The sequence below is a fragment of the Nonomuraea sp. NPDC050153 genome (genome assembly GCF_044460125.1).
Lineage (GTDB): Bacteria > Actinomycetota > Actinomycetes > Streptosporangiales > Streptosporangiaceae > Nonomuraea.
The window spans coordinates 113,802-166,990 of record NZ_JBITJQ010000029.1 but is presented as its reverse complement, the minus strand read 5'-3'; the positions used below and the strand labels follow the sequence as shown (position 1 = coordinate 166,990).

Annotated in this window: 43 protein-coding genes (1 of these 43 only partly in view); 28 read left to right on the top strand and 15 right to left on the bottom strand. The window is 72.7% G+C overall.

Features of this window, described 5'->3' with window-relative positions; genetic code table 11:
• Positions 1-101: 101 nt before the first annotated feature.
• Entirely contained in the window at positions 102-809 is a 708-nt protein-coding gene (locus tag ACIBQ1_RS46105) for a DUF4386 domain-containing protein (RefSeq protein ID WP_397287530.1), read from the top strand.
• A gap of 174 nt (positions 810-983) precedes the next feature.
• Here the strand turns inward: ACIBQ1_RS46105 and ACIBQ1_RS46100 are convergent, their stop codons facing one another.
• The 3 genes from ACIBQ1_RS46100 to ACIBQ1_RS46090 all read right to left on the bottom strand — a co-directional run bounded on the left by ACIBQ1_RS46100 (position 984) and on the right by ACIBQ1_RS46090 (position 5,610).
• Positions 984-1,454: a hypothetical protein gene (locus ACIBQ1_RS46100; protein WP_397287528.1), complete on the bottom strand. Its 471-nt coding sequence runs from the start codon at positions 1,452-1,454 to the stop codon at positions 984-986.
• Between the two features lie 101 nt (positions 1,455-1,555).
• Complete coding sequence (locus ACIBQ1_RS46095; protein WP_397287527.1) at positions 1,556-3,106, bottom strand: carboxylesterase/lipase family protein; 1,551 nt, start codon at positions 3,104-3,106, stop codon at positions 1,556-1,558.
• Positions 3,103-5,610 carry a beta-glucosidase gene (locus ACIBQ1_RS46090; protein WP_397287525.1) on the bottom strand — a complete coding sequence of 836 codons (2,508 nt, stop codon included), beginning with the start codon at positions 5,608-5,610 and terminating at the stop codon, positions 3,103-3,105. The genes ACIBQ1_RS46095 and ACIBQ1_RS46090 overlap by 4 nt, the downstream gene beginning before the upstream one ends.
• Positions 5,611-5,875: 265 nt before the next feature.
• On the opposite strand from ACIBQ1_RS46090, the gene ACIBQ1_RS46085 reads away from it, so the two are divergent.
• The 14 genes from ACIBQ1_RS46085 (at position 5,876) to ACIBQ1_RS46020 (ending at position 22,962) form a co-directional block, all read left to right on the top strand.
• Positions 5,876-6,721, top strand: a complete 846-nt coding sequence (locus ACIBQ1_RS46085; protein ID WP_397287523.1) for an IclR family transcriptional regulator — start codon at positions 5,876-5,878, stop codon at positions 6,719-6,721.
• Positions 6,722-6,792: 71 nt separating this feature from the next.
• The gene (locus ACIBQ1_RS46080) at positions 6,793-8,559 is read left to right on the top strand and encodes an aldehyde ferredoxin oxidoreductase C-terminal domain-containing protein (RefSeq protein WP_397287521.1); all 1,767 of its coding nucleotides are present in this window, start codon (positions 6,793-6,795) and stop codon (positions 8,557-8,559) included.
• Between the two features lie 85 nt (positions 8,560-8,644).
• A complete protein-coding gene (locus ACIBQ1_RS46075) occupies positions 8,645-9,403 on the top strand; it encodes an SDR family NAD(P)-dependent oxidoreductase (RefSeq protein WP_397287519.1) in 759 nt (252 codons plus the stop codon).
• Positions 9,404-9,405: 2 nt separating this feature from the next.
• The gene (locus ACIBQ1_RS46070) at positions 9,406-10,746 is read left to right on the top strand and encodes an adenylosuccinate lyase family protein (RefSeq protein ID WP_397287517.1); all 1,341 of its coding nucleotides are present in this window, start codon (positions 9,406-9,408) and stop codon (positions 10,744-10,746) included.
• Positions 10,739-11,686, top strand: coding sequence for a thiamine pyrophosphate-dependent dehydrogenase E1 component subunit alpha (locus ACIBQ1_RS46065; RefSeq protein WP_397287515.1), 948 nt, complete (start codon positions 10,739-10,741; stop codon positions 11,684-11,686). Before ACIBQ1_RS46070 ends, ACIBQ1_RS46065 begins: the two co-directional genes overlap by 8 nt.
• Positions 11,679-12,662 carry an alpha-ketoacid dehydrogenase subunit beta gene (locus ACIBQ1_RS46060; protein ID WP_397287513.1) on the top strand — a complete coding sequence of 328 codons (984 nt, stop codon included), beginning with the start codon at positions 11,679-11,681 and terminating at the stop codon, positions 12,660-12,662. Before ACIBQ1_RS46065 ends, ACIBQ1_RS46060 begins: the two co-directional genes overlap by 8 nt.
• Positions 12,659-13,120 carry a VOC family protein gene (locus tag ACIBQ1_RS46055; RefSeq protein ID WP_397287511.1) on the top strand — a complete coding sequence of 154 codons (462 nt, stop codon included), beginning with the start codon at positions 12,659-12,661 and terminating at the stop codon, positions 13,118-13,120. The genes ACIBQ1_RS46060 and ACIBQ1_RS46055 overlap by 4 nt, the downstream gene beginning before the upstream one ends.
• Positions 13,121-13,160: 40 nt before the next feature.
• On the top strand, positions 13,161-14,033 hold the full coding sequence (locus tag ACIBQ1_RS46050; protein WP_397287509.1) for an amidohydrolase family protein: 873 nt from the start codon (positions 13,161-13,163) through the stop codon (positions 14,031-14,033).
• Complete coding sequence (locus tag ACIBQ1_RS46045) at positions 14,030-15,136, top strand: Gfo/Idh/MocA family protein (RefSeq protein ID WP_397287507.1); 1,107 nt, start codon at positions 14,030-14,032, stop codon at positions 15,134-15,136. The genes ACIBQ1_RS46050 and ACIBQ1_RS46045 overlap by 4 nt, the downstream gene beginning before the upstream one ends.
• On the top strand, positions 15,133-16,134 hold the full coding sequence (locus ACIBQ1_RS46040; protein WP_397287505.1) for a LacI family DNA-binding transcriptional regulator: 1,002 nt from the start codon (positions 15,133-15,135) through the stop codon (positions 16,132-16,134). The genes ACIBQ1_RS46045 and ACIBQ1_RS46040 overlap by 4 nt, the downstream gene beginning before the upstream one ends.
• A 138-nt stretch (positions 16,135-16,272) precedes the next feature.
• A complete protein-coding gene (locus ACIBQ1_RS46035; RefSeq protein WP_397287503.1) occupies positions 16,273-17,298 on the top strand; it encodes a LacI family DNA-binding transcriptional regulator in 1,026 nt (341 codons plus the stop codon).
• Between the two features lie 2 nt (positions 17,299-17,300).
• Complete coding sequence (locus tag ACIBQ1_RS46030) at positions 17,301-19,292, top strand: beta-galactosidase (protein WP_397287501.1); 1,992 nt, start codon at positions 17,301-17,303, stop codon at positions 19,290-19,292.
• Complete coding sequence (gene yicI, locus ACIBQ1_RS46025; RefSeq protein ID WP_397287499.1) at positions 19,289-21,568, top strand: alpha-xylosidase; 2,280 nt, start codon at positions 19,289-19,291, stop codon at positions 21,566-21,568. Before ACIBQ1_RS46030 ends, yicI begins: the two co-directional genes overlap by 4 nt.
• Before the next feature lie 8 nt (positions 21,569-21,576).
• A complete protein-coding gene (locus ACIBQ1_RS46020) occupies positions 21,577-22,962 on the top strand; it encodes a GH1 family beta-glucosidase (protein ID WP_397287497.1) in 1,386 nt (461 codons plus the stop codon).
• 18 nt (positions 22,963-22,980) lie between these two features.
• Here the strand turns inward: ACIBQ1_RS46020 and ACIBQ1_RS46015 are convergent, their stop codons facing one another.
• The 4 genes from ACIBQ1_RS46015 to ACIBQ1_RS46000 all read right to left on the bottom strand — a co-directional run bounded on the left by ACIBQ1_RS46015 (position 22,981) and on the right by ACIBQ1_RS46000 (position 28,199).
• Positions 22,981-23,844, bottom strand: coding sequence for an SAM-dependent methyltransferase (locus ACIBQ1_RS46015; RefSeq protein ID WP_397287495.1), 864 nt, complete (start codon positions 23,842-23,844; stop codon positions 22,981-22,983).
• Positions 23,845-23,867: 23 nt separating this feature from the next.
• A complete protein-coding gene (locus tag ACIBQ1_RS46010; protein ID WP_397287493.1) occupies positions 23,868-24,893 on the bottom strand; it encodes a hypothetical protein in 1,026 nt (341 codons plus the stop codon).
• A 202-nt stretch (positions 24,894-25,095) separates the two neighbouring features.
• Positions 25,096-26,193 (bottom strand): arabinogalactan endo-beta-1,4-galactanase, encoded by a 1,098-nt coding sequence (locus tag ACIBQ1_RS46005; protein ID WP_397287491.1) that lies wholly within the window; start codon positions 26,191-26,193, stop codon positions 25,096-25,098.
• Between the two features lie 11 nt (positions 26,194-26,204).
• Positions 26,205-28,199 (bottom strand): beta-galactosidase, encoded by a 1,995-nt coding sequence (locus ACIBQ1_RS46000; RefSeq protein WP_397287489.1) that lies wholly within the window; start codon positions 28,197-28,199, stop codon positions 26,205-26,207.
• A gap of 180 nt (positions 28,200-28,379) precedes the next feature.
• Here ACIBQ1_RS46000 and ACIBQ1_RS45995 point away from each other — a divergent pair, with 180 nt between their 5' ends.
• The 5 genes from ACIBQ1_RS45995 (at position 28,380) to ACIBQ1_RS45975 (ending at position 33,381) form a co-directional block, all read left to right on the top strand.
• Positions 28,380-29,696, top strand: a complete 1,317-nt coding sequence (locus ACIBQ1_RS45995; protein ID WP_397287487.1) for an ABC transporter substrate-binding protein — start codon at positions 28,380-28,382, stop codon at positions 29,694-29,696.
• Complete coding sequence (locus tag ACIBQ1_RS45990; RefSeq protein WP_397287485.1) at positions 29,693-30,577, top strand: carbohydrate ABC transporter permease; 885 nt, start codon at positions 29,693-29,695, stop codon at positions 30,575-30,577. The genes ACIBQ1_RS45995 and ACIBQ1_RS45990 overlap by 4 nt, the downstream gene beginning before the upstream one ends.
• Positions 30,577-31,434 carry a carbohydrate ABC transporter permease gene (locus ACIBQ1_RS45985; RefSeq protein WP_397287483.1) on the top strand — a complete coding sequence of 286 codons (858 nt, stop codon included), beginning with the start codon at positions 30,577-30,579 and terminating at the stop codon, positions 31,432-31,434. Before ACIBQ1_RS45990 ends, ACIBQ1_RS45985 begins: the two co-directional genes overlap by 1 nt.
• A complete protein-coding gene (locus tag ACIBQ1_RS45980) occupies positions 31,431-32,426 on the top strand; it encodes a LacI family DNA-binding transcriptional regulator (protein WP_397287481.1) in 996 nt (331 codons plus the stop codon). Before ACIBQ1_RS45985 ends, ACIBQ1_RS45980 begins: the two co-directional genes overlap by 4 nt.
• 121 nt (positions 32,427-32,547) lie before the next feature.
• On the top strand, positions 32,548-33,381 hold the full coding sequence (locus tag ACIBQ1_RS45975) for an SAM-dependent methyltransferase (RefSeq protein WP_397287479.1): 834 nt from the start codon (positions 32,548-32,550) through the stop codon (positions 33,379-33,381).
• A 28-nt stretch (positions 33,382-33,409) separates the two neighbouring features.
• On the opposite strand, the gene ACIBQ1_RS45970 is transcribed toward ACIBQ1_RS45975, so the two are convergent.
• From ACIBQ1_RS45970 to ACIBQ1_RS45955, 4 genes are all read right to left on the bottom strand, one after another.
• Entirely contained in the window at positions 33,410-33,784 is a 375-nt protein-coding gene (locus ACIBQ1_RS45970; protein ID WP_397287477.1) for a YchJ family protein, read from the bottom strand.
• Between the two features lie 5 nt (positions 33,785-33,789).
• Entirely contained in the window at positions 33,790-34,626 is an 837-nt protein-coding gene (locus ACIBQ1_RS45965; RefSeq protein ID WP_397287475.1) for an NAD-dependent protein deacetylase, read from the bottom strand.
• Positions 34,627-34,691: 65 nt separating this feature from the next.
• On the bottom strand, positions 34,692-35,021 hold the full coding sequence (locus tag ACIBQ1_RS45960; RefSeq protein ID WP_397287473.1) for a hypothetical protein: 330 nt from the start codon (positions 35,019-35,021) through the stop codon (positions 34,692-34,694).
• 91 nt (positions 35,022-35,112) lie between these two features.
• A complete protein-coding gene (locus ACIBQ1_RS45955; protein ID WP_397287471.1) occupies positions 35,113-37,779 on the bottom strand; it encodes a hypothetical protein in 2,667 nt (888 codons plus the stop codon).
• 293 nt (positions 37,780-38,072) lie between these two features.
• On the opposite strand from ACIBQ1_RS45955, the gene ACIBQ1_RS45950 reads away from it, so the two are divergent.
• Both ACIBQ1_RS45950 and ACIBQ1_RS45945 read left to right on the top strand, forming a co-directional pair.
• Entirely contained in the window at positions 38,073-39,164 is a 1,092-nt protein-coding gene (locus tag ACIBQ1_RS45950) for a PP2C family protein-serine/threonine phosphatase (RefSeq protein ID WP_397287469.1), read from the top strand.
• A gap of 88 nt (positions 39,165-39,252) precedes the next feature.
• Complete coding sequence (locus ACIBQ1_RS45945) at positions 39,253-40,416, top strand: pyridoxal phosphate-dependent aminotransferase (RefSeq protein ID WP_397287467.1); 1,164 nt, start codon at positions 39,253-39,255, stop codon at positions 40,414-40,416.
• A 63-nt stretch (positions 40,417-40,479) separates the two neighbouring features.
• On the opposite strand, the gene ACIBQ1_RS45940 is transcribed toward ACIBQ1_RS45945, so the two are convergent.
• Positions 40,480-41,550 carry a glycerophosphodiester phosphodiesterase family protein gene (locus ACIBQ1_RS45940; protein ID WP_397287465.1) on the bottom strand — a complete coding sequence of 357 codons (1,071 nt, stop codon included), beginning with the start codon at positions 41,548-41,550 and terminating at the stop codon, positions 40,480-40,482.
• Between the two features lie 212 nt (positions 41,551-41,762).
• Here ACIBQ1_RS45940 and ACIBQ1_RS45935 point away from each other — a divergent pair, with 212 nt between their 5' ends.
• The 4 genes from ACIBQ1_RS45935 to ACIBQ1_RS45920 all read left to right on the top strand — a co-directional run bounded on the left by ACIBQ1_RS45935 (position 41,763) and on the right by ACIBQ1_RS45920 (position 46,844).
• Positions 41,763-43,361 (top strand): ABC-F family ATP-binding cassette domain-containing protein, encoded by a 1,599-nt coding sequence (locus ACIBQ1_RS45935; protein ID WP_397287463.1) that lies wholly within the window; start codon positions 41,763-41,765, stop codon positions 43,359-43,361.
• A 113-nt stretch (positions 43,362-43,474) separates the two neighbouring features.
• Positions 43,475-43,690, top strand: coding sequence for a helix-turn-helix domain-containing protein (locus ACIBQ1_RS45930; protein ID WP_020547488.1), 216 nt, complete (start codon positions 43,475-43,477; stop codon positions 43,688-43,690).
• Between the two features lie 150 nt (positions 43,691-43,840).
• Positions 43,841-44,656, top strand: coding sequence for an enoyl-CoA hydratase/isomerase family protein (locus tag ACIBQ1_RS45925; RefSeq protein WP_397287461.1), 816 nt, complete (start codon positions 43,841-43,843; stop codon positions 44,654-44,656).
• 301 nt (positions 44,657-44,957) lie between these two features.
• On the top strand, positions 44,958-46,844 hold the full coding sequence (locus ACIBQ1_RS45920; protein ID WP_397287459.1) for an ABC transporter ATP-binding protein: 1,887 nt from the start codon (positions 44,958-44,960) through the stop codon (positions 46,842-46,844).
• Here ACIBQ1_RS45920 and ACIBQ1_RS45915 read toward each other — a convergent pair.
• Positions 46,816-47,700 carry a sulfotransferase family protein gene (locus tag ACIBQ1_RS45915; protein ID WP_397287457.1) on the bottom strand — a complete coding sequence of 295 codons (885 nt, stop codon included), beginning with the start codon at positions 47,698-47,700 and terminating at the stop codon, positions 46,816-46,818. The genes ACIBQ1_RS45920 and ACIBQ1_RS45915 overlap by 29 nt on opposite strands.
• 58 nt (positions 47,701-47,758) lie before the next feature.
• Between ACIBQ1_RS45915 and ACIBQ1_RS45910 the strand changes: the two genes are divergently transcribed.
• Both ACIBQ1_RS45910 and ACIBQ1_RS45905 read left to right on the top strand, forming a co-directional pair.
• Positions 47,759-48,652, top strand: a complete 894-nt coding sequence (locus ACIBQ1_RS45910) for an LD-carboxypeptidase (protein WP_397287455.1) — start codon at positions 47,759-47,761, stop codon at positions 48,650-48,652.
• Positions 48,653-48,685: 33 nt separating this feature from the next.
• Positions 48,686-49,555: a hypothetical protein gene (locus ACIBQ1_RS45905; RefSeq protein WP_397287453.1), complete on the top strand. Its 870-nt coding sequence runs from the start codon at positions 48,686-48,688 to the stop codon at positions 49,553-49,555.
• Positions 49,556-49,584: 29 nt separating this feature from the next.
• Here ACIBQ1_RS45905 and ACIBQ1_RS45900 read toward each other — a convergent pair whose 3' ends face one another.
• Positions 49,585-51,888 carry an ATP-binding cassette domain-containing protein gene (locus tag ACIBQ1_RS45900; protein WP_397287451.1) on the bottom strand — a complete coding sequence of 768 codons (2,304 nt, stop codon included), beginning with the start codon at positions 51,886-51,888 and terminating at the stop codon, positions 49,585-49,587.
• A 113-nt stretch (positions 51,889-52,001) separates the two neighbouring features.
• On the bottom strand, positions 52,002-53,189 hold the end of the coding sequence (locus ACIBQ1_RS45895) for a Tat pathway signal sequence domain protein (RefSeq protein WP_397287449.1). 1,395 nt of this gene lie beyond the right edge of the window; only the last 1,188 of its 2,583 coding nucleotides appear in the window; its start codon lies beyond the right edge, outside the window — the gene reads right to left on this strand; the stop codon is at positions 52,002-52,004.

Sequence of the window (53,189 nt, the reverse complement as noted above, 5' to 3'; positions counted from 1 at the left end):
ACCGGACTTACACCGGCAAGCGACGACGAGCTTTCGGATCAGTCGTCAACCATCCATATCGATCAACCACCAATCACTACTGGACGCACAGGAGAGCCACCATGCACGCGCTGATCCGCACCGCCCGCACGACCGGACTGCTCTACCTCGGCCTCGCCATCACCGGCGCACTGGGCTTCCTGCTCATCCGGCCGCGGCTCTTCGCGGCCGGCGACCCCGGTGCGACGCTCGCCCACCTGGTCGACCACGAATCGCTCGCCCGCGCCGGGGTCGCCTTAGAGCTGCTCATCGTCGTCACCAAAGCCCTCACAGTGGCATGGTTCTACCGCCTGTTCCGCACCGCACACCCGCTTGCCGCCAGCGGTATCGCCGCCTTCGGCCTCGTCAACGCGGTCGCGGTTCTCTCCAGCGCGGCGCTGCTCGCCACAGCGGTCCAGGTCGCGCTCGCCCCGATCGGCGACGCGGCGGCCGTCGTCCAGGTCCTGTACCTGGTCAGCGGCAACCTGTGGGGCGTGGGAGCAGTGTTCTTCGGCCTGTGGCTCATCCCCATGGGCTCGTGCGTGCTCCGCTCGGGCTGGATGCCCCGCCCGCTCGGCTGGATTCTCATCGGCGGCGGCATCGGCTACCTGCTCAGCGCGTTCATCGGATACCTCGCCCCCGACGCACAGGGCATCGCAGACGCTCTCACCGTCCCCGCGACCGTAGGGGAGCTCTGGATGGTCGGCTACCTGCTGATCCGCGGCGTCCGCCGTCACGCGCTCGACCAAGCCCCGTCAGGTGCGCCCACGGCGGCACCCGCAGCGGGTTGACGGGTCCCGGGGACCGAGGAACGTCCCGAGCCAGCGGACGGTCACCAGCTGGAGGGCGAACCCGAGCTTCAGGTCGGCGTCACCCTCTTCCTCGGGCCCGATCCGGACCGGCCCGTGGCGTGCTTCGTGCGGGCGGGCGAGCCCGCCGACATCGCGCGGGGCGTGATCGAAAGATCAGGCGGGAGCTCCCCTCAGCACGCGCAGGGAGCCCGCCGCCAGGCCGGTGACGAGCACCACGTGCACCGCCGGGTGGACGGCCATGAAGTAGGCGGTGAAGGCCGCCCCCCGCTCCCGGTGCACGAACCGCAGCAGCGGCGGATCGGCCACCACGAACCACCCCACCAGCGCCACCGGCACCGCGAACAGGCCCGGATGCAGCAGCCCCAGCGGCAGGGACGCCGGCGCGAGCGCGCAGGCGAGGATCCCCGCCCGGCTGTTGGCGTTCTCCGGCTTGGCCGCGCCGCGCCTGGCCGTGGCCAGGGCGAGCGGGATCAGCGGCAGGGCGCGCCGCCACTGCTCGTCGAGCCGACCCGCCGCCGGCCGCACCGAGCGGCGGATCGCGGCCGGCGCGAACACGACGCCGTGGACCTCGCCGAGGTGCCTGCGCCGCCAGTGGACCTGGTGGAGCAGGCGATAGTGCTCCACGGGGCCGTCGTCGATGAGGGGCTCGGTCTCGTCACGGGGGCCGCCCTTCGCGAGTCCTGGGGCATCCGTGATCCCGCAGGCGGCCCCCGCGGCGCATCATCTCAGCCGGCCTCCCACAGGTCGCAGTTGTGCTCGGCGAGCATCGTGGCCAGCGGGACCGGCGTCGAGCGGCCGCCCGCCCGCAGCGACATGACGAGTGAGGTGCGGTTGAAGGCCGGCCAGGGGGCGGAGCGCGCGGCCCGGGGCTGCCCGGTGATCGTGAACGATCCCCAGTAGTGGACCATGTCGCGGGCCAGCCGCCGCTCCGAGGCGTCGAACGTCGGCGCGATCGGGGTTCCGTTGTCGAAGCTCGGCCACAGGTAGGCCAGCTCGGCGGCGTGCCCCGCGCCCCACTCGTAGCCGACCGGCTCGGGGGTCAGGCCGGGCCCGGTGCGGTGGTCGAAGCGGTAGCCGTACACGCGGGTGTGGGCGGACAGGGCCTCCATGAAGCGCAGCGTCGGGCAGCCGCCGAGGCCGGCCAGGAAGCCGGAGTCGGTGAAGACGGCCGCCGCCAGGTACGCCGAGGTGAACTGGTCGGACTGCGCCGGCCACGGATACCTGGCCAGGACGGCGTCGGCGCGGTCGGGGAAGAGCCCGCGGACCCAGCCCTCGTACTGCTCCTTGGTCCAGCCGCGCGCGCCCTGCAGGAACGTGCGGCCCTCGTCGCGGGTGGAGCCGACGATCAGCGGGACGCGCTGGAAGCGGCCCGCCCGCACGGCGGTGTCGGGGTTCTCCGGGAGGGCGGGCGTGCCGTACAGGAACGAGGCGAACTGCGGCCCGTCGACCAGCTTCGCCGCGCTCAGCCCGCGCAGGCAGGCCAGGTCGGAGCAGCCGAGCGCGGTGGCGATGGAGGTGCCGGCCTGCTCGCCGTCCGCGTACGTGCGGCTGGTGCAGGACCCGCTCTGTACGATGCCGCGGGCGAACAGCCCGGCCGAGGCGGGCGAGGTGAGGTTGGCGCAGACGGAGAAGCCGCCGGCCGACTCGCCGTCGATGGTGACCTGGCGGGGGTCGCCGCCGAACGCGGCGATGTTGCGGTGCACCCAGCGCAGCGCCGCCTGCTGGTCGAGCAGGCCGTAGTTGCCGGACGTGCCCGCTTCCGCGGCCAGCAGCGGGTGGGCCAGGAAGCCGAACACGCCGAGCCGGTAGTTGACGCTCACCACGACGACGTTCTCGAGCTGGGCGATCAGGGTGCCGTCGTGCTGGTTGGCCGAGCCGTTCTGCAGGCCGCCGCCGTGGATCCAGAAGAGCACGGGCAGCCGCTGCCCGGCCTTCGTGCCGGCGGGGCGGAACACGTTGAGGTACAGGCAGTCCTCGGTCTCGGAGCGGGGGCCGTTGGTGCTGGCGGCGGCCGGGCAGCGGTTGCCCCACTGGGACGCGTCGCGCACGCCCTGCCAGGCGGTCGCCGGCCGGGGTGCCCGCCAGCGCAGCTCGCCGACGGGCGGGGCGGCGTACGGGAGGGCGAGGAAGCTGTCGACGCCGTCCGCGCGGGCCCCGCGTACGAGGCCGGTGTCGGTGCGCGCCACGGGCCGATCCCCGCCCGACGCGACGGCGGGCACGGGTACGGCGGCGACCGCGAGGACCGCCGCGGCGAGCGCGATCAGTAATCGTCTCATCGGATTGTGACCTCCTGACGTAGACGCAGGTCCCTGGAGGAGGACCCGACGTGGACGGTACGACGGCCCCCCGCGAGGGTCCACCGGCCGTCCGACCAGTACTGCAGTGCGCGCCGCGGCACCGTCACGGTGACGCGGCGCCGCTCGCCGGGCGACAGCCGGACCCTGGCGAACCCGGCGAGCGCGCGGGGCGCCATCGGGACCGGCGGGCCGGCCGGCGAGCCGAGATAGACCTGCGGCACCTCCACCCCGGCGCGGCGGCCGGTGTTGGCGACCGTGAAGGACACGGTGAGCCCGCCGCCCGCGGCCCGCACCGACAGGTCGCCGTACTGGAAGCGGGTGTAGGACAGGCCGTGCCCGAAGGGGAACAGCGGTTCGACGCCTTTGGCGTCGTAGAACCGGTAGCCGACGAGGACGCCCTCGCCGTAGTCCGCGACGCCGCCCACACCCGGGTAGCGCTCGGCCGGCGCGGTGGGCGCGTCCTCGGCCCGCGCGGGGAACGTCACCGGCAGCTTGCCGCCCGGGTTCGCGCCGCCGAGCAGGAGCGTGGCGGTGGCGTCGGCGCCCTCCTGGCCCGGGTACCACATCTGCAGGATCGAGCGCACGTTCCGCAGCCACGGCATGAGCACCGGGTCGCCGGTGTTGAGCACGACGGTGGTGCGGGCGTTGGCGGCGGCCACGGCCGCGACGACCGGGTCCTGGTCCTTCGGGAGGGCGAGGGCGGCGCGGTCGGCGCCCTCGGTGCCCTCGTTGAAGGCGAACACGAGCGCCGCCCGCGCCCCCTTGGCCAGCGCGGCGGCCTCCCGCAGCGCCTCCTGGCGGCGCTGCGGGGTCACCCAGGCCAGCCTGACCTGCAGCGGCGTGCCGGCGATGCCGGTGGCCGCGACGGTGACGGGTTTGGCCACCCCGGCTTCGAGCCGGACGGTCCTGCCGGCGTTGGTCAGGCCGCCGGAGGTCGCGATGAGGCTGCTGTTGCCGCCGAGGAGGGCGCCGACCGAGCCGATCTTGACGCCGTCGAGGGTCAGCGAGATCGAGCCGTTGAACGACGGCACCCCGCCCGCGCCCTGGATGCGCAGGTCGTAGTCGCCGGTCGCGGGCGCGGTGAGCGTGCCCGTCCACGTCCACGACGAGCCGGCGGGCAGGGCGCCCGCGCCGGTGTGGTCGACCTGGGCGGCGGCCTGCGGGGCGCCGCCCTGCTGAGCGCCCTGCTGAGTGCCCTGTTGAGTGCGCCGCAGCGAGAGCGCGGAGGCGGGCACCGGGACGCCCTCCAGGTCCACGCCCGTGGCCCAGCGGATGCGGCTGCCCGGGGCGGCCTGGCGGCGCAGGGCGGTCAGCGGGCTCTCCGCGCCCGCGGGGATCACCCTGGCGCTGCCGCCGCCGCCCACCAGGGGGCTGGCCGCGGTGGGGCCGATGACGGCGAGGTCGGCCAGGTCGGCGCGGCCCAGCGGCAGCAGGTCCCCTTCGTTGCGCAGCAGCACGGCGCCCGCCAGCGCGATCTCCTTCGCGACGCGGGCTCCGCCCGCCGGGTCCGGGGAGGGGCGCGGCCGTCCGCCGCCGAGCAGGCCGAACCGGTCGAGCTGGACGAGGACGCGGCGCACCGCGGTGTCCACGACGGACTCGGCCAGCTTCCCGGAGGTGACGGCGGCGGCCAGGCCCCCGTAGTTGACGCCGAAGGGCATCTCCATGTCCATCCCGGCGGTGAGGGAGGGGGCGCCGCTGTGCGTGGCGTACCAGTCGGACATCACCCAGCCGCCGAACCGCCAGTCGTCGCGCAGGATCTCGGTCAGCAGGTGCCGGTTCTCGGCGGCGTACACGCCGTTGACGTGGTTGTAGGCGGCCATGACCGCGCCCACGCCGGTTTTCACGGCGGCCTCGAAGGGGGGCAGGTAGATCTCGCGCAGGGTGCGCTCGTCCACCTTGACGTCGACCGTCTGGCGGGCGTTCTCGAAGTTGTTGGCCGCGTAGTGCTTGACCGTGGCGATGAGGCCCTCGCCCTGGATGCCGCGGATCTCGCCGACGACGAGCGCGGCGGCCAGCAGCGGGTCCTCTCCGAGGGTCTCGAAGTTCCGGCCGGCCTGCGGCACGCGGACGATGTTCGTCATCGGCGACAGCAGGACGTCCATGCCCAGCGCGCGGCCCTCCCTGCCGATGACGGCGCCGAACCGCCGGGCGAGGTCGGCCGCGAACGTCGAGGCGAGCGCCACCGGCGCGGGCAGGGCGGTGGCGTCGGCCGTGGCGCGGACCCCGGCGGGCCCGTCGGCCAGGCGGAGCTCGGGGATGCCGAGGCGGGGCACGCCGGGCACGTACCCGGCCTCGCCCTTGGAGGCGGGGTCGTTGGCGCCGTGCAGCAGCGAGACCTTCTCCTTCAGCGTCAGCTTCCCCAGCAGCGCGTCGACGTCCGCCCGCTGGGCGGTCCACCCCGACGGGAGCGCGGCGACGGCGGCCGCGCCGAGCAGCCGGGCCGCGTCGCGGCGGGTCAGCGACGGGTTGAGCGCTTCAGCCATGCGAACACCTCCTTCGAGGAACGGGCCGACCGGCTGGGGTCGCGCCCGCAACATATGAGCCGCGGAGAGGTTGCGAAACCGCGTTCTCCGTTGAACGGAAGACTTTTCAGAACGTCGTTCGGTGCGTTTCTGGATTGTTACCCATCGCAACAAACTCTGGGGCTTCGAGGGCTGGACCCGCTGGCAGCAGGGGTTTACGTTGCCGCAAACAACATAAAAAACGGGAACTTCGCGGGGTGAGAGGTCCGACCGGGAGGCGGCGACCATGACCACAACCGACGACGGCCCGGCCGCGGCCACGAGGCGCCGCGGCGCCCACGCTCCCGGCCGCGCCCAACAGCCCGGAAGCGTCAGGCGGCCCGCCGGCCGGAGCGTGACGAGCCGGGTCCTCAGCGTGCTCAGCGCGTTCTCCGGCGAGTGCCCCAGGCTGAGCCTGTCCGACATCAGCCGCCGCACCGCGATGCCATTGACGACGGCGCACCGGCTGGTCAACGAGCTGACGTCGTGGGGCGCGCTGGAACGCGACCGCGACGGCCGCTACCAGATCGGGCTGCACCTGTGGGAGGTGGGCGCGCTGGCGCCGCGCGGGCTCGGGCTGCGCGAGGCCGCGATGCCGTACCTGGAGGACCTGTACGAGGTCACCCACCAGCACGTCCAGCTCGCCGTCCTGGACGGGGCCGACGTGCTCTACCTGGAGCGCATCTCCGGCAGGGACGCGGTCGCCGTGCACAGCCGGGTGGGCGGGCGCTTCCCCGCGCACGCCACGGGCGTCGGCCTGGCGCTGCTGGCCCACGCGCCGGCCGCGGCGCAGGAGGCGTACCTGGCCGGGCCGCTGGCGGCCTTCACCGACCGGACCATCGCCGACCCCTGGCGGCTGCGCTGCGCGCTGGCCGAGGTGCGGCGGCACGGGTACGTCATCAGCGACCGGCAGGTCACGCTGGACGCGGTGTCGGTGGCGGCGCCGGTGCGGGACGCGGAGGACGAGGTGATCGCCGCGCTGTCGGTCGTGGTGCGCGTGGGCGAGACGCAGCCGGGCGCGCTGGTGCCGGCCGTCGTCACCGCCGCCCGCGGGCTGTCGCACTGGCTGCGGTCGCATCCGGAGCGGCCCTAGCGGGGTTGCCTTTCCGGGGTGTTGTGTGATGTGGTGCGGCTCGCTTTCCTCATCGCTATGGAGGCTTGACCGTGCCGTTCATTGTGGATCTGACCAGCGGGAACGTGGAGAAGGAGCATCACCCGGGCGAGATCGGCGGGTCCGTGCTCGGGCTGCGGCTGCTGGCCGGGCGGACGCCCGCCGGGCTCGATCCGTACGATCCGCGGACGCTGCTCTATGTGGCGGCCGGGGCGCTGGGCGGGACGGCGGCGCCGGGGCTGGCCAAGGCGGTGTTCCTGGCGAAGTCGCCGCTGACGGGGGTGGCCGGGGAGTCCCACGCGCTCGGGCCGTTCGCCGCGGGCCTGCGCGGGGCGGGCGCCAAGGCGCTGGCCGTCACGGGGCGGGCCGCGCGGCTGTCCTACCTGCTCGTCCAGGGCGGAGAGGTGTCCCTGCACGACGCCTCGGAGCTGCGCGGGCTGGGCACGGCCGCGACGACGGACGCGCTGCGGGCCCGGCACGGCGAGGGCGCGCACGTGGCGGCCATCGGGCCCGCCGGGGAGAACCTCGTGCGCTTTGCCGGCGTGGTGACCGACTACGCGTACGCCGCCGGGCGGTACGGGCTCGGCGCGGTCTTCGGGGCCAAGAACCTCAAGGCCGTCGTGTGCGTCGGCGACGCCCCGGCGGAGGTCGCCGACCCCGGGGCGGTCGCCGGGCTGGCCGCCTACTACCGCGACTCGCTGGCCACGAACCCGCTGGCGGCGCTCCAGGCCGGCCTCCCCGGGTTCGCCGGCTGGGTGGGCGACCCGCCCGCCCCCGGCTACGCCGCGGTGCGGAACTTCTCGGTGGCCGGCGCGCACGGGCTGCGGGTCCCCGCCGCGGGTGACTACGACGGGCGCGCGGTGGCGACCACGGGGGCCTGCCCCGGCTGCCCGAACGACTGCCTCAAGGTGTACGCGCCCCCTGGCCTGGCCGAGCGGCGGACCGGCGGGCTGGGGCAGGAGGCGTTCCTGTCGCTCGGCTGGAACCTCGGGATCGACGACCTCGACGCCGTGCTCGCCGCCAACGCCCGCTGCAACGACCTCGGGCTGGACCCGGTCTCTCTCGGCGGGACGCTCGCGTTCGCCATGGAGTGCGCAGAGCGCGGCCTGCTCCCCGGCGGGCCCGCGTTCGGTGACGCGGCCGCGCTGACCGGGCTGCTGGACGACGTCGCGGCGCGCACGGGCCCCCTGGGCGACCTGCTCGCGGAGGGTTCGGCGCGGGCGGCCGCGAAGCTCGGGCCGGACGCGGCCCCGTACGCCATGACCGTCAAGGGCGCCGAACTGCCCTGCTTCGACCCCCGCGTCCAGCCGGGCATCGGCCTCGGGTACGCGATCGCCCCCGGCGGGCCGCGCTACGACGCGCTGGAGCACGACCTCGACTTCGACCCCGTGGCCGGGCTGGCCTACAGCTTCGGCGAGGCCCGGCGGATCGGGGCGGAGCCCGCGCCGGTCGCCGGGCTCGACGCCGAGCGGGGCCGGCGCACCGCCCGGCTGCTGCGGCTGTGGAGCGGGCTCGACGCGCTCAACCTGTGCGTCTTCGCCTCCTCCCCCACCCGCCCGCTGACCCTCGACCACCTGAGCGCCCTGGCCACGGCCGTCCTCGGGCGGGAGTTCACCGTGGACGACCTGCTGGCGGCCGGTCAGGAGCGGCTCGACGCGATGCGCGCGTACGCGGTCCGCGAGGGCGGCGGTCCTGACGAGCTGCCGGCCCGGATGCACGAGGAGCCCATCACGGCGGGACCCCACGAGGGCGCGGTGCTGGACCGCGCGTCGTTCGAGCGCGCCCGCGCCGCCTTCTACGAGGAGCTCGGCTGGCGCTGATTCCCGAAAACGCTCTTGTTCGGTTCGCGTGGTTCGAGTTATGTTCTGGTCAATCGTTTGAATGAGAGACGGGAGACCATCGGGGATGGCTGTCACGATCGACCTGGGCGGGCGGACGGCGCTCGTCACGGGCGGCGCGGGAGGGCTCGGGTTCGCGTGCGCCCGCGCGCTGGCCGCGGCCGGAGCCGACGTCGTGCTCTCCGACCTGGAGAGCCCGCGGCTGGCCGAGGCGGCGGCCGAGCTGGGCGCCGAGGCGCGGCCGGCCGACCTCACCGACCGGGCCCAAGCGGCGGCGCTGGCGGGCGCCCGCGACCGGATCGACGTGCTGGTGAACTGCGCCGGGGTCATGCGCACCACCCCACTGCTCGACATCGAGCCCGGCGAGTGGCTGCGGATCGTGGACGTCAACCTCAACGCCACGTTCTGGCTCACCCAGGCCGTCGGGCGCGCGATGGCCGAGCGGGGCAGCGGCTCGATCGTGACGCTGGCCTCGGTGGCCGCCCGCTCGGGCCGCCCGAACGCCGCCCACTACTCCGCCACCAAGACGGCCCTGCTCTCCCTGACCAAGTCCGCGGCCCAGGCGCTGGCCCCCGTCCGGGTGAACGCCGTGTGCCCCGGCGTCTTCCTCACCCCCATGTGGGACGAGATCATCGCCGACCGCGACCGGCGGTTCGGCCCCGGCGCGGGCGCCGGCCACCTGAAGGAGGTCGGCGAGCGCTCCCCGCTGCGCCGCCCCGGGCGGCCCGAGGAGGTCGCGTCCGCGGTGCTGTTCCTGGCCAGCGACCTGGCGTCGTTCGTGACGGGCCAGGCGCTGAACGTCGACGGCGGACTGGAGATGGACTGACCGTGCGCCAGACGTTCAAGCTGCTCCCCGAGTTGTTCGGCGACCGCGCCATGACCGAGATCTTCTCGGCCGAGCGGACCGTGCTCGCCTGGCTGCGCACCGAGGCCGCGCTGGCCCGCGCCCAGGCCGAGGAGGGCGTGATCTCCGAGGCCGACGCGCGCGCCATCGAGGCGGCCTGCGTGCCCGCGAACATCGACCTCCCGCGCCTGTGGTCGGAGGCGGTCAACGTGGGCTACCCGATCCTGCCCCTGGTGCGGATGATCGCCGCCGCGCTCCCCGAGGGGCCCGACGGCCGCGTCCACTACGGCGCGACCACGCAGGACATCATGGACACCGGCCTGGCCCTGCAGATGGGCGAGGCCCTCGATCGCCTGGGGGCGCTGCTCGGCTCGTTCGGCGACGCGCTGGCCCGGCTGGTGGCCGGGCACGCCGGCACGGTCGTCGCCGCGCGCACGCACGCCCAGCAGGCGGTGCCCACGACGTTCGGGGCGAAGATGGCGGTGCTGCTGGCGGAGGCGGCGCGCCAGCGCGACCGGGCGCGCGGCGCGGCCCGGCGGGTGCGCGTCGTGTCGCTGTTCGGCGCGGGCGGCACCTCCGCCGCGATGGGCGAGCGCTCCCGGCAGGTACGCGGGCGCGTGGCCGGCGTGCTCGGCCTGGCCACGACCGAGGTGCCCTGGCACGTGGCCAGGGACGGCGTCGCCGAGTTCGGCCTGACCTGCGCGAGCCTGGCGGCCACGGCGGCCCGCTTCGCCCGCGAGGTCGTGGACCTGTCCAGGACCGAGGTCGGCGAGGTGCGCGAGGCGGGCGGCCACCACCGAGGCGCCTCGTCCACGATGCCGCAGAAGGCCAACCCGATCGGCTGCGAGGCCGTCGTCGGCATGTCGGGCACGGCGGGCGCGCTCAGCTCGGGCCTGTTCCGGGCGATGGAGGCCGGCCACGAGCGGGCCGCCGGCGAGTGGCAGGTCGAGTGGTACGTGGTGCCGCTCCTGGCCGAGCTGGCCGCGGGCGCGCTGGCCACGGCCGCCGACGTCGCCGCCGGGCTGCGGGTCTACCCGGAGGCCATGCGGGCCAACCTGGACGCCGAGGGCGGGCTGATCATGGCGGAGGCGTACATGATGCGGCTGGCCCCGGCGCTGGGCCGGGAGCGGGCGCACGACCTGGTCTACAAGGCGGCGCACGAGGCCCGCGAGCGCGGGCGGGCGCTGGCCGACGCGCTGCGCGACGTGGCGGGGCCGGACGAGCTGGCGAGCCTGGGCACGCTGCCCGTCCCGCCCGAGTCCTACATCGGCGACGCCGAGGCGATCTGCGCCGCGGCTCTCGAAGCCTGGAGAGGCGATGAGTGAACGAAGGCTCGCGGACCTGCTGGCCATGTGGCGGATCCGCGCGTTCGAGGAGAAGGTGCGCGACCTGCGAGCCGAAGGGCCGATCGTCGGTTCGGTGCATCTGTGCGTCGGGCAGGAGGCCGTCCCGGTGGGCGCGTGCGACGTGCTGGAGCCGCACGACGCGCTGTTCGCCACCTATCGCGGCCACGGCTGGGCGCTGGCCAGGGGCGTGCCGGCGCAGGCGCTGTTCGCGGAGCTGACGGGCCGCGCCACGGGCGTGAACGGCGGCCGGGGCGGCTCGGCGTACTTCACCGCCGCCGAGTACGGCTTCCACGGCGAGAACTCGATCGTGGGCGCGGGCGCGCCGATCGCGTGCGGGGCGGCGCTGGCCGGCCGGCACGACGGCTCGAACCGGGTGGCCGTGAGCGTCTTCGGCGACGGCGCGATGAACCAGGGCGCGGTGCACGAGGCGATGAACTTCGCCGCCGCGTTCTCCCTGCCCGTGGTGTTCGTCTGCGAGAACAACCGCTACTCCGAGCTGACCCCGATCGCCGACATGGTGCGCAACGCCCGCCTGGCCGACCGCGCCGCCGCGTACGGGATGCCGGGGCACCGCGTCGACGGCAACGACGTGGAGGCCGTGCGCTTCCACGTGCGCGACGCGCTGGAGGTGGCCCGCGAGGGCGGCGGGCCGACGCTGCTGGAGTGCATGACCGAGCGGCTGGCCGGCCACTACATCGGCGACGCGGAGACCTACCGGCAGCCCGGCGAGCTGGACCGGATCGCCAGGCGCGAGCCGATCGCCCGGCTGCGCGAGGGCCTGCTCGCCGACGGGGTGCCGGCCGCCGGCCTGGACGCCGTGGAGCGCGAGGCGCGGGCCGAGATGGAGTCCGCCGCCGCGGCGGCGCTGGCCGCGCCCCTCGCCGACCCCGCCACCGCAAGGGAGCACCTGTATGCGTGACCTGTCCTACGGCGAGGCCGTGAACGCGGCCCTGCACCGCCTCATGGAGGAGCTGCCGGAGACGCTGGTCTACGGCGAGGACGTCGGCGTGCCCGGCGGCGTGTTCGGCGTGACCAGGGGCCTGCGCAAGCGGTACGGCGACCGCGTGTTCGACACCCCGATCAGCGAGTCGGCGATCCTCGGCAGCGCGGTGGGCGCGGCGATGTTCGGCCGCCGCCCGATCGTCGAGATCATGTGGGCCGACTTCTCCCTGGTGGCGCTGGACCAGATCGTCAACCAGGCGGCCAACGTCCGTTACGTGTCGGGCGGGCGGCTGCGGGCCCCGCTGACGATCCGCACCCAGCAGGGCGGCGCGCCGGGCGCGTGCGCGCAGCACTCGCAGTGCCTGGAGGCGCTGTTCCTGCACGTGCCGGGGCTGCGGGTGTGCATGCCGAGCACGCCGCAGGACGCGTACGACCTGCTGGTGACGGCGGTGCACGGCGACGACCCGGTGCTGGTGATCGAGAACCGCACGCTGTACTCCGGCCCGAAGGAGCCCGTCACGACGGACGGCCCGGTCCAGCCGATGGGCGGGGCGCGCGCCCGCCGCGCGGGCTCCGACGTCACCGTCGTCACCTGGGGCGCGATGACGCACCGGGTGCTGGCGGCGGCCGAGGCGCTGGCCCGCGAGGGGGTCGAGGCCGAGGTGCTGGAGACGCCGTGGCTCAACCCGTTCGACACCGGGGCCGTGGTCGAGAGCGCGCGCCGCACCCGCAGGCTGGCGGTCGTCCACGAGGCGAACGTCACCGGCGGCTTCGGCGCCGAGGTCGTGGCCCGCGTCGCGGGCGCCGGGGTGGCGCTGGCCGCGCCGCCGATCCGGATCGGCGCGCCGGACGTGCGGATGCCCGCCGCGCCGGTCCTCGCGCAGGCCCTGGTCCCCGACGCCGCGCGGATCGCCCAGGAGCTCAGGCGGCTGACCGGAGCGGGGGAGCGATGAGAGGCGTCTGGCACTTCTCGTTCACGGTCTCCGATCTGGACCGGTCGGTGGCGTTCTACCGCGACCTGCTCGGGTTCGCGCTGGTGCACCGGCAGGAGCAGGACAACGACTACACCCGCAGGCTCGTCGGCTACCCCGACGCCGTGCTGCACGTGGCCCAGCTCGCCGTGCCCGGCCAGCCGCGCGGCCTGTCCACGCACGACCTGGAGCTGGTGGAGTACGTACGGCCGAAGGGCGCCCCGCGCGACCCGGCCCGCCACCTGCCGGGCGCCGCGCACCTGGCACTCACCGTCGAGGACGCCCCGGCCGAGCACGCCCGGCTGGCGGCGGCCGGGGTGCGCTTCGTCAACCCGCCCGAGGCGATCACCGCGGGCGTGAACAGGGGCGGCTACGCCTGCTACTTCCTCGACCCCGACGACATCACCTTGGAGCTCGTGCAACCGCCGGGCACCCCCTAGTATGTGCACGCTCAAACGATTGATCACGTGAGGAGGCTGGATGACCGTCGTCGACGCCCACCAGCACTTCTGGAACCTGGAGACGGGCTCGTACCCGTGGCTGACGCCCGAGCACGGGCCGATCCACCGCACGTTCGAGCCCGCGGAGCTCGTCCCCCAGCTCGCGGCGGCGGGGGTCGACCGGACGGTGCTGGTGCAGGCGATGGACTCCTACGCCGACACCGACGCCATGCTCGCGCAGGCCGACGCCCACGACTTCATCGGCGCCGTGGTGGGCTGGGTGCCGCTGCACCGGCCGGACGAGGCGGCCGGGGCGCTGGAGCGGTACCGGCGGCATCCCAGGTTCGCGGGGGTGCGGCACCTCATCCACGACGAGCCCGACCCCGACTGGGTGCTCCAGGCCCCGGTGATCGAGGGGCTCGGGCTGCTGGCCGCGGCCGGGCTGCCGTTCGACGTGGTGGCGGTGCTGCCGCGGCACCTGGAGCACGTGCCGGTGCTGGCCGAGCGGGTGCCGGGGCTGCGGATGGTGATCGACCACCTGGCCAAGCCGCCGATCGAGGAGAAGGGCTGGGAGCCGTGGGCGTCGCTGCTGGCCCGCGCGGCCGAGTGCCCGGACGTGTACGCCAAGGTGTCCGGCCTGAACACGGCGGCCGACGCCGGGACGTGGACGGCCGATGACCTGCGGCCCTACGTGGAGCACGCGCTGGAGGTGTTCGGGCCAGGGCGGCTGATGTTCGGCAGCGACTGGCCGGTGGCGCTGCTCGCCGGCGACTACGCGAAGGTGTGGCGGGAGACGAACGCCGTGCTGTCGGGATTGCCGCCCGATGACCGCGCGGCCGTGCTCGGCGGCACCGCGACCGGCTTCTACGGCCTCCAGGACGCGCCCCGCCACACCCGGGAGGCCGCCCCGTGATCGACGTGTTCGCGCCCATCGCCGCCGCCGCCGACCTGTCGATCCCGGCCGCGCACCGGCTGCCCGTCGCCGTCGTCGGCGCGGGGGCCATCGTGGACGTGGCCCACCTGCCCGCCTACCGGCAGGCCGGGCTGGAGGTGACCGGCCTGTACGACCTCGACGCCGGCCGCGCCGCCGAGGTGGCCCGGCGCCACGGTGTCCCCAGGACGTACGGCTCGCTCGACGAGCTGCTGGCCGACGAGCGCGTGGCCGTGGTGGACATCGCCGTCGCGCCCGGCGCGCAGCCCGGCATCGCGCGGGCGGCGCTGGCGGCGGGCAAGCACCTGCTGTGCCAGAAGCCGTTCGCGCCGGACGTGGCGACCGGCCGGGGCCTGGTCGACCTGGCGGCGGCCGGCGGCCTGAAGATCGCGGTCAACCAGCAGCTCCGCTTCGACGAGGGCATCGCCGCCGCCCGCGCGATGGTGCGCGCCGACTGGATCGGCGAGCCGACGGCGATGACGTTCACCGTGAACATCCTCACCGACTGGAGCGCCTGGGACTGGCTGGTCACCACCGACCGGCTGGAGATCGTCTACCACTCCATCCACTACCTGGACGCGATCCGCTCGATCCTGGGCGATCCCGAGCTGGTCTTCTGCACCGGCAGCCGCACGCCGGGCCAGCTCGCCAAGGGGGAGACGCGCACGATGAGCACGCTGGTCTACCCGGGCGACCTGCGGGCGCTCGTCCACGTCACGCACGAGAACCGCACCGGCGACCAGGAGGCGTCCTTCCGCGTCGACGGCACCCAGGGCGCGATCAAGGGCACGCTCGGCCTGCTGTACGACTACCCGCACGGCCGCCCCGACACCCTGGCGGTCAACAGCCGGGCGCTGCCGACGGACGGCTGGCTGCCGTACCCGGTGACCCGGCGGTGGCTGCCGGACGCGGTGGCCGGGCCGATGGGCTCGCTGCTGCGGGCCGTCGCGGAGGGCGGCGAGCCGGAGACGTCCGGCGCGGACAACCTCGGCACGCTGCGCCTGCTCGACGCGCTCTACCGCTCGATGGACAGTGGCGAAAGCGTCCGCTGCCACCCGGCGGACAGGACAGGATCGTGGTCATGAAGCGCTCCCGGGTCACGCTGGCCGACGTCGCCGCCGTCGCCAAGGTCGACCGGGCCGTCGTCTCCCGCGTCGTCAACAAGGACCCCACCCTCAGCATCCGGCCGGAGACGCGGGAGCGGGTGCTGGCGGCGATCGAGGATCTCGGCTACCGGCCCAACGTGGCCGCGCGCAGCCTGCGCACGTCGCGGGCGCACATGTTCGGGCTGTTCATCCCCGACTTCGCCAACCCGGTCTACGCGGAGATCATCAAGGGCGCGGAGGCGGAGGCGGCCTCGCAGGGGTACGTGCTGGTCACCGGCAGCGCGTCGGGCGCGGCGCTGGGCGACTACATGGACCGGATCGGGCAGGGCCGCATCGACGGCCTGCTGCTGGCCGGGACCGGCGACGAGTCGGGGCTGATCGCGCAGCTCGACCGGGCCGCCATCCCGTGGCTCATGCTCAACAACCGCAGCAGGAGCGTCAAGCGGTACGTCATCCTCGACGACGCGCGGGCCGCCGCGCTGGCGGTGGAGCACCTCGTACGCCTCGGCCACCGCCGCATCGCCCACCTCGCGGGCCCGTCGCGCGCCGACACCGCCACGCGCAGGTCGGAGGGGTACTCGGCGGCGATGCGCGCGGCCGGCCTGCCGGAGGGGCCGGTCGTGGCGGCCGACTACACGCCGGCGGGCGGGGCGGCGGCCATGGCCCGGCTGCTGGCCGCCCCCGAGCGGCCGACGGCGGTGTTCGTCGCCAACGTGGCCTCGGCCATCGGGGCGATGGAGGGGGTGCGCGCGGCCGGGCTGGAGATCCCGCGGGACGTCTCGATCGTGGCCGTGCACGACCTGGAGCTGGCCGGCTACCTCAACCCCGCGCTCACGACGGTGCGCATGCCGCTGGGCGAGCTGGGCCGCCGCGGCGTGACCCTGCTGGCCGCCCTGGCGCCGGAGGACACGGTGGCGGAGGTGCTGGCCGGGCCGATCCAGCTGATCCAGCGCGAGTCCACCGCTCCCCCGGCGTGAGGTCCCCGGGCCCCGGGCGGCGGCGACGCCCGGCGTTCGGGAACCTGATTCAGGACGCCCGATTCCACACCATTGACAGTCCCGCAAACCGCGTCCTACGTTGTGCGAAACGTTTCGACCCAAGCGGATCGGCAGTGGATGGCTTCGATACGTGACGTGGCCGAGCGGGCGCAGGTCGCGGTGAGCACCGTGTCCGCCGCGCTCAACGGCACCCGCCCGGTGGCGGCGGCCACCCGGCGGCGGATCGAGCAGGCGGCGGCCGAGCTGGGATACCGCCCGAGCCTGCTGGCCCGCGGCCTGCAGAGCAAGCGCACCCGCATCCTGGCGCTGCTGTACCCGACCCCGCGCAGCGGTTTCGGGCTGACCGAGATGCAGTTCGCGACCGGCGCCGCCGAGGCGGCCCGCGAGCTGGGCTACCACCTGCTGCTCTCCCCCGAGCACGCCGACCCCGTCGAGGAACTGCGCCACATCACGGGGCTGGGGCTGGTGGACGGCGTGCTGCTGATGGAGGTCGGGCTGGACGACGAGCGCACGGAGTTCCTGCTGACGGCCGGCATCCCATTCAGCATGATCGGGCGGACCCGCGACCCGGGCTCGATCGACTACGCCGACATCGACTTCGCGGCCACGGCGGCGGACGCCGTGGCGCACGTGGCCGGGCTCGGCCACCGCAAGCTGGGCTTCTTCAACCTCTCGGCGGACCGGCACGCGGCGCGGTACGGGCCCGCGATCCGGGCCGGGACGGAGTTCGCCGCGGCCGCCCGCGCGGCCGGCATCGGGTACGTGGACGACTTCCGGCCCGGCTCGGCCGACGAGGGCGGGCAGGCGTTCGAGCGGCTGGTCGCCGCGCATCCCGACACGACCGCGCTGGCGGTGATGGACGACCACGCGGCCGTCGGGGTGATCGCGGCCGTGGCGGCGCGCGGCTGGCGCATCCCCGAGGACCTGACGTTGCTGCTGGTGCTGTCGTCGGCGCGGGTCGCCGAGATGTTCCACCCCAGGCTCACCACGATGGAGCCGCCGAGCGCCGAGCTGGGCGGCCTGGGCGCCCGCATGCTCATCGACCGGCTGGAGGGCGACGGCCCGCCCGCGCAGCGGCTGCTGCCCTGCCGCCTCGTGGTCGGCGACAGCTCCGCCCCACCCCGCGAAGGCGAAAGGACCTGACCGTGACGGGACGACTGGGCACGCACACGCTCACCACCGGGCGAGGGCTGCTGTTCGGCGGCGACTACAACCCCGAGCAGTGGCCGGAGCACGTGTGGGCCGAGGACGCCGAGCTGATGCGGGCCGCCGGGGTCAACCTCGTCACGGTCGGCGTCTTCAGCTGGGCGCGCATCGAGCCGGAGCCCGGCAAGCGGGACTTCGCCTGGCTGGACCGAGTGCTCGACCTCATGAACGAGGCCGGGGTCGCGGTGGACCTGGCCACCCCCACCGCCTCGCCGCCCCCGTGGCTGGGGCACCGCTGGCCGGAGACGCTGCCGGTCGACGAGTCCGGGCACCGCCTCTGGTACGGCTCGCGCAACCAGTTCTGCCCCTCGTCCCGCGTCTACCGGGAGCGGGCGCTGGCCATCGTGCACGACCTGGCCGAACGGTACGCGGGCCACCCTGCCCTCGCGCTGTGGCACGTGGGCAACGAGTACGGCCAGGTCTGCCACTGCGACGAGTCCGCACAGGCGTTCCGCGCCTGGCTCCGGGACCGCTACGGCGACCTGGACACGCTCAACGAGGCCTGGGGCACCACGTTCTGGAGCCAGCGCTACAGCGACTGGGCCGAGATCGTCACCCCGCGCCGCGCCCCCTACATGATCAACCCCTCGCAGCAGCTCGACTGGTGGCGTTTCGGCTCCGACGCGCTGCTCGCCCACTTCCGCGCCGAACGCGACCTCCTGCGCCGCAGGACCCCGGACATCCCGGTCACCACCAACTTCATGGGCCTGTTCAAGCCGGTCGACTACTGGTCGTGGGCCGATGAGGAGGACATCGTCTCCAACGACCACTACCCCGACCCGTCGGACCCGCTCGCGCCCGCCCGCGCGGCGCTCACCCACGACCTCATGCGCGGCCTGGCCAAGGGCAGGCCGTGGCTGCTGATGGAGCAGTCCGCCGGCGCGGTCAACTGGCGCCCGCACAACCCGCCCAAACCGCCCGGCCGGCTCCGGCTGGAGTCGTTGCAGGCGCTCGCCCGCGGCGCGGACGGGTTGTGCTACTTCCAGTGGCGGGCCTCCCGGTTCGGCGCCGAGCGCTTCCACTCGGCGATGGTCCCGCACGCGGGCCCGGACACCCGGCTGCACGCCGAGGTCCGCGCGCACGGCCGGGAGCTGCGCGAGCTGGCCTGCGTGGCGGGGCGGCCGGTGCCGGCGCGGGTGGCGATGGTGTTCGACTGGCCGAGCTGGTGGGCGCTGGAGGAGCGCGGCCGGCCGAGCGACCGCCTCGACGCGACCGGCCGGCTGTTCGGCTACTACCTGCCGTTCTGGGAGCGCGGCGTGACCGTGGACCTGGTGCCCCCGTCGGCCGACCTGCGGGGCTACGCCCTCGTCGTGGCGCCGAACCTGTTCCTGCTGGGCGACGCCGACGCCGCGGCCATGACCGCCTACGTGCGCGGCGGCGGGGTTCTGGTCGTGGGCCCGTTCTCGGGGATCGTGGACGAGCGGGCGCACGTGCGCACCGGACGGTTCCCCGCGCCGCTGCGCGAGGTGCTCGGCGCGTCCGGCGAGGAGTGGCGGCCCGTCGAGGGCCCCGTGCGCTGCCGGTGGGCCACCGGGGAAGAGTTCGCCGCGCACACCTGGACCGAGCTGGTCGCCGCCGAGGGCGCCGAGCCGGTGGCCGAGTTCGCCGACGGCGGGCCCGCGGTGCTGCGGCACCGGGCCGGGCAGGGCGTGGCCTGGTACGTGGCGACGATGCCCGAGCCGGCCGCGCTCGGCGAGCTGGCCGCGCGGGCGCTGGCCGACGCGGGCGTGCGCGGGGTCCTGCCGGACCTGCCGCCCGGCGTCGAGGCGGTCCGCCGCGGCGAGGTGCTGTTCCTGCTCAACCACGGCACGGAGCCGGCGCACGTGCCGCTCCCCCACCCGGCCACCGACCTGCTGACCGGATCGGCCGCGGACGGTCAGATCACGCTGGCGCCGCAGGCGGTCGCGGCCCTCGTCCAAGGAGCGGCATGAAGTTCAAGGACGGCTACTGGCGGCTGCGCCCCGGGGTGCGGGCCGACTACGCCGCGGCGGCGCACGACGTGACCGCCGACGCCGGCTCGCTGCGGATCCTGGCCCCGGCCAGGCCCATCACCCACCGGGGACACACGATCGACGGGCCGGTGCTGCGGGTGGACCTGTCGTCCCCGATGCCGGACGTGATCCGCGTCCGCACGGTGCACTTCGCCGGGTCCGTCCCCGAATCACCGGTCTTCCAGGTCCGCGACGACGCCCCGGACGTGGACCTCGCCGTGGACGGCGAGCAGGCGAGCCTCACGAGCGGCGCGCTCACCGTCCGGGTGCGCAGGGAAGCGCCCTGGGAGATGACCTTCAGCGCGGACGGGCGCGAGCTGACCCGCAGCGCCGGCCGGAGCCTGGGCGTCATGCGCGACCCCGCCGACCGGCACTACATGGTGGAGCAGCTCGGCCTGAGCGCCGGGGAGCTCGTGTACGGGCTCGGCGAGCGCTTCGGCCCCCTCGTGCGCAACGGGCAGTCCGTCGACATCTGGAACGAGGACGGCGGCACCAGCAGCGACCTGGCCTACAAGAACATCCCCTTCTACCTCACCAACCGCGGCTACGGCGTGTTCGTCAACCATCCCGGCCGGGTGTCGTTCGAGGTCGGCTCGGAGTCGGTGTCGCGGGTCCAGTTCAGCGCCGAGGGCCACGACCTGGAGTACCTCGTCATCCACGGGCCCACCCCCAAGGACATCCTGCGCCGCTACACGGCGCTGACCGGCCGCCCGGCGCTGCCGCCCGCCTGGTCGTTCGGGCTGTGGTTGTCCACCTCGTTCACCACCGACTACGACGAGGCGACGGTGGCCTCGTTCGTGGACGGGATGGCCGAGCGGGACCTGCCGCTGAGCGTGTTCCATTTCGACTGCTTCTGGATGCGCCGCTACCGGTGGTGCGACTTCGAGTGGGACCCGGAGGTGTTCCCCGACCCTGAGGGCATGGTCCGGCGGCTCAAGGAGCGCGGGCTGCGCGTCTGCCTGTGGATCAACCCGTACATCGGGCAGGCGTCGGCGCTGTTCGACGAGGGGGCCGCGGCCGGGCACCTGCTGCGCCGGCCGGACGGGACCGTCTGGCAGGACGACCACTGGCAGGCGGGCCGGGCGCTGGTGGACTTCACCTCTCCGGCCGCCCGCGAGTGGTACGCGGGCAAGCTGCGCGGGCTGCTCGACATGGGGGTGGACGCGTTCAAGACCGACTTCGGCGAGCGCATCCCGACCGACGTCGCCTACGCCGACGGCGCCGACCCCGAGCGCATGCACAACTACTACACGCTGCTCTACAACGAGACCGTGCACCGGGTGCTGGCCGAGCGGGGCGCGCCCGTGCTGTTCGCCCGGTCGGCCACGGTGGGCGGGCAGCGGCTGCCGGTGCACTGGGGCGGCGACTGCGAGTCGACGTTCGAGGCGATGGCCGAGTCGCTGCGGGGCGGGCTGTCCCTGGGCCTGGCCGGGTTCGGGTTCTGGAGCCACGACATCGGCGGGTTCGAGGGGCGGCCCGATCCGGCCGTGTTCAAGCGCTGGGTGGCGTTCGGGCTGCTGTCGTCGCACAGCCGGCTGCACGGCAGCGGCTCGTACCGGGTGCCGTGGCTGTTCGACGAGGAGTCGGTCGAGGTGCTGCGGTCGTTCACGCGGCTGAAGGCGCGGCTGATGCCCTACCTGTACGGCGCCGCGGTCGAGGCCGCGGCCGAGGGGCTGCCGATGATGCGGGCCATGCACCTGGAGTTCCCCGGGGACCGGGGTTGCGACCACCTCGACGCCCAGTACCTGCTCGGGCCCGACCTGCTGGTGGCGCCGGTCATGTCGGCTGATGGTGATATTTCGTATTACGTCCCGGAGGGGACCTGGACCCGGCTGCTGGACGGCACGACCGTCACCGGGCCGGGGTGGCGTACCGAGCGGCACGGGTTCGACAGCCTGCCGCTGCTGGTGCGGCCCGGCGCGGTGCTGCCGACGGGCGCCCGCGACGACCGGCCCGACTACGACTACGCCGAGGGCGTCACCTTGAACGCCTACCTGCCGGCCGACGGCGCCCGCCGCACCGTCACCGTGCCCTCTCCCGACGGCGGCATCGGCGCCGTCTTCGAGGTGTTACGCACGGGCGGCCGCGTCAGCGCCCGTCGCGTGACGGGCGCGGCCACCCGGTGGAGCCTGCGGCTCCACGGCGGACCCCAGACTTCGGACGGGCCGCGGGTCACCGCGGAGCCCGGCACCGACGAAATCGAGATCACCTTGTGAGGAGCAGCATGACCGCCTTCCCCGAGAACTTCCTGTGGGGCACCGCCACCGCCGCGTACCAGGTCGAGGGCGCCTGGAACGAGGACGGCCGCGGCCCGTCGATCTGGGACACCTTCTCCCACACACCCGGTCTGGTGACCAACGGCGACACCGGTGACGTGGCCTGCGACCACTACCACCGGCTGGAGGAGGACCTGGACCTCCTCGCCGGCCTGGGCGTGGGCGCGTACCGGTTCTCGATCTCCTGGCCGCGCGTGCAGCCGGGCGGGCGCGCGAACCAGCCCGGGCTCGACTTCTACTCGCGGCTGGTGGACGGGCTGCTGGCGCGCGGCATCGCCCCCGTCGCCACCCTCTACCACTGGGACCTGCCGCAGGAGCTGGAGGACGCGGGCGGCTGGCCCAACCGCGACACCGCCCACCGCTTCGCCGAGTACGCCGACCTCATGGGCCGCACGCTCGGCGACCGCGTCCGCACCTGGATCACCCTGAACGAGCCGTGGTGCTCGGCCTACCTGGGTTACGCCTCCGGCGTGCACGCCCCCGCCAGGACCGAGCCGGCCGCCGCCCTGGCCGCCGTCCATCACCTGAACCTCGGCCACGGCCTGGCCGTCCAGGCGCTGCGCGCGGTCGTCGACCCGACGGCCCAGATGTCGGTCACGCTCAACCTGCACCACGTGCGCGGCGAGTCCGAGCGCGACGCCGACGCGGTGCGGCGCGTGGACGCGGTGGCCAACCGGGCCTTCCTCGGCCCCATGCTGGAGGGCGCCTACCCGCGCGACCTCATCGCCGACACCGCCGCCGTGACCGACTGGTCGTTCGTGCGCGACGGCGACGAGGCCACCGCGTGCCGGCCGCTGGACGTGCTCGGGGTCAACTACTACAACCCGACGCTGGTACGCCAGTGGGACGGATCCTCCGAGCGGGCGACCGCCGACGGGCACCAGGACGGGGCCGCGTCGCCGTGGATCGCGTGCGACGACGTCGAGTTCGTCCCCCAGCCCGGCCCGTACACCGAGATGGGCTGGAACATCGACGAGACCGGCCTGACCGAGCTGCTGCTGCGGCTGCACCGCGACTACCCGTCCACGCCCACGATGATCACCGAGAACGGCGCGGCCTTCGCCGACGCCGTCGACGCCGACGGCCGGATCAGGGACGAGCGGCGCGTCGACTACCTGCACCGGCACCTGTCGGCCGTGGCCGAGGCCATCGCGGCCGGGGCCGACGTGCGCGGCTACTTCGTGTGGTCGCTGATGGACAACTTCGAGTGGGCGCACGGGTACGCCAAGCGGTTCGGCATCGTCCGCGTGGACCCGGACACGCTCAAGCGCACCTGGAAGGACAGCGCCCACTGGTACCGCGACGTGGTCGCCACCGGCAAGCTGCCCGCCTGAGGCTTTGGCTTCAGGGGGTCAGGGTTTGCGGGCGACGCCTCCGACGAAGGTGTGGTACGTGATGCCCGGCGTGGCGCGGTCGTCGGGGCCCGGGCGCCACTCGGGCAGCGGCACCAGGCCGGGCTCCAGCAGTTCGAGACCGTCGAAGTAGGCGAGGATCTCCTCGCGGGTGCGCCACCGGCCGGTGCCGAGGTGCTCGTTGAAGATCCGCTCCGCCTCGTACGCCTGCTTCGACACCTCGGGGTGCTCGTCGCCCGGGTTGTGGAAGTGCGAGATCACCACGTGGCTGCCCGGGGCGAGCGGCTCGATGAGCGCGGCGGCGACGGCGGCCGGGTCCTCGTGGTCGGCCAGGTGGTGCAGGATCGCGAACATCAGCAGCCCGACCGGCTCGCTGAAGTCGATCAGCGAGCGCGTCTTCGGGTCGTCGAGGATTCTCTCCGGCTCGCGGACGTCGGCCTCGACGATCGCGGTGCTGGCGTCCACGGCGAGCAGGGCCCGGCCGTGGACGAGCACGATCGGGTCGTGGTCGACGTAGACGACGCGCGCGTGCGGGGCCGCCGCCTGGGCGATCTCGTGCACGTTGCCCTGCGTCGGCAGGCCGGAGCCGATGTCCAGGAACTGGCGGATGCCCGCCTCGGCCGCCAGGAAGTGGACCGTGCGCCGCAGGAACTCCCGGTTGGCCCTGGCGGCCTCGGGCGCGTCCGGCGCGATCTTCAGCGCGGTCGCGGCCAGCTGACGGTCGATCTCGTAATTGTCCTTGCCGCCGAGCATGTAGTCATAGACGCGGGAGACACTGGGCTTGGTGGTGTCGATCCCGCGAGGCGCGCGCTCCTGCTCGCTCTCGGGCACTGTCGGCTCCTCGATACGGATGGGTGGAGCCATGATCCTAATTGGCAACCCCCGACTTATGCCGATATTTCGTGACGCAAGATGCGGGCGGCTTCGGCCATCGCCCGCATCTTGCCCTCGGCCGACTCTCGCGGCAGATATTTCATCCCGCAGTCGGTGGCGATGACGACCCGGTCGGGCGGCACGTGCCCGAACGCCCGGCGCACCCGCCCGGCCACCACCTCCACCGGCTCGACCTCCGGCGTGGACAGGTCGATCACCCCGAGGATGATCGTCTTGTCCTTGAGGTCGGACAGCACGCCGAGGTCCAGCCCCGACTGCGCGGTCTCGATCGACACCTGCCGCACCGGGCATCCGGCCAGCTCGGGCAGGAACGAGTACGCCTCCGGCCGCTCGTGGATGATGGCGGCGTACCCGAAGCAGATGTGCACCGCGGTCGTGCCGGTGACGCCGTCGAGGGCGGCGTTGAGCGCGGCCAGCCCGTAGGCGCGCGCGGCCTCGGGCCTGGCCTGCATGTACGGCTCGTCGATCTGCACGATGTCGGCCCCGGCGGCGAACAGGTCGCGGATCTCGGCGTTGACCGCCGCCGCGTAGTCCATCGCGGCGGCCTCGGCGTCCGGGTAGTGGTCGTTCTGCGCCTGCTGGCTCATGGTGAACGGCCCCGGCACCGTCATCTTGACCGGGCGGCCGGTGTGCGCGCGCAGGAACCGCAGGTCGCCCACCTGGACGGGGCCCGGACGGCGGATCGGGCCGACGATGCGCGGCACCGGGTTCGGGTGGCCGCTGCGGTCGAGCGCCGTGCCGGGGTCGTCGAGGTCGACGCCCTCCAGGGCGGTGGCGAAGTGGTTGGAGTAGCTCTCGCGGCGCATCTCGCCGTCGGTGAGGATGTCCAGCCCGGCGCGCTCCTGGGCCCGGATCGCCAGCTCGGTGGCGTCGTCCTGGGCCTGGGCGAGGCGCTCGGGCGGGATCCGCCACAGCTCCCTGGCCCGCACGCGCGGCGGGAACCGCCCGGCGAGCCTGGCGCGGTCGATCAGCCACTCCGGCTGGGGGTAACTTCCGACCAGCGACGTCGGCAGGATCACAGGTGCCTCCTTCTCCCGGATCCTCCTACTGTGCGCCTACCAGCGATCGACGTGAAGCACTTCGCCGAGCGGCTGCCGCTTGGCGGGGCCGAACGTCTCGCCGGCTCGGCGGTTCCCGCTCGACCGGCATCCACGCCCGGCGGCGCCGGGGTCGGCGGGCGGGCGCGGCGATGAGGGCCGCGCCCGCGGCCAGGGTGGAGGGTCAGGCGTGGCCGAGGACGCGCAGGGCGGGCAGGGCGCGGTCGGCGTAGTCGAACAGGGCCTGGTTCTCCCAGCCGTTGCCCGACGACGGGTCCGCCGGGTCCCAGCCGTTGCCCTTGACGCCCGTCCAGGTCGCCTCCCAGGTGAACAGGCCGAGCCCCAGCCCGTCCGGGACCTGGCGGACGATGTCGGCGACCTTGGCCAGCATCGCGGCCTGGCCCTGCGGGGTCGCCTGGTAGCCGGGGTACGGCTCCGCCGAGACGATGATGTTCGGCCAGCCGTCGTCGTCCGCCGTCGTGAACGGGTACGCCGTCTCCACCACGACCACCGGCCGCCCGTAGCGGGTGGCCACGTCGTTGATGTTGGCCTGGAACGTCTCCAGGGTCCCGTGCCAGTACGCGTAGTACGACAGCCCGATCACGTCGTACCGGATGCCGTGAGCGGCGGCGTTGTCGAACCACCACCGGTAGAGCCCGTTGTCGCCCCCGTTGGCCAGGTGCAGCACGACCTTGGTCGAGCGCGAGACCCGCTTGACCGCGTCGTACCCGGCGTTCAGCAGGCGGGCGGTGTTCGGCCAGTCGGAGTTGGAGCCGTCCGGCCAGAGCAGGCCGCCGTTGATCTCGTTGCCCACCTGCACCATGTCCGCCGCGGTGCCCTGGCGGCGCAGGGCGGCGAGCACGTCGTACGTGTGGTCGTACACGGCCTGCGTGAGCTGGTCGAGCGTGAGCGACTCCCACGCGGCGGGCTTGAACTGCTTGCCCGGGTCCGCCCACGTGTCGGAGTAGTGGAAGTCCACCAGCAGCTTCATGCCCTGCGCCTTGGCCCGCTTGGCGACCGCGAGGACCTGGGCCTTGGTGTTGTAGCCGTCGGCCGGGTTCACCCAGACCTTGAGCCTGATGTAGTTGAGCCCGGCCTCCGACAGGATGCGCAGCGCGTCGCCCCGGTGGCCGCGGGCGTCGCGGTAGACGCCGCCGTACGCCTCCGACTTGGCGAGGCTGGAGACGTCCGCGCCCCTGATGCGCAGAACGCCCGCCTGGGCCGGGTGCGCGACGGTCAGGGACGCGAGGACTAACAGGAGCGTGGTCAAAACGCGTTTCATCGAGGGTCTCCCTAGGGGGTGGGGGCGATGACCGTGACCGCGCCGGGCGCGACGGTGACCGGACCGTCGTGCCGTACGCCGTCGAACACGCTCGTCCCGGTCACCCCCTCGACCGTCACGGGCTCGTCGCCGTGGTTGATCAGGAAGACGTGGCCGCCCCGGCGCACCAGTTCGAGGGTGTCGGGCAGGCCGCCCGGCCTGGACACGTTCGCGTGGTCGAGCACCTGGCCGAGCAGCTCGCGCAGGCCGGTGCCCCCGGGGGCGGTGGCGAGGTACCACGCGGTCCCGGCGCCCAGGTCGTGGCGGGTGACGGCGGGGTGTCCGGCGTCGGGCCCGGTGGCGAAGTCCCGTACGGCGACCGCGCCCGCCGGACGGACCCGCTCGGACCAGATCCGGGCCTGGTCGCCGCCCGCCAGCGTCACCGTCTCGTGCTCGCGCAGCGGGTGGAACTCCTCGATCGACAGGCCCAGCAGCTCGCGCAGCGCGCCGGGGTGGGCGCCAGGGTGGATGGCGTCGTGCTCGTCCACGATGCCGGAGAAGTAGGAGACGAGCAGGTTGCCGCCCGCCTCCACGTACCGGTGGAGGTTCTTGGCGGAGGCCTCGGTCAGCAGGTACGAGCTGGGCACCACCACCAGGCGGTATCCCGAAATATCACCTGAAATATGGGGGGAAGGGTGGACGAAGTCGACCGTGACGTGCTCCCGCCACAGCGCCTCGTAGAAGGCGTCCATCCGCTCCCTGAACGTCAGGTCCACCGACGGCCGCCAGTCCAGCTCCAGCGCCCAGTACGACTCCCAGTCCCAGACCACCGCCACCTCGGCCCGCACCCGGCTCCCCCGCAGATCGGCGAGCCCGCGCAGGTCTGCGCCCAGCCGGACCACCTCGCGCCACTGCTCGGAGTCGGTCCCCGCGTGCGGCACCATCCCCGAGTGGAACTTCTCCGCGCCGAACCGCGACGCCCTGAACTGGAAGAACAGCACGCTGTCGGAGCCGCGGGCCACGTGCGCCAGGCTGTTGCGGCGCATCTCGCCGGGACGCTTGGCGAGGTTGCGCGGCTGCCAGTTGACCGCCCCCGCCGAGTGCTCCATGAGCATCCACGGCGCGCCGCCCGCCACCGAGCGGGCCAGGTCGGCGGACATGGCCAGGTCGATGTGGTTGTCCGGCCGCTCGGCCTTGAGGTAGTGGTCGTTGGCCACCACGTCCAGCTCGCGGGCCCACTGCCACAGGTCGGCGGACTTGCAGTTCACGGTGCCGGCGAAGTTCGTGGTGACGGGGACGCCGGGGGTGAGCTCGCGCAGGATGTCGCGCTGGAGCGCGTAGTGCTCGCGGTGCTGGCCGTCGCTGAAGCGGGCGTAGTCGAGGCGCTGGGCCGGGTTGACGACCGTGTGGTTGAAGCGGGGGGCGTCGATCTCCGCCCAGTCGGTGTACGTCTGGCCCCAGAACGTGGCGCCCCAGGCGTCGTTCAACGCGGAGACATCGCGATACGTGGCCTTGAGCCAGTCCCGCCAGGCCGCCACGCTGTGCTCGCAGTAGCACTCGCCGAGCGGCGCCCCGTACTCGTTGTGCACGTGCCACATGACCACGGCCGGATGCCCGCGGTAGTGCTCGCCCAGCGCGCGCACCAGCCGCGCGGTCGCCTCGCGGAAGGCGGGGGCGCTGGAGCAGGCGCTCTGCCTGCCACCGAACCCGATCCGCGTCCCCTCCCTGGTCACCGGCAGCACATCCGGATATTTCCGGATGAACCACGCGGGCGGGGCGGCGGTCGGCGTGGCCAGGTCGACCGCGACCCCGGCCTCGTGCAGCCGGTCGACGATCTCGTCCAGCCAGCCGAACTCGTAGCGTCCCTCCGCCGGCTCCATCAGCGCCCACGAGAACATGCCCAGGCTGACCAGGTTGACCCCGGCCTCGCGCATCAGGGCCACGTCCTCCTCCACGACCTCGCGTGGCCACTGCTCCGGGCTGTAGTCGCCGCCAAAGGCGATGCCGGCAGGACGCTCCGGATACATCCATCCCCCTAGAGAAGCTCTTCTGTGAACGTGCACAGTAGCGCCCACCCGGCCTTCCCGGGAACAGCCGCCCTCACTTCTCCCGATAATGGCTGATTAACGAGAACATAACGACCCCTTGACGTGCGTTTCGCGCCTGTTTCACTCTGTGCACGTTCACAGAACCTTCTGGAGGTACGCATGCGCGCCAACCGCCTCGGAGCCGCCCTGGCCGTCGTGCTCACGGCCACTCTCGCGAGTTGCGGGTCCAGCGAACCCGCCAAGAGCACCGAGGCGGCGCAGAGCCCCACGGCCGCCGCCAAGGGACCGGTCAAGCTGACGTACTGGACCTGGGCCCCCAACATGGACAAGATCGCCGCTGTCTGGAACCAGTCGCACCCGGACATCCAGGTGACGGTCAGCAAGCAGGCGGGCGGCGACGACGCGGCGGCCAAGTTCCTCACCGCGGCCAAGGCCGGCAACCCGCCGGACCTGGTGCAGGCCGAGTACCAGCACCTGCCCTCGTTCGTGGCCGCCGACGCGGTGGCCGACATCAAGGCCGAGACCGCCTCGATCAAGGGCGAGTTCGCCGAGGGCCTGTGGGGCCTGGTCACGCTCGGCACCGAGGGCGTGTACGGGATTCCGCAGGACAGCGGCCCGATGATGCTCTTCTACCGCAAGGACCTGTTCGACAAGTACGGCATCGCGGTCCCCAAGACCTGGCAGGAGTACGCCGACGCCGCGCGCACCGTGCGCAAGAAGGACCCGAAGGCGTACCTCGGCACGTTCTCCAGCAAGGATCCGGGAGCGTTCACGGGCCTGGCCCAGCAGGCCGGAGCCCAGTGGTGGTCGATCAGCGGCGAGTCCTGGAAGGTGAACGTCGCCGACGAGCCCACCAAGAAGGTCGCCGACTACTGGGGCGGCCTGGTCAAGGAGGGCGTCATCGACGACATGCCGTTCTTCACCCCCGAGTGGAACAAGGCGCTCAACGACGGCAAGCTGCTGACCTGGCCGTCGGCGGTCTGGGCGCCGGGCGTGCTGGCCACCAACGCGCCCAAGGCCAAGGGCAAGTGGGCCGCCGCGCCGCTGCCGCAGTGGAACGCGGGCGAGAACTTCAGCGGCTTCTGGGGCGGCTCGTCCACGGCCGTGTCCGCCAAGACGCCGAACAGGGCCGCCGCCGCCCAGTTCGCCACCTGGATGAACACCGACCCCGCCGCCCTGGACCTGCTGGTCAAGGAGGCCGCCATCTACCCGGCCGCCACCAAGGCCCAGTCGGCGCTCGGCCAGGCCCCCGACTACTTCTCCACCCAGCCCGACTTCTGGCAGCAGGCCGCCGCCGTCTCCGCCGTCGCGCGCGGCTTCACCTTCGGCCCGAACATCGGCGTGACGTACAACGCCTTCAAGGACAACTTCGACAAGGCGCTGCAGAACAAGACGCCGTTCTCCGACGCGATCCAGGCCATGCAGGACGCGACCGTCGCCGACATGCGCAAGTCCGGATTCCAGATCGCGTCATGAAGAAGTCCGGGAGGGGGGCGTGGCCGTACCTGTTCCTGACCCCCGCGATCGTGCTGTTCACGCTCTTCCTCGCGGTGCCCATCGGGTACACCGTCTGGCTGGCGATGCGCCGTACCAAGGTGTCCGGGCTCGGGCTGGGCAGGGGCGCGCGGAAGGAGGTCTTCGTCGGGTTCGACAACTTCTCCGCCGCCCTGTCCGACCCCGAGCTGTGGCAGGGCTGGCTGCGGGTGCTCGGCTACGGCGCGCTGGTGCTGGTCGTGATGCTCGGGCTGGCCCTGCTGTTCGCGCTGCTGCTGGACTCGGCGCGGGTGCGGCTGGCCCGGTTCTCCCGGATCGCGATCTTCCTGCCGTACGCGGTGCCGGGCGTGGCCGCCACGCTGCTGTGGGGCTTCCTCTACCTGCCCTCGCTCAGTCCCATCAGGGACGTCCTGGACATCGACTTCCTCGGCGCGAGCACCGTCACGTACTCCATGGCGAACGTGGCGGTGTGGGGCGGGACCGGCTTCAACATGCTCGTGCTCTACACCACGCTCCGGGCGATCCCGCGCGACCTGTACGAGGCCGCGCGGCTGGACGGCGCCTCCGAGCTCCAGATCGCCCTGCGGGTGAAGATCCCGATCCTCACCCCGGCGATCATCCTGACCACCGTCTTCTCGATCATCGCGACCATCCAGGTGTTCACCGAGCCCACCACGCTGCGGCCGCTGACCAACACGATCAGCTCCACGTGGAGCCCGCTCATGAAGGTCTACCGCGACGCGTTCGTCACCGGCGACCTGTACTCGGCCGCCGCCACCTCGATCGTCATCGCGGCGATCTCGCTCGTCCTGTCGTTCGGGTTCCTGCGCGTGGTCCGCAACCGCGCCTTCGGGGAGGGCTGATGGCCACGACACACCGCGCGACCGCCGCGCGCAGGCCGTGGGGAGTGGCCCCGACCGGGCTGCTCCTGCTCGGCGCGATCTACTGCCTGTTCCCGGTGCTCTGGGTGCTGATCGCGGCGACCAAGTCGCCGGGCGAGCTGTTCACCACCTCGACGCTGGCCTTCGGCACCGGCTTCCTCGACAACGTGTCCCAGCTGTTCGCCTACCGGGACGGGGTGTTCTGGCTGTGGGCGGGCAACACGCTGCTGTACGCGGGCGGCGGCGCGCTGCTGTCGACCGCGGTCTCGGCGATCTCGGGGTACGCGCTGGCGAAGTTCCGCTTCCCCGGCCGGAACCTCATCTTCAACCTGCTCATCGGCGGCATCCTCGTGCCGGCCGTGGTGCTGGCGATCCCGCAGTACCTGCTGTTCTCCAAGGTCGGGCTGGCCGACACCTACTGGGCCGTGCTGCTGCCGCAGATCCTGCACCCGTACAGCATCTATCTGGCCCGCATCTACGCGGCGGCGGCCATCCCTGACTCGCTGCTGGAGGCGGGGCGGATCGACGGGGCCACGGAGTGGCGCCTGATGTACCGGGTGGCCCTGCCGCTGATGACGCCGGGCATGGTGACGATCTTCCTGTTCCAGTTCGTGGCCATCTGGAACAACTTCCTGCTGCCGTTCATCATGCTCGGCGACGACGGCAAGTTCCCGCTCACCGTCGGGCTCTTCACGCTGCTGGCGTCCGGGGCGAACCAGCCCTCCCTCTACAACCTGATCCTGACCGGGGCCTTCCTGTCGCTGATCCCCTTGATCGCGCTCTTCCTCACGATGCAGCGATACTGGAAGACCGATCTGTCCTCCGGAGCCGTGAAATGAAGCGCCCTACGATCCACGACGTCGCCGCCGCCGCGGGCGTCTCCCGCGGCACGGTGTCGCGGCTGCTCAACGGCGACAGGTACGTGAGCCCGGCGGCGCGCGTGGCCATCGAGCGGGCCATCTCGGAGACCGGCTACGTCGTCAACCGGGCCGCCCGCAGCCTCGTCACCCAGCGCACCGGGTCGATCGCGATGGTGCTGTCGGAGCCGCAGGAGAAGCTGTTCGAGGACCCCAACTACAGCACGACCATCCGGGTCGCCATCAGGATGCTGGCCGAGCGGGACCTGTCGCTGGTGATGATGCTGGCGGGCGACGAGGGCGACCGCGAGCGGGTGGTCCGCTACGTCCGGGGCGGCCACGCCGACGGGGTGCTGCTGGTCTCGACGCACGCCGGCGACCCGTTCATCGACGCCCTGCAGTCCGGACCGCCCGCAGTCTCCTGCGGCGCCGTCATCGGCCGCGAGAGCGTCATCCCGTACGCCGCCGCCGACGAGCGCCTGGGCGGGCGCCAGATGACCGAATACTTCGTGAACCAGGGCCGCAGGCGCATCGCCATGATCACCGGCCCGATGGACACCCCCGGCGGCATCCAGCGCCTCGAAGGCTTCGCCGACGTGCTGGGCCGCAAGGCGACCAAGAAGCTCATCGCGCACGGCGACTGGACGCGGGCCAGCGGCGAGCGCGCGATGACCGAGCTGCTGGCCCGCACGCCCGACATCGACGCCGTCTTCGTGGCCTCCGACCTGATGGCCGCCGGCGCCCTGGCCGCCCTGCGGGCGGCCGGTCGCAGCGTGCCGGACGACGTGGCGGTGGGCGGCTTCGACGACTCCTCGGTGGCCCTCTCGACGCACCCGCCGCTGACGACGATCCGCCAGCCGCTGGCGGAGGTGGCCCAGGAGACCGTCCGCCTGCTGCTCGCGCTCATCGACGGCGCCGAGCACGTGGAGCCGGTGATACTGCCGACGGAGCTGGTGATCCGCGAGTCGGCCTGAGGAGTGTTGACCCAACTTCCTGACCGGCATTTACCGCTATTGCGGAATTTTGGCTGCTCGCGGCACTATGATCGCTATACGCCACCTCCGCACCACGGTGCGTACCCGAAGGAGCCGACCCTTGGCCGAGCCTTGGCCGAAGCGCGCGCCGCGTCGAGTGAACACCTCCAGCTCCAACGTCTCCCGCGTCTACGACTTCATGCTCGGCGGCAAGGACAACTACGAGGCGGACCGCCGGACGGCACTGCGGGCGCTGGAGATCGCCCCCGACGCGCCGGAGGCGGCGCGGGCGAACCGGGAGTTCCTCGGGCGCGTGATCAGGTTCCTGGCGGCGGAGGCCGGCGTGCGCCAGTTCCTGGACCTCGGTTCGGGGCTGCCAGCGCAGGAGAACGTGCACGAGATCGCCCAGTCGGCCGCCCCCGGCAGCCGGGTCGTCTACGTCGACCACGACCCGATCGTGCTGGTCCACGCCCGCGCGCTGCTGGCCGTGAACGCCCGGACCACGGTCGTCGAGGCGGACGTCAGGGACCCGGACGCGGTCCTCGACGATCCGGACACCAGGCGTCTCATCGACTTCGGCGAGCCGGTCGGGCTGCTGATGTTCGGCGTCCTGCACCACCTGGCCGACCACGAGGACCCGGCCGGGGTCGCCGCCCACCTGATGGCCCGCCTCCCGGCCGGCAGCCACCTGGCCGTCTCCCACTTCCACAACCCGGGCATGGACCACCCCGAGGCGTCCGCCCAGGCGTACTCGGCCGAGAAGCTGTTCCACGAGACCCTGGGCACGGGCCGGTGGCGCGCCCGCGAGGAGATCCTCGCCTGTTTCGACGGCCTGGAGCTGCTGGAGCCCGGGCTCGTACCGCTCCCGGAATGGCGGCCGCACCCCGACGACCTCGCCCGCCCCGGCGTCTCCCATCACACCCTGGTCGGCGGCGTCGCGCGCAAGCCCCAGTGAGGGGGCACGTGAGGGTGCACGTGAGGGGTCACAGCGCGCCCGCGTACACCCAGCGGCCGTCGACACGGACGAACCTGCTGTGCTCCTCCAGCTCCCCCGGACGGCCGCGCTCGACGTAGTGGGCGCGGAAGCGCACCGTGCCCTCGGTGTGGACGACGCTGCCACCGGTCGTCTCCAGCACCTCCAGCCGCACCCAGCGCGTCTTCCTGTCCAGGTCGAGCCGGGCGGGACGCGCGGACGGGTGCCACGTGCGCAGCAGGTAGGCGGCGTCGCCCACGCCGAACGCGCTGTATCGGGACCGCATGAGCTGCTCGGCGGTGGCGGCCGCCGCCTCGCCCCGGTGGAGCCTGCCGCAGCAGTCCTGGTAGGGGGCGGGCAGGCCGCACGGACATGTACGAGGCATGACCCCTATTGTGCCGGGACGGGCAGCCGTGCCGTGAGGTCGGTCAGCGTGGGGCCGAGCGGGGCGTCCAGGGTGAGCGAGGCGTCGGCGTCGCCGCCGGTCGCCCCCTGGTTGACGATGGCGACGGGGATGCCGAGCGAGGCGGCCTTGGTGACGAACCGCAGCCCCGACCTGACCGTCAACGACGACCCCAGCACCAGCAGCAGGCGCGCGCCCGCGACCAGGGCGAAGCACTCGTCCACGCGGGCGCGGGGCACGTTCTCGCCGAAGAACACCACGTCGGGCTTGAGCATCCCGCCGCACGCCGTGCAGCCGACCACCTGGAACCCGGCGACCTGCGCATCGGTGAGCACGGCGTCGCCGTCGGGGTTGATCGCGGCGGCGGCGGCCTCCCAGCCGGGGTTGGCGGCCCGCAGCCGTCGTTCGAGGTCGGCGCGGGGCGTGCGCTCGCGGCACGACAGGCACACCACCCGGTCGAGCCCGCCGTGCAGCTCGATCACCCGTCGCGCCCCGGCCGCCTGGTGCAGGCCGTCGACGTTCTGGGTGACGATGCCGGCCAGCAGCCCGCGCCGCTCCAGCTCGGCCACGGCCCGGTGGCCGGCGTTGGGCCGGGCGCGGCCGATCTGCCGCCAGCCGACGTGGCTGCGCGCCCAGTATCGCTGCCGCGCCTCCGCGCTGCCGGTGAAGCGCTGGTAGGTCATCGGCTCCGCCGGCCGGGCCCGGCCGGTCGGCCCCCGGTAGTCGGGGATGCCGGACTCGGTCGACAGGCCCGCGCCGCTGAGCACGGCCACGCCTCCCCCGGCGACCAGCTCGGCCAGTCGTGTCACTGTCACACCATCCATGGTGCCCGATCTCCGCGCCCGCCCGTCCCCCGGCCCCGAACCGGGGGACGGGCCTCCGCCTCCGGTCAATCGCCCGTCCGTTCCTCGGCCTCGGCGATCCGCTCGGCGCTCCACAGCCGCCGCATCTCCGGGCAGCTCTCCAGCAGCTCACCGAGCCGCCCGCGCCCCGCGACCCGGCCGCGGTCGAGCACGACGATCTGGTCGGCGCGTTCGAGCGCGGCCTGCCGGTGGGAGACGACCAGCAGGGTGCCGTGGCCGGCGATCCGCTCCCTCTTAGCGCTCCCTCCGTGATCCGGCCCGCGGGCAGCACGCCCCGGCCACCCGGCGCACCCGCTTCCCCGGCCGGATGTCCGGGGCGTCCCGCAACCGCGCCCCCTCAGCGGGCCCGGCGTCATAGGCCGCCCCCGGGCGACTCGGACACCCGCCGCAGCCCGTTCAAACAGCCCGTTCGAGCAGCCCGTTCGAGCAACGCGGCGAGCGGCTTCGTCAGCGGCACTCCTCCTGCCACGGGTACGGGTGCGCCGCCCGCGCGCGCGGCGACACCGGGTCGGCCGTCCGCGAGCACGCGTCGGCGCGCACGTCGGCCGGCCCCGGATACCGGGCGACCGCCCGCGAGCGCGGGGCCGGCGCCGGGGAGCAGGTGTCCGCCGCCTCCGGTTTCGGCCGGGGCGCCGGCCGGCTGCCGGCCGGGCGCACGTAGACGCAGCGGAGCTCGGCGGCGAACCTCAGCCCGCCGTCGCGCAGCCAGCACTCCTCCGGCCCCGGCAGCGTCTCCGTCAGCGTGAGCCGCTCGGCCGTGGCAGCCAGGCGGGCCAGCCCCTCGACGAGCGCGGGCGAGCGGGTGTCCACGTGGATCGGCCGGCGTTCGCGGGGGGAGGCGGCGAAGAACGTCACGGGCAGCTCGTGCGTCTCCCGCAGCCGCGCCATCGCGACCAGCAGCTCGCGATCCCCGGTGGCCTGGCCGAGCGCCTCGAACGACGCCCGGCCCACGCGCCACGCGCGCCGCGAGATGACCACGTTGTCCCAGGTCAGCCGGGGCACCCGGGAGAGGTGCCGCAGGTCCGGCCGCCGCACCCTGGGCAGGGCGAGCGCCGTGTGCAGCGCCGTGTCGTCGTGCTCGCCGTTGTGGAGCAGCAGCGGCCCGTCCACCCCCGTGGCCCGCAGGACGGCGCGGCGCCCGTCACTGTGCACGTAAAGCTCGTCGAGCCCGATCCGCCGCCGCCCGCCGTCGGCCGCCACGCCGCCCAGCTCCAGCACCGGCCCGGGGAACTCCAGCGGCGGCCGGCCGGTGGAACGGCGCGAGATGACGTTGAGCGCGGTGTGGTCGCCGAGCGCCCGCACGATCGCCGCGTCCCGCTCGGCGAGGAGCGCGCCGCCGTCGGGGTGGAGCCGCTGGGCCCATGGCGTGAGCAGCGCGACGTCGTGCAGGTCGCCGAGGACCAGCGGGGTCAGCCCCGGCTCGTACGCCTCCAGCGACGGCGCGGCCACCATGACGTCGGCCGAGCAGAGCACGGGCGCGGCCGGCGGAAGCGGGTCGTCCAGCAGTCCCGCGAGGTCGACGGTGGCGGCGCCGGGCGGCGCGGCGCGCACGATGGCGGCGATCCGCTCCGCGAGGTCGTCGCCGTAGCGGATCTCCAGGTCGTCGGTGGCCCCCAGCACCTCGGCCAGCCCGAACGTGCCCGCGCCGAGCCGCCCGGCGAGCAGCCGGTTGGTGCGCTGCCTGGTCAGCTCGGCGTCGGCGGCGAGCAGGTCGAGCACCCGGGGCACGCGGCCTTCCAGGTCGGCCGCCAGCCCCTCGCCGACGGTCACCCGGAGCGTGCCCGCGGCGGCCTCGTGCACGATGACGCGGTCGTCGCGGGGCCGGTCGTCGTGCGCCCGCCCGTCCTGGCGACCGCTGCCGGCCAGCGTCTCGATCCGCCGCTGGAGGGCCAGCTTCACGTCGGGAGAGGCGGCGGGATACTGGGCGAGCAGCTCGGTGATCTCCCGTACACGCCTGCCCACCGGCAGGTCACCGCCCGGACGGGGAACGTCCGGGCGGGCGGCATCCGGGCCGTCGGCGTCTGAACGGCGAGCGTCCGGACCATGGGCGTCCGGGCGGAGAGTCTCGGCGGGGAGGCGTTCGCGGAGCCAGGACAGCGGGTCGGCGACCGTGGCCGGCGGGCAGAGGTCGTGGGTCAGCAGCCCGCGGCGCACCGCCACCGCCAGCGCCGCGGCGGCCTGCTCCAGCTCCGCCCCCGACTCCGCGGCGATCTCGGCCAGCGTCCGGCGCCCGTCGCACAGCGCGACGAGCACCTCCGCGTCGGCCACGGCGTCCGGCATGGCGCCCACCCACGTCCTGCGGCGCGGCACCAGCCCCGCCACGAGCGCGGGGTCGGCCAGGACGCGCTGCTGGAGCGACTCGCTCACCCAGCCGGCCGGGTACGCCACCCGTTGCGGGCGCGCCCGATGCCCTGACCACGTGTGGCCGCTGACCGGCGCGGGCTCGACGCGGCCGTGGTCGAGCGGCCCGAGGCGGCACGTGGCGCAGAGCTCCTGCAGGACCGAGCCGACCAGGCGCCGCAGCCGGCCGCCCCTGGCGGTGCCGCGCCGCAGGTCGCGGTAGAGGCCGGGCGCGGAGCGCACGAGGGCGTCCAGGAAGCGCTCGTCGGCCGCGATCTCGGCCGCGGCCGACCGGGCGAGCGCCGCGTCGGCGGACGTCGTGCCCGCCAGGGCGAGCCGGGCCTCCTCCAGCGGGCCGGTCACCTCGTTCCAGGCCGTGAGCCAGCCGGCGGGCGCGGGCGTGTCGTCCGGGAGGGGACGCAGGTCGCGCAGGCGGCTGCGCAGACCGCGCGGCAGCCGCCCGCTCCCCGTCCCGCCCGTGGGACGGGGGTCCCCGCCTGCGGCGCTGCGGACCGGGCGGGGGTCCTCTGCCGGGACGGCGCGGGCCGGGTGGGAGGTCTCTGCCGGGACGGCGCGGGCCCGGCGGGGGGCCTCGGCAGGGGTGGCGCGGGCCGGGGCGTCGGCGAGCAGGCGGAGCGCCCGCCGTTCCAGCCGGACGACCTCGGCCGCCGCCGCCGCGGCCCGCGGGTAGGCCAGGGATCCGACGAGCTCCCAGGGAAAGCCCGCGCTCCGGACGGCCACGGCCGGCAGCAGAGTCCAGTCCTGCTCGCTCACACGGCCACCCCTTCTCGCGCGGAATTGGCACCCTGCACGTCTTAACTCAAGATATTTACAAGATCATCTTTACTTGTCAATGAAACCGTCGATGAGAAATCAATGAGCAGGCCGCAACGAATCAGCCACTGGCACCAGCAGATCCCGCCATAAGATGCGGAGTCGTTTACTTCCGCTTTTCATCCCCCCGTCTTCCCTGCACAGGGCCATCTGATGGGTTTATTTCACGATTTCTTCCGGCTGTTCGAGAAAGCCGCCGTTACGCCGTTCCATGACGGGGGATGAAAGGACACGTGACGGATGGCGGGCGGCGCGAAGGGCCGTATCTCTCGACACCGGTGTTCGTCGCCGGGCTCGTCGTCATCACCGCGGTGGTCGTCGCGCTCGACACCCTGACGGGCACGGCGGTGCGGCTGTTCCCGCTGCTGATCTTCCTCCCGGCGATCGTGGCCGGGCTGGGTTCCGTGCGGCAGACGGTCGTCGCGTCGGTGTGGGTGGTCCTGGCGGCAGGGGGGATCACCACATACCTGGGCGGCGAACTGGACGACAACCTGCTGGCCGCCGGGTTCACCGCCGTGTTCGGCGCGCTGAGCGTGCTCGGCTGCGCCTACCGGGTGCGGCGCGAGGAGGAGGTGCACCGGCTGCGCTCGGCGGCGGCCGCCCTGCAGCGGCTGATCGTGCGCCCGCTGCCGCTGCGCACCGCCGACGTCGTCATCGACGGCCTCTACCAGCCGGTGGAGGAGGACACGTTGGTGGGCGGCGACATGTACGAGGTCGCCGTCTCCCGGTACGGCACCCGGGTGCTCATCGCCGACGTGCAGGGCAAGGGGCTGCCCGCCATCGGGACCGCGCTGGCCGTGCTGGGGTCGTTCAGGGAGGCGGCCTACCGGGAGGAGACGCTGACCGGGGTCGTCGAGGCGATGGAGAACGCCGTGGTCAGGCAGAACACCTTCGCCGCCACTACCGGGGAGCCCGAGCGCCTGGTCACCGCCCTGGTGCTGGACATCGGCCGGCGGCTGGAGGTCGAGGCGGTCGACTGCGGGCACATCGCCCCGTACATGATCCACGGCGGCGACGCCTGCGAGGTGAACCTCGGGGAGCCGTCCGTGCCGCTCGGCGTGGCCGCGCTCGCCCCTGCGCCGCGGCGGTGCGCGCGGTTCGCGTTCCCGCCCGGCGCGACGCTGGTGCTGTGCACCGACGGCGTCACCGAGGCCCGCGACCCGCACGAAGGCACCTTCTACCCGCTGGAGGAACGCCTGCGGGCGTGGGCCCCCGGCCCCCCGGAACAGCTGGCCCAGGCGCTCGGCGAAGACCTCCGCGCGTTCACCCGGGCCGCGCCGCGCGACGACATCGCGATCCTCACGCTGCGGCGCGCGGAGTCATGACCTGATGAGGGCCGGTTCGCACAACATCATGAACCGGTCGCCCCACCCACGCGTACCTACACACATCGGACATGTCCATGGAGGTGTCGTGGAGCTCAGCCTCTTGCGGGCACAGGCGCACAGCCCGTCGTATTTTTCTTTGATGCGCGCCTCGTCGGGAGAGCGCGCGCCGGTTGACTTCTGCATCCCGTGCAACCCGTATTTCCCGACCCCAGACATCTTCGAGCATCTGGGGAGAAACCTGGAGACGATCCTGAAGTTCTATCCGAGCGACGCGGGCACGATCACCGCGGAGCTCTGCGCCACGCTCGGACTCCACCCGAAAACGGTCGCCATGGGCAACGGATCGACCGAGTTGATCACCTGGATCGACCACCTGCTGGTGCGCGAGAGCCTCGCGGTGCCCATCCCGACCTTCGGCCGCTGGACCGACCAGCCGTTGGAGACGGGCAAGCGGGTGGACATGTTCCCGCTGATGGAAAGCCGCAACTTCGCCCTCGACGTGAGCGAATATGTCTCGTTCATCCGCATGCGCGGCTCCCGGGTCGCGGTGATCTGCAACCCGAACAACCCCGACGGCGGCTACCTGCCCAAGCACGAGGTCCTGCACCTGCTCGACGAGCTCATCGACCTCGACCTGGTGATCGTGGACGAGTCGTTCGGCGACTTCGTGGACTGCGAGCCGGACGCGGGGCTGGCGGCGGAGGCGGCGGTCCGGCCGAACGTGATCGTGCTGCGCAGCCTGGGCAAGAACTTCGGCCTGCACGGCATCCGGTTCGGCTACATGGTCGCCAACCCGGCGCTGGCCGGGCGGGTGCGCGACGCGCTGCCCAAGTGGAACCTCAACTCGTTCGCCGAGGTCATCGTGTTCATGATGCGGCAGTTCATGGGCGAGTACCACAACAGCCTCATGCGGGTGGGCCAGGACAGGCGGGCGATGTTCCAGCAGCTCAGCACCATGCCGGGGCTGTCGGTGTTCGCGTCGCAGGGCAACTTCCTGCTGATCAAGCTGCCGCCCGGGTACGACGGGGTGGGGCTGCGCGACCACCTGCTCTCCGAGCACGGCGTGTACGTGCGCGAGTGCGGCAACAAGCTGGGCACGACGAGCCAGTTCATCCGCCTGGTCGTGCGGCCGCAGGACGACGTGCGGCGGCTGCTCATCGGCATGACCCAGTTCCTGTACTCGGGCAGCCTGCACGAGATCCCCGTGATCGGGGTGCACCACCGGCACGTCAACCCGCTGTCGGCCTGAGATTCCGCCCGGGCCCCCGGCAGCGCTCCGCGGGGGCTCGGGCGGGCAGTGCCGCTCTCGGAGCTACTCCGACCAGCGGAGCCGGTAGCGCTTGGGCGGCTTGAAGCCGCGCTCGGCCATGATCTGCCGCAGCCGGTCGGGGTAGTCGGTGATGATGCCGTCCACGCCGTCGTCGATGAGCTTGTTCAGCGTCGGGGCGTCGTCGATCGTCCAGGGGATCACCTTGAGGCCGAGGGCGTGGGCCTGGTCGACCATGTCCTTGGTGACGTACGCCTGGTAGCCGGGATCGGTGACCTTGCCGTTCTGCGGGAACCCGTGCACCGGCGAGAACGCGTCCGCCCCGAACGACTTGACCGCCGTGAGCGGGTCGCCGCCGAAGTCGTCGATGTCGATGCCGCCCAGCCAGGGCGAGGCGCCCGGCCGGCCGGTCTGCAGGAAGTCGCGGTTGGTGAGCGCGACGAGCGGCAGCCGCGGCTCCAGCTCACGCATCCGCATCAGGGCGCCCCAGTCGAAGCTCTGGATGGTGACCTGCCGCAGCATCCCGGCCCGCCGGATCTCCCGCAGCGTCACCTGCGCGAACTGCTCCCGGGGCGCGGTCTCGCTCGGCGCCCCGGCCTCCACCTTGGTCTCGACGTTGAGCTTCACGCCCCACGCCCGGTAGCGGCGCACCAGGTCGAACACCTCGCGCAGCGTCGCCATGCGCTCCCCGGGCACCGCCCGCTGCCCCGGGAACTCGGCCAGCGTCCGCGACCCGCAGTCCATGGTCCGGACCTGCTGGAGGGTGAGCGTGTTGATGTACTTGCCGACGTAGGGGAACTCGGGGTCGCCGGGCGTCACGGGCGCCGTGTCGCCGCACTTCCTGTCGCTGATCCGCCGGTCGTGCGTGACGACCGCCTGGCCGTCCTCGGTGATCTGCACGTCGAGCTCCAGCGTGCTGACGCCGAGCTCCAGGGCGTTCGCGAACGCGGGCAGGGTGCTCTCCACCACGAGCCCGAGCCCGCCCCGGTGCGCCTGAAGGTCGAACGCGCGCCGCCCGTCGGCGACCGCCGTCTCGGGCGCGCCCGCCACCGCGACCGACACGGTTACCGCCACCGCCGCCGAGGCCAGGACCGCGAGCCATCTCTTCGTATTCACACGCGACAAGATCTGGCACGAGGGGGACGGCAGGGCGTACGCGAGATGAGCGCGAGAGGAAGCCTTCGCGATCAGGCGCCGCGCCCGTGGTGGGGGCCAAGCTGCCGACGCGTGGGTCCGAACAGCCTACACTGATCCGTATGCATACTCCCGATTGATCTGGCGTCCCACGCCCAATCCTCCGTTTCCTAGCTCGGGAGTGTTCCGCCAACATGATTATCGCCAGTGACATAGAGCTGCGCGCGGGCGCGCGGCTGCTGATTGAAAAGGCCTCGTTCCGGGTCAACCCGGGCGACAAGATCGGGCTCGTCGGGCGCAACGGCGCCGGCAAGACGACCCTCACGAAGGTGCTGGCGGGCGAAGGGCTGCCCGCCGCCGGCGCCGTCACCACCTCCGGCAGCGTCGGCTACCTCCCCCAGGACCCGCGCACCGGCGACCTGGAGGTGCTCGCCCGCGACCGCATCCTGTCCGCGCGGGGCCTCGACGAGGTCCTGCGCGAGCTGCGCCAGGCGGAGCTCGGCATGTCCTCCGCCGACGACCGCACCCGCGAGAAGGCCGTCAGGAAGTACGGCAGGCTCGAGGACCAGATGCACGTCCTGGGCGGATACGCGGCCGAATCGGAGGCGGCGTCCATCGCCTCCAGCCTCGGACTGCCCGATCGCGTGCTGTCGCAGACGTTGCAAACGCTTTCCGGCGGTCAGCGCCGGCGCGTGGAATTGGCACGAATTCTTTTCAGCGGAGCGGAAACTCTCCTTCTCGACGAGCCGACAAACCACCTAGATGCCGACTCAATCGGGTGGCTTCGTGATTTTTTGCGATCGCATCAAGGCGGCTTGGTGATCATCAGTCACGACGTCGGTCTTCTTGAAGCTACGGTCAACAAGGTCCTGCACCTGGACGCCAACCGCTCGGTGATCGATCACTACAACGTCGGCTGGAAGGCCTACCTCGCCCAGCGCGAGACCGACGAGAAGCGCAGGAAGCGCGAGCGCGCCAACGCCGAGAAACAAGCAGGTGCACTGCTCGCGCAGGCCGACAAGATGCGCGCCAAGGCCACCAAGGCCAAGGCCGCCCAGGACATGATGCGGCGTGCGCACCGGTTGCTGTCGGGCACCGAAGAAGAGCGCAAAAGCGACAAAGTGGCGCGGCTGCGCTTCCCCGAGCCGCAGCCGTGCGGGCGCACCCCGCTCACGGCCGAGGGGCTGTCCAAGTCGTACGGCTCGCTGGAGGTCTTCACCGACGTCAGCGTGGCCATCGACCGAGGTCACAGGGTCGTCATCCTCGGCCTGAACGGTGCCGGCAAGACCACGTTGCTGCGGATTCTCGGTGACATCGAGACTCCTGACACGGGCGAGATCCGGCCCGGCCACGGCCTCAAGGTCGGCTACTACGCCCAGGAGCACGAGACCCTCGACCCCGGCCGCACCCTGCTGGAGAACATGCGGTCGGCCGGGGGCCAGTTCACCGACACCGAGCTGCGCAAGGTGCTCGGCTCGTTCCTGTTCACCGGCGACGACGTCGACAAGCCCGCGGGCGTGCTGTCCGGCGGCGAGAAGACCCGGCTGGCACTGGCGATCCTGGTGCTGTCGAGCGCCAATGTCCTCCTTCTCGACGAGCCCACGAACAACCTCGACCCGGTCAGCCGCGAGCAGGTTCTCAATGCGCTGAGGTCCTATTCAGGAGCAATCGTCCTAGTCACACATGACGAGGGTGCCGTTGACGCCCTGTCACCGGATAGGGTGATCTTGCTACCGGACGGAACTGAAGACGCATGGAGCGACGAATTTTCCGATCTTGTGGCACTTGCCTGATCTTAATTTGAGTGGGTACGGATCTTTTCCCGTGGAGTAGGTAGCCGATCCCGCTGAAATGACTGATCATGGCGGAGTAACGCTGCGGAAGTCCGGCACTACAGGAGGTACTCGTGGCCGAGACACTGAAGAAGGGCACCCGGGTCACCGGGGCCGACCGGGAAAAACTGGCCGGCGATCTCAAGAAGCGCTACGCCGCGGGTGAGAGCATCCGCGCCCTGGCCGCTTCGACCGGTCGGTCTTACGGGTTCATCCACCGCATCCTGAGCGAGTCCGGCGTGACTCTGCGCGGGCGCGGCGGGGCGACCCGAGGCAAGTCCAAGCGCTGAGGCCGCCTCGGAACGTGCGACCGCAGCCGCCCGTCCCTAGTCAGCCATACCGTCGCGCCCGGGCCAGAACGATGTTCTGTAGGCTCGGGCGCGACGGTCAGCACACTGGGCGCGCACTCCTCGCGCGACCAGGACTGGAGGGAGCGGGCGATGGCGGGAGCGCAGGCGCGACAGCGCGGGGGGAACGCGGACGAGGTCTCCGTGACAACGGAGCACGGAGTTCGCATCGAGGTGGACGGTGAGATAGCGACGATCACGCTGGACCGGCCGGAAAAGCGGAACGCGCAGACGTTCGCGACATGGTCGGCGCTGGCTCGGATCGGCGAAAGCCTGCCCGAGCAGGTGCGCGTAGTCGTCGTGAAAGGTGAGGGACCGTCCTTCTCGGCAGGGATCGACCTGCGAATGTTCACACCTGAGGGGGTGCCCGGACAGGGCTCGTTCAGCTCGGCGGCCAAGAGCGACGACGTAACCTTCGAGCAGCGCATGAGGCAGGCACAGGCGGGGTTCCTGTGGCTGCGCCGCCCGGAGATCGTTTCCATCGCCGCAGTGCAGGGGCACGCGATTGGCGCGGGGTTCCAACTCGCGCTCTCCTGCGATCTGCGGATCGTGGCCGATGATGTTTCCTTCTGCATGAAAGAGCCCGCACTGGGTCTGGTGCCCGACCTGACGGGGACCAAGCCCCTGGTCGAGCTGGTGGGCCTGGCCAAGGCGATCGACATCTGCCTGACCGCCAGGACCGTGCACGCGGACGAGGCCATGCGCATCGGCCTCGCGGAGAAAGTGGTCGCCGGGGGCGACCTGGATCAAGCCGTACGAGACAAGGTCGCGCAGCTGCTGGCCGTCAACCGGGACGCGGCGATCGCGACGAAGCGACTCCTCCAGGGGGCGCAGGGCCGCTCCCTGGAGGAGCAGTGTGCGGCCGAGCGGCTCGAACAGGCGGCCCGCATCAAATCCCTCTTCACCTGAGCCGCCGCTCACCACCGCCGTCACATCCGTCCCTCCGGGGGTATGGGCACGCGGGGTTGCCTTCAGCGCGCCGCAAACAGCCGCTCGCCACCGCCGTCACATCCGTCCCGCTGGGGAGGAGCGCCCGGCCGGTGCCACGCGAGCCGGGGCGACGGCCTGGTCGTGCCCGTTTCCTGAGGTGGCGCGGGTGGGCAGTAGGTTGGAAGGGCGGCGGTGCCCGTGGGTTTCGCGGTGAGCGGACGGGGGAATCGCCGGGCGCGGTGGCGGTGCTCTCTCCCCTGGAGGAGGAGGGATCCCCCGTATGGCGATGATGGGAGGGGGCTTCGGCCCCAACGTGATGGCGTCCCTGCGGCGCGACGGCTCGGTGGCCAAGCAGCGGCTGCGGCCCGGCACCGTGCGGCGCATCGCGCGCTACGCCGGGCCCTACAGGACGCACATTGCCGCGTTCCTGCTGCTCGTCGTGGCGGGCGCGGTCATCGTGATCGCCAACCCGCTGCTGATGAAGGCGATCATCGACGACGGCATCCTGGCCAGGCGGCCGGGCGTCGTGGTCGGGCTGGCGGTGACGATCGCCGCGCTGGCGCTGGTCGATGCCGGGCTGACGCTGGTGCAGCGGTGGTTCTCGGCGCGCATCGGCGAAGGGCTGATCTACGACCTGCGCACCGAGGTGTTCGACCACGTGCAGCGCATGCCGGTGGCGTTCTTCATGCGGGCCCAGACCGGCGCGCTGGTCAGCAGGCTCAACACCGACGTGATCGGCGCGCAGCGGGCGCTGACGAGCACGCTGTCGTCCGTGGTCTCCAACGTGGTCAGCCTGGTCCTGGTGCTGGGCGCGATGCTGGCGCTGTCGTGGCAGGTGACGCTGGTCGCGCTGGTGCTGCTGCCGATCTTCGTCGTGCCCGCCAAGTTCGTCGGGCGGCGCATGTCGGCGCTGACCCGCGAGCAGATGCAGCTCGACGCCGAGATGAGCTCCGTGACCACCGAGCGGTTCAACGTGGCGGGCGCCATGGTGGCCAAGCTCTACGGCCGCCCGGAGGACGACGCGGAGGTGTTCGGCCGCCGCGCCGCCCGGGTGCGCGACGTGGGCGTGACGGTCGGCATGTACGGCACCGTCTTCAGGGTCGCGCTCGGGCTGGTCGCCGCGCTGGCCACCGCCCTGGTGTACGGCATCGGCGGCGTCCTGGCGGTGTCCGGCGTCTTCGAGCTGGGCACGCTGGTCGCCCTGACGGCCCTCCTCATGCGCCTGTACGGCCCCCTCACGTCCCTGTCGAACGTGCACGTCGACGTGATGACCGCGCTCGTGAGCTTCGACCGGGTCTTCGAGATCCTCGACCTCAAGCCCATGGTGGCCGAGCGGCCCGGCGCCGAGCCGGTCCCCGACGGGCCGGTGACGATCGAGTTCGACGACGTGCGCTTCCGCTACCCGGCCGCCGAGGAGGTCTCGCTGGCCTCGCTGGAGTCGGTCGCCAGGCAGGACACCGGCCCCTCCTACCCCGTGCTCAAGGGCATCTCGTTCACGGCCGCGCCGGGCCGGCTGGTCGCCCTCGTCGGCCACTCGGGCGCGGGCAAGACGACCATCACGTCACTGGTGTCCCGCCTGTACGACGTCAACGAGGGCGCGGTCCGCGTCAACGGGCTCGACGTGCGCGACGCCACCCTCGACTCCCTGCGCGACACTGTCGGAGTGGTCATGCAGGACGCTCATCTCTTCCATGACACGATCGGGGCCAACCTCCGCTATGCCAGGCCGGAGGCGAGCGACGAGGAGATCTGGGAGGCTCTCAGGGCCGCGCAGATCGGCGACCTCGTGGAGGGCCTGCCCGAGCGGCTCGAGACCGTCGTGGGCGACCGCGGCCACCGGCTGTCGGGCGGCGAGAAGCAGCGCCTCGCGCTGGCCCGGCTGCTGCTCAAGGCGCCGCGCGTGGTCGTGCTCGACGAGGCCACCGCCCACCTCGACTCGGAGTCCGAGGCGGCCGTGCAGGTGGCGCTGAAGAGGGCGCTGGAGGGCCGCACCTCGCTGGTGATCGCGCACCGGCTCTCGACGATCAGGGAGGCCGACGAGATCCTGGTGATCCACGAGGGCCGCATCGCCGAGCGCGGACGGCACGAGGAGCTGCTGGCCCGCGGCGGGCTCTACGCGGAGCTCTACCGCACCCAGTTCACTTCTTCAGATAGCCCAGGCGATTGAGCTCCTCCCTGGCCACCTTCTCCACCAGCTCCAGGTCGTGCCCCCTGAGCTTGGCGCGCCAGGCGCCGACCTTGGGGACACCGGTGTCGTACAGGACGACCTTCGACACCCGCGTCTCGAGGAACTCCGCGAGCGTGGCGACCGAGGGGGCCGGCTTGGCCAGCAGGTCCTCGTAGCGCAGCGTCAGGAGCTGCTCCTCGGGCAGCGTCCTGCGCAGCTCGGCGCTCATGCGCACGGCGCTGCGCCAGCGCAGGGCGCTCTTGCCCGCCGCCGACATGCCCTTCCACCGTTCGAGGTGCTCGTCCTTGTTGACGCCGAGGAACGCGTTGGGGAACTCGGTCTGCTCCGACAACATCGCCGGCTTGAACCAGGCCAGGCACGCCGGATCGTCGAGCATGCCGGCCACCACGTCCCTGCCGTCGCGGATGAGCTGCACGAACCGCGCGTCGGGGAACGCCTGGAGCAGCACGGGCGCGCTGTAGAGCAGATCGGGGCTGCCGTCGCCGAACCTGGTGATGTCGCCGGCCGCCACGCAGGGACCGGTCCCTGTGACGCCGCCCGCCTCGCGGCACGACTCGGCGCACTGGCCGCACGAGCGCGGCAGCACCTGCCACGACTCGGCGAGCGCGTCGCGCATGACGCGTACGGCGCCGGAGGTCTGCCCGATGGACGGCTTGCGGGCGAAGGCATACACCACGTGCGCCACGCTCGCGCGGCCCATCGTCACGTGGAAGCCGGGAGATCGTTTCAGGGCGCGGGCCAGCAGGTCCGTACCGGAATGCGGCGCTCCGATCAGGAAGACCGGCCGGCGGACCTTGATGCCGTTGACCACGAGGATGTGGGGCGGAAGTCGCATACGAGAGGTAAGTGTGACACCGTTTGCCACGTGTACGAGCCAAACGAGGAGTTGCTCCATGCGACCTGGTGACACCGTCGCGGTCGTCTCGCCTTCGGGGCCGCCGAACGCGGTGCTGCTCAGGCGGGGCGTGGAACGACTGGAGGGCCTCGGGCTGAAGGTGCTGGTGGGCGCGCACGCGCTCGACCGCCAGCCGCTCGACTACCTGGCGGGCAGCGATGCCGCCCGGGCCGCCGACCTGCAGTCGGCCTGGTGCGACCCGGCCGTCTCCGGGGTGTTCTGCTGCCGGGGCGGGTACGGCGCCGGCCGGCTCCTCGACCTGCTCGACTGGAACGCCATGCGGATGGCCGGCCCCAAGGTGCTGCTGGGGTCGAGCGACATCACGGCGCTGCACAACGCGTTCGCCATCGAGCTGGGCGTGCCCACGCTGCACGGGCCGATGCCGGCCTGCGACCTGCTGGCCGACGAGAAGCGGCCCGAGCCGCGCACGTGGGAGAGCCTGCAGGCGGCGCTGTTCGGGGCGGCCCAGCCCGTCCGTGGCGACCGGGTGCTGGCGCCGGGGCGGGCCGAGGGCGTGCTCGCCGGGGGCAACCTGTCGCTGCTGGCCTCGATGTGCGGCACCCGGTGGCAGCCGTCGTTCGCGGGCAGGCTCGCCTTCCTGGAGGACATCGGGGAGGAGCCGTACCGGATCGACCGCATGCTCACCCAGCTCCTGCAGGCGGGGGCGTTCGACGGGGTGCGCGGGATCGCGCTCGGCTCGTGGGTCGACTGCGGCGACCCGTACCCGGTGCTCCAGGACCGGCTCGGGAGGCTCGGGGTGCCCGTACTGGCGGGGCTTCCGGTGGGCCACGGGACGCCACAGATGAGCCTGTGGCTGGGGAGACTTGGGGTTATCGATACCGAATCGTGCTCCCTAGCGGGCATCGTCAGTGATGAGGGACAGGCAAGGTAGGAGGGACAAATCCGACAGAAAGGGACACGGCGCGTGAGCTTGTTCAAGCGTGACCGTCGGCCCCCGCGCCGGCCGGTTGAGGACGTCGATCTCGACTCGCTGCTCTCGCTCGTCGCGGAATCCCTCGGATACTCCTTCGAGTTCGCCCGGGACGGCGGCTCCGTGACGCTCAGGGGCGACATGGAGCTGGTCGTCCGGCTCACCGGGCTGCGCCGCGAGGCGGGCCGCCGGGCCAGGGAGGACTGGCCCATGCTGGTCTCCGAGCACCTCGCGCACGCCGTGGCCACCGCCGGCGAGCGGCTGGACGTGTGCGACCTGGAGCAGGCCCGGCCGCTGCTGCGGACCCGCGTGGACGCCGTGGACGCGGTGCACGACCTGACCCGCGTGGTGGGCCGCCACCTCAACGCCGACCTGGTGGAGCTGCTGTTCGCGGGCTCCCGCCCCGTGCGGCCCGAGCAGGCCGGATGCTGGCCCGTGGCCACCGCGAAGGCGCTCGACCTGGCCGTCGCCAACGTCCGCCGCGAGGGGCGGCTGGAGGTGGAGAGCATCCTGCTGTCCGGCACGCCGGTGACGCGGCTGACCGCCATGACCCCGGCGGCCGCCACGCACCTGCGGTGGCTCGGCGAATACCTCCCCGTGCCCTCCGACGGGGTGCTCGTGGTGCTGCCCGACCCGTACACGCTGATCGTGCACCCGGTGGACGGGATCGGCGTCGTGCGCGCCATCGAGCGGCTGCGGGTGCACGCGGCGCGCACGGACGGGCTCAGCTCGCAGGTGTACTGGTGGAACGAGGGGCGGCTGACGCACATCAGGGCCGACATCGTCACCCAGCAGGGGCAGACGAGGCTCGTGGTGGCGCCGCCGCCGGAGTTCGCCCGCGTCCTGGCCCGCCTGGCCGTCTGAGGGCCCGGCGGGTCCAGGAGCGGACGCGGTCACGGCCTGGAGACGTAGTCCCGCAGGTGGATCGCGGTGAGCGAGGTGCCGTCGGCGACCAGTTCGCCGGGGGTGCCGGAGAAGACGACCTGGCCGCCGTCGTGGCCGGCCCCAGGGCCCAGGTCGATGATCCAGTCGGCGTGCGCCATCACGGCCTGGTGGTGCTCGATCACGATGACCGTGTTGCCGTCCTCCACCAGGCGGTCGAGCAGGCCCAGGAGCTGGTCCACGTCCGCCAGGTGCAGGCCCGTGGTGGGCTCGTCCAGCACGTACGTGGTGCCGGTTTTGGCCATGTTGATGGCCAGCTTGAGCCGCTGCCGCTCGCCGCCCGACAGCGTGGTGAGCGGCTGGCCCAGGCCCACGTAGCCGAGCCCGACGGCCACCAGGCGGTCGAGGATCGTGCGGGCCTGCCGCTCGGTCAGGAAGTCGCGGGCCTCGGCCACCGGCATGTCGAGCACCTCGCCGATGTTCCTGCCGCGCAGCGTGTACGTCAGCACCTCCTGCGTGAACCGCCGGCCCTCGCACTTCTCGCACACCGACGCCACACCGGCCATCATGGCCAGGTCGGTGTAGATCAGGCCGATGCCCTTGCAGGCCGGGCAGGCGCCCTCGGAGTTGGCGCTGAACAGGCCGGGCTTGACGCCGTTGGCCTTGGCGAACGCGGTGCGGATCGGGTCGAGCAGCCCGGTGTAGGTGGCCGGGTTGCTGCGGCGCGAGCCGCGGATCGGCGACTGGTCGGCCACGACCACGCCGTCTCCGCCGGCGACGTACCCGTGGATGAGGGAGCTCTTGCCCGACCCGGCCACGCCGGTGACCACGGTCAGCACGCCGAGCGGGATCTCCACGCTGACGTCCTTGAGGTTGTGCAGCGTGGCGCCCGCGACGGGCAGGAAGCCGGTCGGCTTGCGGACGTCCTCGCGCAGCCGCACCCGGTGGTCGAGGTAGCGGCCGGTCAGCGTGCCGGAGGCGCGCAGCCCGTCGAGGTCGCCGTCGTAGCACAGGCTCCCGCCCGCCGTGCCCGCGCCGGGGCCGAGGTCCACCACGTGGTCGGCGATGGCGATCGTCTCCGGCTTGTGCTCGACGACGAGCACCGTGTTGCCCTTGTCGCGGAGCTGGATCAGCAGGTTGTTCATGCGCTGGATGTCGTGCGGGTGCAGCCCGGCCGTGGGCTCGTCGAAGACGTACGTGACGTCGGTGAGGCTGGAGTTGAGGTGGCGCACCATCTTGACCCGCTGGGCCTCGCCGCCGGACAGCGTGGAGGACTCGCGGTCGAGGCTCAGGTAGCCGAGGCCGATCTCGACGAGGGATTCGAGCGTCGAGCGCAGCCCGTCCAGCACGGGGCCGACGGCGGGGTTGTCGATGCCGCGGACGAAGTCGGCCAGGTCGTTGATCTGCATGGCGGCGCACTCGGCGATGTTGCGGCCGGCGATCCGGGCGGACCTGGCGGCCTCGTTGAGCCGGCAGCCGCCGCAGGACGGGCAGACGGTGAGCTTGAGCGCCCGGTCCGCGAACGCCCGCGCCGAGGGCTGCATCGACTCGCGGTCCTTGCCCAGCAGGCTGCGCCTGACCTTGCTCGCCAGGCCCTCGTAGGTGAAGTTGCTGGAGCCGTACTTGAGCTTGGTGGCGGGCTTGTGCAGGAAGTCCTCCCACTGCTCGGGAGTGAAGTCCGCCAGCTTGACGGCCGGGTCGAACAGCCCGGACCCGGCGATGACCTGCCACTGCCAGGTGTCCACCGCGTAGCCGGGGACCTTGATCGCTCCTTCGTCGAGCGACAGCTCGCGGTCGACCAGCGCGTCGATGTCGAGGGTGGACGCCTTGCCCAGCCCCTCGCACTCGGGGCACATGCCCTCGGCCAGGTTGAAGCTGAAGGCGCCGGCCCCGCCGACATAGGGCTCGCCGACGCGGCTGAACATGATCCGCAGCATGGTGTGGGCGTCGGTGGCCGTGCCCACGGTGGAACGGGCGTTGGCGCCCATCCGCTCCTGGTCGACGATGATGGCCGCGCTCAGGTTGCGCAGCGCGTCCACGTCGGGGCGGGACAGGCTCGGCATGAAGGACTGGATGAACGTCGCGTACGTCTCGTCGATCAGCCGGCGCGACTCGGCGGCGATCGTGTCGAAGACGAGCGAGGACTTGCCGGAGCCGGACACCCCGGTGAAGACGGTCAGGCGGCGCTTGGGGACGTCGAGGGAGACGCCCTTGAGGTTGTTCTCGCGCGCGCCGCGGACCTGGATGAGGTCGTGGCTGTCGGCGGCGGTGTGATCGCGGTGCTGGTCGGCGCTGACCTGGCGGCTGGAAACCACGGAACCCTTCCAACGTCGGATTTATTGCCAAATAGGGAAAGCCGGGACAGCGTACAGCGCCGTCCCGACATTTCCAGGGCTCCGCACAGCGTACCGTACGCCATACGGTTCAGTTACGACTCCTTCAGGTGCTCCCCGATCAGGGCGAGGTTGTGGATGGCGGCCAGGCCGTACTGGGCGGCGCCGTTGGTGCTCACGAAGGGCGCCTCGCGCACCGGGGACAGCACGTGCGGCCCGTCCACCTGAGTCAGGCGCCAGTCCTTCTCCCGCTGCATCGGGTTGCTGTTGAGCTGGTCCCCCTCGTCCAGGGAGAACTTGCGCCACGCCCAGGCGGCCAGGCCGGCGTCGCCCGTGCGGGCGGCCGCGTACGCGGTGAGCCTGCTGTGCGCCTGGATCAGCGAGATCCCGCTCAGCCGCTCCCCCACCTCCGCCTCCTGCTGCTCGGGCGGCGCGAGGTAGAGCCGGCAGTACCGCAGCCACGCCTGCTCGAACCCGGGCACGTCCAGGTCGAGCGCGATCAGCTCCGCGCACATCTCCGGCAGCCCGAACAGCGACGACAGGTGCGACACGGAGATCTTGTCCCGGGCGGTGTCGAAGCGCCCGGTCGCCAGGTCCAGCCGCCCCTCGCCGGTCAGGAAGCCGTTCGGCAGCGCGCCGATGTCGGCCATCGTGCCCAGCAACCGGTCTCTGGCCCGCTCGTCGCCGTGCCGCTCCCACCGGGTCAGCCACGCGGCCGCGAGCGATCCCCAGTCGGTGCCGAGGCCGACCGACAGCGCCGACGGGTCCGGCGTGTAGACGTCCTCGCGCACCTTGCGCTGGGGATCGATGACGGTGAACGTCTCCTCGGGGACGCTCAGCTCGTCCATCAGGTCGCCCGTGCGCTCGTCGGCGGTCAGGTAGTAGTAGAAGCGCCGGTAGGCGGCGTTGGAGATGCGCAGCTGCTTGCAGCTGCACCCCCAGTGCTGCACGTTGTGCCTGCTGCCCAGGCCCTTCCAGCGGCCCGCGTGGTAGACGTCGACGTCGCCGGTGTGGCGGGTCATCGACTCCGCGAAGCGGAAGACGTCCGGCCGGCCCGTGCGCAGATACTGCAGCCACAGCCACAGGTCGGGCGAGAGCTCGGAGTTGTCCCAGGCGTAGCCGCCCACGTCGTAGCGCCAGGTGTGGCGGTCCGGGTCGTAGGTGTGCATCACGTCGCCGTAGTCCCAGAACCCGTACCACCTGCGCTGCTCGCGCTCGCGCACGTACAGGTCGAACAGGAAGTCCAGCCGGTCCTCGATCTCGGCGTGGGCGGGCGTCGAGCG

Bases quoted from the DNA above. Each gene is read 5' to 3' on its own strand.
- ACIBQ1_RS46105 (WP_397287530.1), top strand. From the start codon at position 102: ATGCACGCGCTGATCCGCACCGCCCGCACGACCGGACTGCTCTACCTC.
- ACIBQ1_RS46095 (WP_397287527.1), bottom strand. From the start codon at position 3,106: ATGAGACGATTACTGATCGCGCTCGCCGCGGCGGTCCTCGCGGTCGCC.
- ACIBQ1_RS46090 (WP_397287525.1), bottom strand. From the start codon at position 5,610: ATGGCTGAAGCGCTCAACCCGTCGCTGACCCGCCGCGACGCGGCCCGG.
- ACIBQ1_RS46085 (WP_397287523.1), top strand. From the start codon at position 5,876: ATGACCACAACCGACGACGGCCCGGCCGCGGCCACGAGGCGCCGCGGC.
- ACIBQ1_RS46075 (WP_397287519.1), top strand. From the start codon at position 8,645: ATGGCTGTCACGATCGACCTGGGCGGGCGGACGGCGCTCGTCACGGGC.
- ACIBQ1_RS46065 (WP_397287515.1), top strand. From the start codon at position 10,739: ATGAGTGAACGAAGGCTCGCGGACCTGCTGGCCATGTGGCGGATCCGC.
- ACIBQ1_RS46060 (WP_397287513.1), top strand. From the start codon at position 11,679: ATGCGTGACCTGTCCTACGGCGAGGCCGTGAACGCGGCCCTGCACCGC.
- ACIBQ1_RS46055 (WP_397287511.1), top strand. From the start codon at position 12,659: ATGAGAGGCGTCTGGCACTTCTCGTTCACGGTCTCCGATCTGGACCGG.
- ACIBQ1_RS46050 (WP_397287509.1), top strand. From the start codon at position 13,161: ATGACCGTCGTCGACGCCCACCAGCACTTCTGGAACCTGGAGACGGGC.
- ACIBQ1_RS46040 (WP_397287505.1), top strand. From the start codon at position 15,133: ATGAAGCGCTCCCGGGTCACGCTGGCCGACGTCGCCGCCGTCGCCAAG.
- ACIBQ1_RS46035 (WP_397287503.1), top strand. From the start codon at position 16,273: ATGGCTTCGATACGTGACGTGGCCGAGCGGGCGCAGGTCGCGGTGAGC.
- yicI (WP_397287499.1), top strand. From the start codon at position 19,289: ATGAAGTTCAAGGACGGCTACTGGCGGCTGCGCCCCGGGGTGCGGGCC.
- ACIBQ1_RS46020 (WP_397287497.1), top strand. From the start codon at position 21,577: ATGACCGCCTTCCCCGAGAACTTCCTGTGGGGCACCGCCACCGCCGCG.
- ACIBQ1_RS46015 (WP_397287495.1), bottom strand. From the start codon at position 23,844: ATGGCTCCACCCATCCGTATCGAGGAGCCGACAGTGCCCGAGAGCGAG.
- ACIBQ1_RS46005 (WP_397287491.1), bottom strand. From the start codon at position 26,193: ATGAAACGCGTTTTGACCACGCTCCTGTTAGTCCTCGCGTCCCTGACC.
- ACIBQ1_RS46000 (WP_397287489.1), bottom strand. From the start codon at position 28,199: ATGTATCCGGAGCGTCCTGCCGGCATCGCCTTTGGCGGCGACTACAGC.
- ACIBQ1_RS45995 (WP_397287487.1), top strand. From the start codon at position 28,380: ATGCGCGCCAACCGCCTCGGAGCCGCCCTGGCCGTCGTGCTCACGGCC.
- ACIBQ1_RS45990 (WP_397287485.1), top strand. From the start codon at position 29,693: ATGAAGAAGTCCGGGAGGGGGGCGTGGCCGTACCTGTTCCTGACCCCC.
- ACIBQ1_RS45985 (WP_397287483.1), top strand. From the start codon at position 30,577: ATGGCCACGACACACCGCGCGACCGCCGCGCGCAGGCCGTGGGGAGTG.
- ACIBQ1_RS45980 (WP_397287481.1), top strand. From the start codon at position 31,431: ATGAAGCGCCCTACGATCCACGACGTCGCCGCCGCCGCGGGCGTCTCC.
- ACIBQ1_RS45970 (WP_397287477.1), bottom strand. From the start codon at position 33,784: ATGCCTCGTACATGTCCGTGCGGCCTGCCCGCCCCCTACCAGGACTGC.
- ACIBQ1_RS45965 (WP_397287475.1), bottom strand. From the start codon at position 34,626: ATGGATGGTGTGACAGTGACACGACTGGCCGAGCTGGTCGCCGGGGGA.
- ACIBQ1_RS45960 (WP_397287473.1), bottom strand. From the start codon at position 35,021: ATGACGCCGGGCCCGCTGAGGGGGCGCGGTTGCGGGACGCCCCGGACA.
- ACIBQ1_RS45935 (WP_397287463.1), top strand. From the start codon at position 41,763: ATGATTATCGCCAGTGACATAGAGCTGCGCGCGGGCGCGCGGCTGCTG.
- ACIBQ1_RS45925 (WP_397287461.1), top strand. From the start codon at position 43,841: ATGGCGGGAGCGCAGGCGCGACAGCGCGGGGGGAACGCGGACGAGGTC.
- ACIBQ1_RS45920 (WP_397287459.1), top strand. From the start codon at position 44,958: ATGGCGATGATGGGAGGGGGCTTCGGCCCCAACGTGATGGCGTCCCTG.
- ACIBQ1_RS45915 (WP_397287457.1), bottom strand. From the start codon at position 47,700: ATGCGACTTCCGCCCCACATCCTCGTGGTCAACGGCATCAAGGTCCGC.
- ACIBQ1_RS45910 (WP_397287455.1), top strand. From the start codon at position 47,759: ATGCGACCTGGTGACACCGTCGCGGTCGTCTCGCCTTCGGGGCCGCCG.